Source organism: Aedoeadaptatus urinae (genome assembly GCF_900155585.1).
Classification (GTDB): domain Bacteria; phylum Bacillota; class Clostridia; order Tissierellales; family Peptoniphilaceae; genus Aedoeadaptatus; species Aedoeadaptatus urinae.
On sequence record NZ_LT707418.1, the window covers coordinates 173,014 to 228,050 of the forward strand.

The window sequence follows — 55,037 nt, forward strand, 5'->3', positions numbered from 1 at the left end:
CTCCAATTGTTTTTTCCTCCACAGTTCGTATGGACAGAACGACCCATAGGCAACGGCTCTGTTCCGAAACTGTGTGCGTATTTGTACCGATATATTATAACATGGGCCAAAGGGGCATGCAAGAATCCTTTCTCATTTTTCATGACGAACTTATGATATACTTTTTCTGTAAAAGGAGGAATTATGAATTTTAATCAACGCTTACAGGCTTATGCTGAATTATTAATAAAGACCGGTGTTTCTTTAAAGGACGGACAGGATTTAGTGATCCGCAGTCCTCTGGAAGGAAGGGATCTCGTCGTCGCCTGCGCCCGCGTCGCCTATGAGGTCGGCGCCGCAGACGTTCACGTCATGTGGTCCGACGACGATCTGACTCTCTTAAAATACCAATGTGCGCCTGATGAGGTTTTAAATACGGTTCCCGATTTCGAAAAGGAAAAATTTCGCCACTATTTAGAGCGTGGCGCCGCCTTCTTATCCTTCACCGGATCGGATCCCGACCTTCTCAAGCAAATCGATCCGAAGAAGCTGCAAAAGGCTTCCGGAAGTCGGAGCAAGGCCCTGCGCTTTTACTCCGAAGCCATGATGCGGGACGAAAACCCCTGGACCGTCGCCGGCATCGCCACTCACGCTTGGGCCATGAAGGTCTATCCGGATTTAGAAGCCGATGAATCCGTGAAAAAACTATGGGACGCCATTTTCGACATGTCCCGCGTGTCTGAAAATACCATCGCCGATTGGAAAAAGCACATGGAGACCGTGGACGGACGCGCTAAAAAGCTTACCGAAGCATCCTACGCCTCTCTGCACTACACGAACGGCTTGGGAACGGATTTGACAATCGCCTTGCCCGAAGGCCATATTTGGGCCGGAGGCGGCTCTCATTTGCCGGACGGCCGTTATTTCGTGGCGAACATTCCCACGGAAGAGGTCTTTACCATGCCCCACCGCAAGGGCGTCGACGGCATCGTCTATGCCTCCATGCCTCTCGCCTATAACGGAAACGTCATCGACGGCTTTTGGCTTCGCTTTAAAGAGGGGAAGGTCGTGGACTTCGATGCAAAACAAGGCAAGGACGTTCTCGCCCATTTGTTGGAGACCGACGATGGCGCCAAGCACTTAGGCGAGGTGGCTCTCGTCCCAGACGATTCGCCTATTTCCAATCGTAATCAATTATTTTACAACACCTTGTACGACGAAAACGCCTCTTGCCACTTGGCTTTGGGAAAGGCCTACCCCACCTGTTTAAAAGACAGCGGCGATTTAAGTAAAGAGGAACTGTTGGAACGTGGGGCCAACGACAGCTTGACCCACGTCGATTTCATGGTCGGTACGCCGGATCTTTCCATTACGGCAACGACGATCGACGGAAAAGAGGTTCCCATCTTCGTCGACGGAAATTGGGCAAAATAAAAGGACACCCGAGGGTGTCCGCAAAAAAAGCTTCCGATTTTTCGGAAGCTTTTTTCTTATACTTCTTCAGAAGTTGCGATAACTTCTTTGCCATCGTAGTAGCCGCAGCTCGGGCAAATACGGTGGGGTAACTTCGCTTCGTGGCAATTGGGGCACTCAGCGACAGTCGTTTTATTCAGACGATAAGAAGATGCACGTCTTTTGTTTTTACGTTGTTTCGAAGTTTTACTCTTAGGTACTGCCATGTCTACACCTCCCTATCTTCATGCTTTTTCATCGAATAAATTTTTTAAGGATTCAAAGGGGCTTACGCCTTCCGACTCACAATGATGGTCGGGATGTTCATTTAAATCCTCACCACAGACCGGGCAAAGTCCCCTGCAAGCTTCGTTGCACAAAACCTTGTTCGGTACAGATGTTATCACTTGCGAGAATACCAATTCCGCCAATGGGAATTCATCCAGTGTTTCCACGAGAAGGACGTTTCCGTCGTCATCTTCGCTGTCGTCGGTAGTTACGACGATATGAGATTCGCTTTCTACGGTTTCTTCAACCGGCTTTAAGCAGCGATCACAACAGCTTTCGAACGAATAACCCACGCGAACGTCGACTTCCAAATCGCCGTCGACTTTATAAATATCCATGTCGTAGTCAATGGGATCGATTAAGCCCATGCCGGAAACGTCCAGTGGACTTTCCTCTTTCATTAATTGACCCTCGACGTGCTTGTGGATCTCACTTCCCTGTAAAAAATCAGAAAATTCTCTACGCAAAGGTATCACCTCTAAAACTGCTGCAAGCTATTATATGACAACTATTCAGCTCCTGTCAAGGATTTTAAACGAGTTTAGCCGTTTCCATAGCGATCTTTAATTCTTCGTTGGTAGGAATGACCAAAACGGGAATGGAAGAATCGTCGGTGCTTACTACCGCTTCTTTTCCGCGCATATTGTTTTTGTCGCTGTCGATCTTTACGCCTAAGGAAGTTAAGCCGCCTACGACACGTTCTCGCGTCGTAATGGAGTTTTCACCGACACCGGCGGTAAAGATAATACCGTCGCAGTGATCCATTTCGGTTAAATAAGCGCCGATATATTTACGAACGCGATTTTCGAAAATATCTAAAGCCAATTGAGCGCGACCATTGCCTTTTTCAGCTGCTTCTTCCAAGTCTCTGAAGTCGCTGGAAACGCCGCTGATTCCCAAGACGCCGCTCTTCTTGTTCATGACATTGGACATTTCTTCAGTGCTGAGGTTTTCTTTGTCCATGATAAAGGGAACGATGGCGGGGTCCATGTCGCCGGTACGAGTACCCATGGCCAAGCCTTCGAGCGGCGTAAAGCCCATGGTGGTGTCGTAGCATTTTCCGCCGATGACGGCGCTGATGCTGGAGCCGTTACCTAAGTGGCAGGTAATTAAATTCACTTCGTCAAGCTTCTTGCCCAGCATGTCGGCAGCACGTTCCGTAATATATTGGTGGCTGGTGCCGTGGAAGCCGTAGCGACGAACCTTGTATTTTTCGTAGTATTCATAAGGCAGGGCATAAATGTAGTTCAATGCAGGAATGCTTTGATGGAAAGCCGTGTCGAAGACAGCGACCATGGGGACGTCGCCCATAATTTCTTTGCATGCTTCGATGCCGATAATGTTCGGCGGGTTGTGCAAGGGTGCGATTTCCACATTGTCGTTAATGGCTTTCATGACCTTTTCGTCGATGATGACCGATTGAGCGAAGGCTTCGCCGCCGTGGACGACGCGGTGGCCGACGGCATCGATTTCGTCCAAGCTCTTTACCGCACCGTACTCCGGATGTTGTAAAGAATCCAAGACGATTTTAAGGGCAGCTTTGTGATCGGCGAGTTTTTCTTCGATGACGATTTCATCCTTGCCGGCTGCTTCGTATTTTACGCGACCGCCTTCAATGCCGATACGTTCTGCCAAGCCCTTGGCAAGAACCTTCTTTTCTTCCATATCGATTAACTGGTACTTCAAAGAAGAACTTCCGCAGTTAATGACTAAAATGTTCATGTATTTCCTCCTTGTGCATTTTCATTTTGACCGTAGTTATTATATCATATAACTGTTCCCTATCGAAGAAAAGAGCAGAAAAGGATAAAATCATGCCCTACGCCCTGATTGTGGCCGAGACCAATCCACTCCATTACGGCCATACCTACTTAATTCAATGTGTCAAAGACCGAGGCTATTCGGTGATCGTCTTGATGAGCGGCTCCTTTACTCAAAGGGGCCTCCCCGTCGTCACCGATAAGTTTACCCGTGCGAGGGATTTAATCGCAGAGGGCGTCGATGTGGTCATTACCCACCCGGTGCAGTCGGCCACATCGGCGGGTGAGCTCTTTTCCTACGGCGCCATGAGTGCGGCCACGCGCCTTCCCTCCATCGATGCCGTCTTCTGCGGCACGGAATTCGGAGACGAGGAAGTGTTTCGCGCCATGTTCGATTACGAACGGACGGAGACATTTAAAACTCAATTAAAAGAAGCAATGACATGCGGCGCCTCTTACGCCGCCGCTTATAAAAAAGCTTTTGCGGAAAAAGATCCTCAATGGGAAATGCTCTTTCAGTCCAACGCCCTTTTGGCTTACGGCTATTATAAAAGCTTGAGAAAACTCTCTTCCGCCATTTCTTTGAAGATGGTCCCAAGAAAAAAATCGACATCCGTCCTTTCCGCCTCAGTCCTTCGCGCCATGAACGAGGAAAATGCAGCAGACGTTAAGGGCTATTGCGCCGGAACCGCTCCCGCCTATCGTGAGTCGGAGCTTTGCGCCAAGCTTTTTCAAATCTATCGCAGTGGTCTCTTAACTTCCGAGCTCGACCTCGCGTCATACGACGGCTACGAGATCGGCATCGATCAGCGTATTCGCAAGCTGCTTCGGAGCACCTCGGACCATAAAGCTTTTCTTGAGCAGGCAAGCACGAAGCGCTATTCCCGGTGGCGCATCGCCAGACTCTTGCTTCATCATTTGTTGGCCATGGACCGAGAAAGCGTCCGGGCCTCCATCGAAAGCCAAAAAGCCTATCAGGTGTTGGCATTTTCGGAAAAAGGCACCGACTTCTTGCGCTTGGCAAAATCCTCTTCCGCTTCCCTTCTTACGAATTACAAGCAAATAAATAAAGCTTCAGCGGATCAACAGCGGATTCTTTCTTTCGAGGAGCGGGCCACCGACCTGTGGAGCGTTCTGACGGGAACAGAGATGGGTCGGGATCACATTGGAATTTAAGCAAAGAAAAAACGGCACGAGGCCGTTTTTTTTAAAGCTCTTTTCTGTTTTCATTAATGGTCTTGATCATCTCGGACAAGTGAACTTGGGTGCTTTCAAGCATATTGTCCACGTAGTCGCGAGCCGAGAGGCGAATTTGATCCGATTCAAGCTCGGCGCGGTTCATGATTTCTCTGGCTTGTTCTTGGGCGGCGAGGGTGATTTCGTCTTCGTTGACCAGCTTTTGTGCTTCCACATGAGCCGCTTGAACGATTTGCTTCGCCTGCATATTGGCTTCGTCAAAAATTTCGTCCTTGCGATCGCGAATGCTTTGAGCTTCTGCTAAATCTTGAGGAAATTGCGATTCGATTTGGTTCAAAAGTTCGTTGACCTCGTCCTTATCGACCATCACTTTTCCCGTCAAAGGAATGGTGGAGCTAACTTCCAATAAATCTTTTAAATCTTCGATGTAACGCATAACTTCCATAAGTTACCTTCCTCTCATTTTCTCCTTCATTGCATCCCCGACTACATCGGGTACAAACAGCGACGTATCTCCATTAAACAAAGCGACCTCTCTGGCGAGAGAAGAACTGATAAACAAATGCTCCTGAGTCGTCAATAAAAATACCGTCTCCAAATTGGTTCCGTAATTTTTATTGGCCATGGCCACCGTGTATTCGCTTTCGAAATCGTGATTGGACCGAAGACCGCGAACGACAACGTCGACATTTTTTTCCTTGGCATAATCGACGAGTAAACCTTCAAAGTGATCCGTCTCAATGCCTTGTTCCCCTTTCAGGGTTTCTCTTAACAGGTGGAGCCGTTCCTCTACCGTAAAAAAACCGGGCTTGCTTTTATTGTTCAGCACGGCGACGATGACTTCGCCGAAAATAGCCTTCGCTCGATGAATAATGTCCAAGTGGCCATAGGTTACGGGATCGAAGCTACCGGCATAAATGACTTTCAAATTCTAATCACAACTTTCATAAATCCAAATGATCTTCTTACCATAGAGCTTTTGCCGCACCAATGTCAAGTGCTTGTAGTCGGAAAAATCGTAGTCCCTCGGTGCCTCAAACACCATGCGACCGCCCTGTGCCAATAAGTGATCGGCTTCGACGATGGACGCCGTGCGATCGTAATATTCTCGATTGACGTAAGGCGGATCGACATATATGTAGTCGAACGTCACATTTTCCTTTCGAGCGAGTACCAAGCACTCCTCGAAAGATCCATCCACGACCTTACTCTTCTCATTATACCCTGTTTTGCTGATATTTTCACGAGTAATTCGAAGACTTTCCCTATGATTATCGCAAAACCAGGCGAAGTCGGAACCTCGACTTAAAAACTCGATGCCCATATGGCCGGTGCCGGAGAATAGATCCAATACTTTGGTCCCGCTAAAGGGGCCGTAGAGAAGATTAAAAACATTTTCTTTAATGCGATCCTCCGTCGGACGAATGCGATCGCCTTTCGGCGTTGTGAGTCGCTGCCCCTTCTTCTCTCCCGCTATAACACGCATAGTCACTTCCCTTCAGATATTAGCATATTCCCTTTTCCACGCCAATTAAATCCCCAGCGTCCGCGTCTCATATTCCTCCACGGCACGCAAGAGCTCCGGCTCTTCTCTTTCGTTTAAATGCCCGCCCTGCAAAATAGCATCGGCTTCCACCTTTGCATAGCGCATAATGTCCATGTTTTCAAATAGATCCCCGACTCGGAAGCTGACTGCTCCCGATTGTCGGGTGCCGAAAAAGTCCCCGCCGCCGCGAAGCTTCATGTCTTCTTCCGCGATATAAAAACCGTCGTTTGATTTTTCCATTATGGCCAAACGCTGCCGCGACTTCAGATTTTTGTTGTCGCTGTGCAAAATACAATAGGCCCTTTGATCTCCACGCCCGACGCGTCCGCGGAGCTGATGCAGGGTGGCAAGACCGAATCGATCGGCGTCGTAAACGAAGAGGAGATTGGCATTGACCACATTGACGCCCACTTCGATGACGGTGGTGGAGATTAAAATCTGCACGTCGTTTTTCTGAAAGGCGTCCATGATTTTATTTTTCTCTTCTGCGGAAAGCTGGCCGTGAATCAGGGCCACGGAATAATCTTTAAAGCGATCCTTGGAAAAATAGTCATAAACCGTTTCCGCCGCATGAAGAGGAAAATCCGGATTTTCTTCGATAAGTGGGCAGACGACGTAAATCTGCTGCCCGCTTTTCAAAAATGATTCCATAAAGTCATAGCTGTTCTTTAGGCCCGCTTCGTCGACCACCGTCGTCTCCACGGCCTTACGCCCCTTGGGCATGGTTCGAATCGACGATATTTTTGTATTGCCGTACATAACGATGCCCAGACTTCTTGGAATAGGCGTCGCCGTCATAATCAGCCGATCGCTTTTCGTTTGCTTCTCTTGCAAGGCTTCCCTCTGCATGACGCCGAAGCGATGCTGCTCGTCGGTAATGGTAAGTCCGATGCGGTCGCTTTTTAAGTCTTCGTTAAACAAAGCATGGGTTCCGATTATAATATCGCAAATACCGCTTTCGAAATTGTCGCGTATAGTCTTTTTCTTGCTTTCCTTCGTGCTGCCGGTCAACAGCTCCACACGCACGCCGTGGGGCATAAACAGATCGAAGGCCTCCTCGTAATGTTGCTTGGCGAGAATTTCCGTCGGCGCCATAAAGAGGGCCTGATGCCCCGACGCCACGCAGGTGGCCATGGCGAGAAAGGCGATAACGGTCTTGCCGCTGCCCACATCCCCTTGGACCAGACGCTCCATGCGCACCTCCGATGCCATATCACGCTGAATGTCCTTCCACGCCTGCTCCTGCCCTTCCGTCAATTGAAAGTGCAATTCCGACAAAACTTCTTCCGCCAGATGAATCTTCTTCATGGAAAAGCCGACTTCACTTCTGTTGTGATGGAAGCGACCCAGTGCCAGTTGAAAGCAGAGAAACTCTGAAAATATTAAAGATTGTAGGGCGTTCTTCCCTTCCTCTAAATCCTTCGGCGCGTGGAGCTTGGCCAGGGCCTCCTTCTCGGGTAAAAGACCGTAGCGGGAACGCAAATAGGCCGGCACCACAGAGGGCATGTCCACTTGCAAAAGGGCCTCGCGAATATATTTCGCCATGGCTTTTTGCCCGATGCCGCTGACGAGAGGATAGATCGGCGTAATGGCCAAAGCTTCCTTTCGTTTCGATTCGTCAAAAATTTTCGGCGTGGAAAAATCCAGACGATTTCTGAAAAACTTCGGCTTGCCGAAAATATAGTAATCCTTCCCCACGATCAGACTCTTGTCCAAAAAAGGCATGTTAAAAAAGGTCATGGTTGCCTCGCGCGTCCCGTCTGAAATGCCATAGCTCTGCATGGTCAATCCTTTTTTTAAAAAGCGCCGGGGCTTTTTTTCTACGAGGCGAACGGCATAGGTAGCAGGCTTTTCAAAATCGGGTTGAGAAAAGTCTCTAAGCTCGCTGCCGTCGTCGTAGCGATAAGGCAAGGTGTATAAAAGATCTTCCACCGTTTCGATGGACGCTTTATTTAATTTTTCGGCGACTTTTTTGCCGATTCCCCTGATCTGTAAAATACTGGAATGCCGGTCCATAAAACCTCCAATGAAAAAGCAGGCCTTCGCCTGCTTATCACTCGACTGAAATTAAATAATAATAAATGGGCTGCTCACCGCGCATGATTTCAACATCCATATCGGGGAAAGCCGTTTCCAATTTTTCTTCCAGGTCTTCGGCCTCGTCGACGCTGACATCTTCTCCGGCGTAGAGAGAGATAAAGCTTGAATCCTCGTCCACCATTTTTTTGATCATCTCGATGGTGGTTTCGTTAATGGATTGGCCTTTCGCAAGGATTTTCTTGCCGGAAAGGCCGATGTAGTCGCCTTTTTTGATGGCGATGCCGTTCATTTCCGTATCGCGTACCGCATAGGTTACCTGACCGGTGCTTAGGTCGTTGACGGCTTCCATCATGGACTGCACATTCTCTTCCACACCTTTGTCAGGCATAAAGTGGATGCAGGCGTTAATGCCTTCGGGAATAGAGCGCGTCTTTAAGACGATAACGTCTTTATCGGAAATTTCCGCCGCCGCTTCCGCCGCGAGGAAAATATTGCTGTTGTTGGGAAGAACAAAAACGTGTTCAGCGTGCACCCGATCGATGCCGGCGAGAATGTCTTCCGTGCTGGGATTCATCGTTTGTCCGCCGGTGACAAGATAATCTACGCCGACTTCGGTGAAAATATCTTCGATGCCCTTGCCGGCACAGATGGAGACGAAACCGTAGGTCTTCATTTCCGTAGGCTCTGCCGGTGCCTCCTTCGCCTCTTTGACCTCATAGTCGGTAAACAGGCGCTCAGAGTGCTGCAGGCGCATATTGTCGATCTTAATATCCTTTAAGAAGCCGTATTTCAGCGCGCTCTGAATGGCGAGACCGGGGTCGTTGGTGTGAACGTGGACCTTAATCATGCTGTCGTCGCCGACGGCGATTAAGCTGTCCCCTCGGGGAATCAAGTCTTTCTTTAAATCTTCGACGTGATTGGATTCGGTATTGACGATAAATTCCGTGCAGTAGCCGAATTTAATATCGTCGGTAGAAATTTCGCGGCGCTCGGCTTTTTCTTTTGTATGGCCGCTTTCCGCTTCCACATCGCCTAATACGCCTTCGCCCTTTAAGGCCTTTAATGCCCCTTCCATAATAGTGACGAGGCCTTGGCCGCCGGCATCGACGACGCCCGCTTCTTTTAATACGGGGAGAAGATTCGGCGTGTTGGCCAAGGATTCCTTGGCGCGCTCTAAAACCGCTTCGCCGAATAAAATCAAATCGCTGTATTTCTTCGCATGCTTGACGGCGAAATCGGCACTTTCACGTCCTACGGTAAGAATGGTTCCCTCCGTCGGCTTCATGACGGCGAGGTAAGTCATTTCCGATGCACTCTTCATCGCCGCAGCCAATACGGGCACTGTTAACGCCTCATGCCCTTGCAGGCCTTCGGCAAATCCTCTGAACAGTTGGGAAAGAATAACCCCGCTGTTCCCGCGAGCTCCCATCAGGGCGCCGCGGCTCATTTCCGTCGCAAAAGCTGCGAGGTCCTTGGCGTTTGAAGACGCCACTTGTTTCACCGCGCTTTTAATCGTCTTGGACATATTGGTTCCCGTGTCCCCGTCGGGTACGGGAAAGACGTTTAAGTCATTGACGTGCTCTTTATTTATTTCCAAAAAATTCGAAGCACTGATCAGTGCCTCCTTAAATTCTAAAAGTGTTATCTGATCCATAATCCTACCTCTAGTTCATTCGTATTCCTTCGACCAAAACTTCGATTTGATCAACATCTAAGCCGGTTAAAGATTCTACATTGAATTGAACGGCATCGATAATATTTTGTCCCACGGTAGAAATGCGAATGCCGAACTCGATGATGACATGCAATTGAATGTGTACCCGTTCGTTTTCCGTGTGCACTTCAATGCCTCTCGTTAAGTTTTCAAATTTCAATAATTGAAAAATACCGTCCGCCGCATTTTTAGAAGCCATGCCGACGACGCCATAGCTTTCCATGGCGGATATGCCTGCGATGGTGGCGATCACTTGATTATCTATGGTAATATTGCCCTTTTCATTGGGGATCGTTACTTGCATGATTTATCTCCTTTTTTGCGCTACTGGGATTTACGGATATTATATCACATAAGCCTCGGGGAAAAAACCAAAGGCCGATTGCAATTTGTTTTTCTCTGTGGTAAAATAATTCGAGTTGAAAAAATGTCGGAGGAGGTGTAAGTATGGCAAAAAGATGTGAAATCTGCGGAAAAGAAAAAAAATTCGGTAACTCGGTTTCCTTCTCCCACAAAAGAGGAAACAGGTCTTGGTCCCCGAACCTTCAACGCGTACGCGCCGTCGTTAACGGTTCGAAAAAAAGAATTTACGTATGTACGCGTTGCCTGAGATCCGGCAAGGTTGAACGCGCTCTTTAATCATTAGTCGATTCCCAGCGGAGTCGACTTTTTTTTATTGAAAATATCAGGAGGAAAGCATGAAACTATTTATTTCAAGTCGCGTGCCCGATGAAATCATCGATCGCTTAGACGGCATCGACACCAGCTACAACGACAGCAATGTCCCCATGACGAAAGCTGAAATTATCGCAGGCCTTCAGGGAAAAGACGCCCTGATCTGTCCCCTCTCCGACAAAATCGACAAAGAGATCATGGATGCTGCGAAGGACTTAAAGCTCATTTTAAATTACGGTGCCGGCTTCGATAACATCGACATCGCCTACGCCCGCGAAAAGGGCATCGTCGTCTGCAATGCACCGGCCCCCTCTTCTGCCGTCTCCACAGCGGAGCTAACCTTCGCCTTACTCCTCGCCCAAGCGCGCCGATTAGTTCTCGGCGACAAGGATTTGCGTGCCGGCGGTTTTCACGGATGGCGCCCCACTTATTTCCTCGGCCAACAATTAAAGGGAAAGACCCTGGGTATTTTCGGCATGGGAAACATCGGTCGTAATTTGGCGAAACGCGCCCTGGCCTTTGACATGAAGGTCATTTACAACTCGAGAAATCGCAAGGAAGAAATCGAGAAATGCGGCGCCGTCTACGTCTCCTTCGACGAACTCCTTAAAGAATCGGATTTTCTCAGCATTCACTCCGCTTTCGTTCCCGAGCTGAAGCACAAGTTTAACGCCGACGCCTTCAAGGCCATGAAAAAATCCGCCACATTTATTAACGCCGCCCGCGGTCCTTTAATCGACGAGCAGGCCTTGGCCGATGCGTTAAAAGACGGCACCATCGCCGGCGCTGCCTTGGACGTCTATGAATTTGAGCCGAAGGTCACCGAAGACCTTCTGTCTCTGGACAATGTGACTCTCGCTCCCCACCTGGGCAATGCTACCGTGGAAGCACGCCTGGAAATGGGCAATGCCTGCTTAGACAATTTGGAAGATTTTATCGCAGGCAAGAAACCGAGAAACCAAGTAAATTAAGCGCAATAAACATCCCCCGGCGTAGCCGGGGGTTTTCCTTTTTCGGCCCAAAGGGCCTGCATTACTAGCTGCGCCTGAAGGGCGTCGGTGGTCTGCCCGCGCTAACGTTACTCGGCTACCCCTTAAAGGGGTTCGTCGTGTCAAAGGTTAGTTGCTCACTCATTTGATCCTCTTTCAACTGGTTTTGTATATACTCTTGAATCTTTTTAGCGTTTTTTCCCGCTGTATCGACGTAATAGCCTCGGCACCAAAACTGCCTTCCCCTATATTTAAATTTCATGTCTCCCCATCGTTCATAGATCATGATACTGCTCTTCCCTTTTAGAAAGCCCATGAATGAAGATACAGATATTTTGGGTGGGATCTCTAGTAACATATGAACGTGATCCGGACATACTTCCGCCTCGATTATGTTTACGCCTTTCCAGCTACATAACTCGCGTAAAATCGCGCCTATTTCTAAGCGCTTCGATCCATAAAATACTTTTCGCCTATATTTCGGAGCAAACACTACGTGATACTTACAATTCCATTTTGTGTGTGATAAACTATGGGTGTGATTTAGTGATGTCATTATTTCCTCCTGATTGTGATTGGTTGGCAGACCTCTCTCATCATATCACGCTGGAAATAACGGGTAATTATCGCTAAAGCTAAACGGAACCCCCGGTCTAACCGGGGGTTTTCTAATGCAAACAAAAAAAGCCCTTCGGGGCTTTTTTTAATTGGCGATTCCTATTCATCCTTGGATTGAATCATTAGGGCTGTGCCCTCGTGTAAGGTCACTGTCCCCTCGTCCTTCAGCAATTCATTACTGACGCCGCGGGTCTTTTTTCTGTAGAGAGTTAAATGATCCACTTCGTATTTAAAACCCTTAGTAGAGATGACTATAGCATCGGTGACGGGGATAAAGCTGATGTAGCGAAAGCCGTCTTTCTTTACGTCGTAGGTGCCTGCAGGGATCATGCGAAGGCGATTGTTATCGTCGATTAAGCTGATCTTCGACTTCTCGTTCAGGTAGGCTTCCATGGAAAAAATCGTCGCCACGCTGTGGTCCCAACGACTGCCCGTCGCGCCCAAAATATGAATTTCATCGGGAGAAAACTCCAGCATACGCAAGACCGACATTTCCGTATCCGTTTCGTCTTTCTCAGGCGGCAGGATTTCTATGGGTAGCTTTTTTGCTTTAAGCTCTTCCAAACGGTGAGAACTGTCGAAGTCGCCAATGACGAGCTTTAGCTTTTCCGGCACGTGAGCCAAAGCGTCGTAGCCCCCGTCGGCACAGATAATGCCGTCGGCCCATTGGATTTCTCTCTCCAACAAATCACGAGAGGGGCGTCTGCCCCCCGTTACGATTAAGCCCCGTTTCATAAGCGTCTCAACGCCTCGATGGCGACCATGGGGTCGTCCTGTTTAAAGATATAGGATCCGGCCACCAGACTGTCACAGCCCGCCTTCACCATTTGTGCGCCGGTGGTTTCGTTGATGCCGCCGTCCACCATGATTTCCAAATCCTTGCGATCGGTCATGGTCCTTAATTGCTTCGCTTTTTCAATGGTCGAAGGAATAAAGGATTGGCCGCCGAAGCCGGGATTCACGCTCATCAAAAGCACCAGGTCCACATCGTCCAGCAGATAGCGGATAGATTCGGGGTTTTGCGACGGATTTAAACTGACGCCGGCCTTTACACCAGCTTCTTTTATTTTATGAATGAGGCGGTGAGCGTGAATGGTGGCATCGATGTGAAAGGTGATTCGATCGGCCCCTGCGGCGATGTAGTCATCGACGGAATCCTCCGGCTTATCGATCATTAAATGCACGTCGAAGGGAATGGACGTGAAGGGACGTATGGCTTTAATCACCGGCGGTCCGAAGGTTAAATTCGGCACGTACTTGCCGTCCATAACGTCGATATGAATGAAGTCCACGGCAGCCTTATCCAAAAATGCAATAGCTTCGCCTAATTTAGAAAAATCTGCCGACAAAATCGACGGTGCCACTATCGCCATTTCTCGTTCTCCTTTTCTCTTAATTCCTCGTAAAAGCGCATATAGTTTTCGAAGCGACTCGACGGGATCTCTCCCTTCTCATAGGCGTCCCGCACGGCACATCCCGGCTCTTTCATATGCCGACAGTCCTGAAACTTACAATTTCTCATAAAGGGGATGAATTCCCTGAAGTGTTCATCAAGATTTTCTGAGGAAATCGAATCAATTTCGATACTCGAAAAGCCCGGCGTATCGAAAAGATAGATGCCTTTTTCTCCCGTGAAGATTTCCGTATGCCGCGTCGTATGCTTGCCGCGATTGGTTTTCTCGCTGACCGTTCCCGTTTCCATATCCAAATTTAAGACGTGATTAAGAAAGGTCGTCTTTCCGGATCCCGACACGCCGCTTAAAACCGTCGTCTTGTCGTAAAGCATTTCTTTTAAAGCCTTCACGGAAGCTTGGTCTGCTTCAGACAAGGCCATAACATCGTAGCCGCAGGCTTCGTATAGTTTACGAAGGCGACTCGCCTCTTCCGGATCCAAATCACATTTCGATACGACGGGAACGACGAGGACATTTTTCTGCTCGTAGTAGGCGAGCATTTTATCCACTAAAAACAGATTGTATTTCGGATTTGCCGTGGGAATGAAAACCAAAATTTGATCCACATTTGCCACCGGCGGGCGAAGCAGAGAGTTTTTTCTCGGGAAAATTTCTTCTACCGAATTGAGCCGATCCCCTTCGTCGATTAAAAGCTCCACGTAATCGCCGACGACGGGTTTTCTTTTTTGATGGCGAAAAATTCCCCGCGCCCGCGTTTCGTAGACTTCGCCGTCCTCGGCCATGACATAGTAAAATCCTCCGAGCAATTTGGTGATTCTACCTTTTTTGTTCATTAAAAGTTCACCGATTTCACAGTTTTTCCGTCCACGCGCAAAATGGCTCTGTCGCCGGGGCTTCCTTGAACAGGGTAGGACCCGTTAGAACCGCTGCCTAATTCTTCGTGTACAACCGTACGTTCGCTGCCTCCGGATTGAACGACTACTTCAATTTCATGAGTATTTCCATCGTCCGGAACGCGGTATGAAAGGTTCTTGTGACTGGTAGTTCCGCCGTTTTCATCGCCGCCCTGATCTCCCCTCGAACGCTTACTGATAATAATATCCACAGCCGTGCCTTGTTTGACTTGGTTGCCGCTATTGTATTGTTGCCATACGACTTCTCCGGGACCGACGGAAATATCTTCACGTTCTTCGATATTACCCAGCTTGAGACCTTGTTGGCTTAAAAGCGTTCTGGCTTTTTCCAGTGTGACGCCCTTCAAATTGGGAACGACGGTCGTCTTGTCGTCGGCGCCTTTGCTCATAATGACGTGAACACTGTCGCCTTTTTTGATTTTTTCATCGGCCTTCGGCGATTGACTGATGATGCGATCCGCCGGCACGTCGTCTGAGAATTCCGTCTTATCGACGACGAGATTCAGTCCCGCACTTCTCAGCGTCGCCTGCGCTTCGGAAATGGTCATATTTTCCAAATCGGGGGCCTTCACCTCTTCAGCCTCCTTGGCGATTACAATGGAGAATTGATCGCCGCGACTGATTACCTCGCCGGCATCTACGGATTGTGACAGAACGGTGCCCGGTTTTATGCCTTCATCGGAATCCTTTTCGTCGATTTCCAAGGTCAGGTCGTTGGACGCGGCGAAATCCTTGGCTTCGGATACGTCTTTTCCGATTAAGTCGATCATTTCGACGGCCGCTCCCTTTTCATTGGAAAGCAGCATGTCTTTTATTTTCGAACCGCCGAAGGCCAGCCCGAAGAGCAACAAGAGGGCAAGTAACACCCCACCTATGGTCGCCACGGGATTGGATTTCTTCTTCGGGGCTTTTGTCGGGATGGGCCGCGTATTTCGCCTCAGCTGCGGCGCCGTATCTCTCGATGCCCTACTCGCCTGACTCGGACGATTCACACTTGGCGGAATCACCACCGTGGTTCGCGTCTCCGTTTGTGCATGGTCGCCGTAAACCTTGCCCAGTAAAATCGCCTTCACATCTTCGATAATCATACTGACGTTTTCGTACCGATCCGACGGTTTCTTTTCCGTCATGTGCCTGAAGACTCGATCGACTTCGGGGCTCACTTTCGGATTTCTCTCCGAGGGCATGGGAATTTCGTTTTGCACGTGCATCAATGCCACGGTAATTGGATTTTCAGAATCGAAGGGCACTTCACCGGTAAGCATTTCAAATAAGACGATCCCCATGGAGTAGATATCGCTCCTGGCGTCGACCTTTTGTCCACGGGCCTGCTCCGGCGAAAAGTAATGGACGCTTCCCATGACGGCGTTGGTCACGGTCACCGTAGCATTTCCCGCCATGCGGGCGATGCCGAAGTCCGTCACCTTCACGCGGTTGTCCCGGGTCACCATGATGTTTTGGGATTTAATATCCCGGTGAATTATATTTTTACTGTGGGCAATCTTTAAAGCCTCAGCGATTTGAATCAGGTAATTCAGCGCCTGATTTTGACTTAGCATGCCCTCCTCTTTAATCAATTCCTTTAAGGTCTTGCCGTCGATGTATTCCATAACGATGTAATACACGTTTTCATCCGCCACGGTTTCCATACCGACGTCGTAGATACTGACGATATTGGGATGGGAAATGCTGGCGGCAGCCAAGGATTCGCGACGGAATTTGCGAATGAAATTGTCGTCTTCGTTGTATTCGCTCTTCAGAACTTTAATGGCAACGATTCGGTCAAGCCTGCGGTCGTGCGCCTTGTAGACGTCACCCATGCCGCCGCTGCCGATTCGTTTCAGGCATTCATACCTGTCAGCTAAAATCATTCCTTGCATACCTTCACCTACTCTTATCAAAGACAATGACGGTTATATTGTCTTTTCCATGATTGTCCAAAGCCGTTTGTACCAGCTTTTTCGAAATATCGCCGTTTTCTGTTTCCAATATCCTTTGAATCGTCTCCGGAACGACGACGTCGGAAAGACCGTCGGAGCATAGGATGATAAATCTTAGGTCTTCATCCAAACTTCGTATTTGAAAATCCACGCCCTGTGTCGTGCCCAAGGCTTTCGTCAGGACATTTTTCTTCGGATGGACCCGCGCCTCTTCCTCGGAGATATCGCCGATATCCAAAAGATAGTTGACGAAGCTGTCGTCTTTCGATATTTGAAACAGCTTGCCGTCGTAACCGTAAATTCTGGAATCGCCGATGTTAATGTAATAGAGCTTGTCCTCGAATAAATAGACCAAGCTTAAGGTCGTGCCCATGCCGCGAAATTTTAAATGGGCTGCCGATTGTTTAAAGATTTCCGCATTGACGTCCTGAACGCCTTTGTTCAAGAGGTCCATCAGCTCCTTTTCGTTGTCAACGGGTTGGGAGAGCACTTCCTTTAATCGGTTCACCGCCAAGGCGCTGGCCTTTTCACCCGCTGCGTGACCACCCATGCCGTCGGCCAGGATGGCGAATCGCTTTTTCGGATCCACATAGTAACTGTCTTCGTTATTTTCCCTGCCACCGATGTGGGTGTATGCAGATATTATCATTGTATCACCTTGCCTTTATGGCTTCAGAACCCGCTTTTAATTGTCCACAGCTGGCCTGTATGTCACTGCCTAATTCTCTTCGTATTGTACACGATACGCCGGCCTGAGACAACTCTCGCTGAAATCGAATGATGTGCTCTCTCGACGGCTTGCTCTCGTCGAAATGGTCCGTATCATTAAGAGGAATAAGGTTCACGTGACAGGGAAGCCCCTTGGTCAGTGCCTTCATCTCTTTAATATTTCGCGGCTGATCGTTTTTCCCCTGAATGAGCGTGTACTCCAATGTGATGCGCTGCTTCGTCTCGTCGCAATAGTAGCGAAGAGCACGGAACAATTCGTCCAGGGTATACTTCCGGGCGATGGGCATCAGGGTCGCTCTCGCCCCTTGCTCCGTTTCGTGAAGGCTGATGGCCAAGTTAATCGGCAGGCCCTCGTCGGCCAGGGAGCGTATCCCCTCAACCAAGCCACAGGTGGATATGGTCATGGACCGGTAGCTCATGTTTTTTCCCTTAGGCTCGTGTAAGAGGCGCAAAAACCGCAACACATTGTCGTAATTATCGAAGGGCTCGCCGCTTCCCATAAGAATTATATTTCCGATGGAGACGGATTCACTTTCCTCCACGGCGTATATCTGTTACAGCATCTCAAAGGGCCTCAGATCGCGTATGCGGCCTTTTAAGGTGGACACACAAAAGCTACATCCCATGCGACACCCGACTTGGGTAGAGACGCACAGGCTGTAGCCGTGATGGTATTTCATCAATACCCCTTCAACGATTTCGCCGTCCTCCAATTCATAAAGGTACTTTTTTGTCTCGTCAAGCTTTGACGCCAGACGCTTCACGATTTTAACGCCGCGCAAAGGCTCGGGCAATGCGCTTTTCAAAGAGTCAGGAACGTTAGACAAAGCGTTCAGGGATTTTCTTTGGCCGTGAATGCCTTCAAAAAGCTGTGTCCCCCGAAAGCTTTTTTCGCCTAAGGTCAGAACAAATTCTTTTAATTCTCCAGGCGTCATTTCCATCCAATGCATTAGGAGTCCTTTCTTACGATACAGGCCATGGTAAAGCCGTCGGTGCCGTGGCGGTGAGGCCAGTAGCGAATGCCCTTTTCTTTCAGTCGGCACTCCGGATGGTCGGAAAGAAACGAATGCAAGACGCCTTCGTTTTCTTCCACCGTGACGGAGCAGGTGCTGTAGACCAATTCGCCGCCTGCATTTAGTGCGTCGTAGGCGTTTTCGAGAATGAGTCGTTGGATCCGCGCCAATTGCAGGCAGTCCTTCAGATTCACCCGATATTTGATTTCGGGCTTTCTCCGAATCAAGCCCAGGCCGGAGCAAGGGGCATCCACCAATATGCGGTCGTATTTTTTCTTAGGCAGAGGCGTTTTTGCGTCCCTTACTGCCGTCGTAATATTTTCATAGCCTAATCGCCGAATATTTTCGTCCATCCTATCCAAGCGCGCCTTCGACGAATCGAAGGCATCGACATGGGCAAAGATTTCCGCCATTTGAAAGCTCTTGCCGCCGGGTGCGGCGCAAAGATCCAAGGCCTCGGCCTCTTTATCCGGCGTAAACAGGCCCACCACCGCCTGGGATGCAGCGTCCTGGACATAAAACCGCCCTTCCTTGTAGGCCTTTGTTTCGAATAGCCCCTGAGGATTTTTTACATTCAGTGCCAAAGGGACGGTTTCGATTGCGTCGCAAGTAAAGCCAAGCTCTTCCAGCTCGGACATCAATGTGCTTCTGTCGACGGACACGGCGCGCAGCGTTAAGGGTGCTCTGTCGAAGGTGGATTTTAAAAAAGCTTCCGTTTCGCCTTTTAAAAGCTGCTGCAGATAAGAGACCCATTCTTTGCTAAAGCTATAGGTCACGGCCAGGCGATTCACTTCATCTTCTTCATCGACGACAAAGGCATCGTCGCCTTGTCGAATCACTTGCCTCAATACGCCGTTGACCAAGCCCGCCGCACCTTTGTTGGCAATGATCTTGGCCATCTCTACCGTTTCGTTGACCACGGCGTGATCCGGCACTCGCTCTAAAAACCGCATTTGATAAAGGGCCATGCGGAGCAGAAGCCGAATATTGCGATCCAAATCATAGGGCTTTTTAACGAAACGGTCGATGACGTAGTCGAGGAAAATTTTATGTTGCACCGTGCCGTAAACGATGGTCTCCGCCAAATTTCGATCCACAGCTTTTAAGCCCACAGGATCGAAGACGTCCTGTATAAAGGCGCCTGCCTCCACCTTTTCCAAGGTGCTCAGTGCGAGAAAGCGGGGATTTTTCACTAGTCCCGTCTCCTTCCCAGAGAAAGAAAGCGGAGTAAGGTGCCGATGGCCGTTAAGAGACTGGCCACGTAGGTTAGAGCCGCGGCGGAAAGAATCCGTTCCACGCCCACCATTTCCTCTCCCGACAAAATGCCGTCGGCCAAAATAACCTTGGCTCGATGGCTGGCGTTATATTCCACGGGGAGAGTCAATAGTTGAAACAGGACGGTAATGGCGAAAAGTGCGATGCCCAGCTTCAACAATGGTGCAAAGGCAAACAGACCTGCGAAGATTAGAATAAAAGACAGATTCGATCCTAAATTTGCCGCAGGAACGATGGCATTGCGCATACTCAGCGGTGCGTAGGCTTCGTGATGTTGAATGGCGTGGCCGCACTCGTGAGCGGCGATGCCCAGTGCCGCAATGGATGTGGAGTCGTAAACGGGATCGGAGAGGCGCAACACCTTGTGGGACGGATCGTAGTGATCCGTCAGGCTTCCCCGCACGCGATCGATGGTCACGTCGTAAATGCCGTGGTTTTTCAGAATGGCTTCCGCCACCGAGCGGCCGGTCAAGCCCTCGCGATTGGTGATGCGACTGTATTTATCGAAATTTGCCCTGATTTTCGATTGTGCATAAAGTGCCAAAAGAAAGCCGGGAAGAATATAAATCAGGTAATCCAAATTGTAGTACATGCCGTACATTAAATTTCACCCTCCTCGTCTAAATGGGCGCCTGCCAAATAGGACACGACGTCCATGCGTTTTTTACCGGGTCGTTGAATTTCCTTTAATGAAACGGAGCCCTCTTTCGTGCCGATCAACAAATTCTTTTTCGTCGCCTTAAATCTTCCGGCGGGAACTTTTTCGTCGCTTAGCTCACCGTCGTAAATCTTTAAATGTTCTCCGCGAAAGAGAAAACGGGCGCCGGGCATCGGCGAAAAGGCGCGAATCTTTTGAAGGAACTCGGTTGCCGTCAGCTCTTCGGCGCGAAGCGTCAAAAGCTCCTCGTCGATTTTCGATGCATAGGTGGCTTTGTCGTGATCCTGCTCAGTGAACGTCACGGCTTCATTTTCCATGTCCTGGACAAATTCCCTAATGAGATCCGCTCCGAAGCTTGCCAATTCGTCGTGAATGGCGCCGAAGCTTTTGTCGCCGATCGGCGTTTTTTTCATGGCATAAACGGGACCGCTGTCCAGGCCCGCCTCCACCTGCATCAGGCTGACGCCGGTCTCCTCATCGCCGTTGAGGATGGCCCATTGCATAGGGGCCGCCCCACGATACTTGGGGAGCAAAGAGCTGTGCACATTGACGATGTATTTTTTCGGAATCGCCAGGAGGGCTTCCGATAATATTTGGCCGTAAGCCACGACGACGAACAGATCCGCCTCTTGAGCCTTTAACTTCTCCAGGGCCTCGTCCGTATTGCAGCTATGGGGCTGGAAGACTTCGATGCCCATGGCTTCGGCTTCTTCCTTTACCGGCGTGGGGAGAAGCTTTTTGCCTCGGCCTTTTTTCTTATCCTCACGGGTCACCACCAAGGTGACGTCACAAATTTCATTAAGCACTTTTAGTGTAGGAACGGCGAAGTCCGGTGTGCCGAAAAAAACCGCCTTCATCATTGCTCCTCATCCCCTTCCCGGGATTTGTCTACGTTATACATTTCATCGGCGCGGTCGGTGTAGAGGATCCCTTCCAGGTGATCCATTTCATGTTGAATGATGCGGGCGAGAAAATCCTCGGCTTCCAAGGTCTTCTCTTTCCCCTTTTCGTCCGTATAATTGATCTTTATCTTTTCAAAGCGCTTTACCCTACCCATGCGCTCGGGAACGCTTAAACAGCCTTCCATGGCTTCACAAGACCCTTCTTCGGCCACGCGCTCCGGATTAATAAGCACCAGCTTCGTTTCCTCGTAATCGTCCAAGACGATGAGGCGCTTTAATTTTCCGATCTGTACGGCGGCGAGGCCGACGCCGTCCGCCTCATACATGGTGTCGTACATATCGTCGATGAGTTGCAGCAAATCGTCGTCGAAGGCTTCTACCCTCCGAGATTTCTTACGTAGTATGGGATCGCCGTCGATGCGGATTTGTAATTTCGCCATGTCTCACTTCCTTCTCTATCCATCTATTTCTAAACTGATTTGTATATCCTTTTGTGCCTGCGTTCGGTAGTAATACATCAATACCCGTTTTAAGGCTTTTAACAAAGGTCGGTACTCCTTTGGCCAGACCTTTGCCAAAATCGACATATGTCTTTTATTTTTTATTTTCGGTTGTTCCACGGGATTGGCCACCAGCACGTCGAACTGCTCGTGCTTGTTCATAGCCTCCAGCGTCTTTTTCCAGTTCATGGCCACTTCTTCCACATCTCCCGTGCCGCGAATGTGAATCTTCACCAAATGCACATAGGGCGGATATAAAAAGCGCTTCCGCTCCTCCATTTCCTTGTGGAAAAAGGGCTCGTAGTTGCGGTCCTTTGCAAACTGAATGCTGTAGTTGTCGGGATTATAGGTCTGGATCAGGGCGCGACCCTTGTGCTTGCCCCTGCCGGCTCTTCCCGCCACCTGGGTCAGCAGCTGATAGGTTTTTTCCTGGGCCTTGTAATCGGAGATGAAGAGGGATAAATCCGCAGCCACCACGCCGACAAAGACGACATTTTCAAAGTCGAAGCCCTTGGCGAGCATTTGTGTTCCCACGAGAATGTCCACCTTATTTTCGTTCATGGCCGCGTAGACTTTTTCGTAATTTCCCTTTTGCGCCATGGTGTCCTTGTCCATGCGATAGACTCGGGCCTCGGGGAATTTATTTTTGATCCACGCCTCCACCTGCTCCGTGCCGATGCCGAATTGTTTCAAGTATTCACTGCCGCATTCGGGGCAGGTCTTCGGCATGGGCTTGGTCCTGCCGCAGTAATGGCAGTGAAGCCGGTTGGTTCTTCGGTGGTAGACCATGGAAATATCGCAGGCGTCACATTGGATCACGTGGCCGCAGCTTCTGCAGCTGACGAATTGGCTGTAGCCCCGTCGGTTAATGAACACGATGGCCTGCTTCTTTGCCTTCAGCGCCCCTTCAAGTCCCTCCACCATGGCATCGGAAAGAATCTCCACATTGCCTTTGAAGAGCTCCTCACGCATGTCCACGACTTCCACGGGAGAGGCCTCGGTCTTTTCGGGATCCCCCTCAAGCCTGTGAAGGACCACATCTTCGCCGCAGCGGGCATAGGTAATCACCGACGGCGTCGCCGAGCCGTAAACCACCTTGCCGCCTTCGAAGCGAACGCGCATTTCCGCCACGTCACGCACATTGTAGCGAAGTCCTTCCCGATAGTCGTAGCTTTCCTCCTGCTCCTCGTCGATAAAAATATAACCCAGTGCAGGCACCGACGAAAAAATAGCCGAGCGAGCGCCGACGACGATCCGTCCCGGCTCTTCCTTTAGTCGGATCCACGCCTCGGCCTTCTCCCCTTCCGAGCGTTGGGAGTGAAGGATGTCCACCTTCCCGGGAAAGCGCGCCGACAATCGATGCACCATTTGGGTGGCGAGGCCGATTTCCGGAACGATAATAAGAGAAGACTTCCCTTCCCTCATGGCCATTTCCGCCAGCTGCATATAGACCTCCGTCTTGCCGCTACCCGTCTTGCCGTAGAGAAGGTGAAAGGGCCTGTCTGACTCAGCGATGTCGCCGATGGCCTTTTTTTGGTCTTCACGCAGAACGGGCGGCACCTCCGGTGTGCTGTCTTTTTCGTCGAAGGGCGCGAGGGCTCCTTTTTTTATTAAAGAATCCACCGGACTTTGAGAAAAGCCGGTGCACTTCATAATGTCCGCCTTGCTCATGGGCCCGCTTTTTTTTACGAGCTCATAGACCGCGGCCTGCTTATCCGTCATGGATTCATTAAAAGCTTCTGCGGCACAAAATTTTTCCACCCCGCGTTTTTTTACGGGCTTTGTGCTGCGAAAGTGAATGGCCGCTTTTTTACTTTTTACGGCGGCGTTAAGTCGTTCCCTGTCGAGCTTTTCCGTGGGCAAAGACTCCTGTCCTTGAAACAGGGCCCGCGTCTCTTCGTCCTCTGTTAATTTCACCGCCACCTCTTCCACGCCGCCCAAGACGTATTTGGGAAGGAGCGGTTGAAAGGCCTGAACATAGGAGGTGACGAAGTAGTCCCGCATCTTCATACCGAGAGCGATGGCGGTTGTCGTTAAAATGGGCCGCGTGTCCAAAACCTCTCCGACGGACTTTAATTTCTTTTCGCTTTCAGCGCCCTTTCTTAAAACCACCGCCGTTTCCGTCTTGTTGCCTCGCCCAAAGGGAACGATGACGCGCTTGCCGACGATGTCGTCGTCGCCGTCGTAGGCATAGGAATACAATTGATCGATTTGAGGCAGCGCCTTTTCAAGATAAACATCTACAATCATAGTCCCTCCCTTTAATACAAAAAAAGCTAGAATCTTCTAGCTTTTCAGATCTTTCTCGACTCGGTCTAAGATAACGGCGGCTAAAGTGGATTTTTCCATCATAGGCAGCTCTTCTTCCCTGCCGTCGGCGGAAAAAATTCGCACGTGATTGGTATCGCTGCCGAAGCCCGCCTCGGCTTCGGTAATATTATTTGCCACGATGTAATTAAAATGCTTTTCTTCCAATTTTTTCTTGGCGTAGTCTTCCATGTGGTGGCTTTCCGCCGCGAAGCCGACGATAATCCGGTCTCCTTTAATGGAGCCGAAATGCTTCGCAATGTCCGGATTCGGAGAAAATTCCACGGACATCAGTCCGCCTTCCCGCTTTTTAATCTTTTCCTCGGAATAGCTCTTGGGCTTGTAGTCACTGGGGGCCGCCGCTTTAATCAATACGTCGGCATCGTCGAAGTGCTCTTTTACGGCATTAAACATGTCTTCTGTCGATTCCACGGGAATAAAGTCCACGCCCTTGGGCACCTTTAAGTGACAGGGCCCGCTGATCAAATGCACCTTCGCGCCTCGAGCCGCCGCTTCCGCAGCGAAGGCATAGCCCATTTTTCCGGAGCTGTGATTGCTTAAAAAGCGAACGGGATCCATGCGTTCCTTCGTCGGGCCCGCCGTAATCACCACATCCACTCCCGCCAAGGTCTTTTTCGTCAAAGCCATTTGAATGTAATCGACGATATCCTCGGGCTCAAGCATTTTCCCTTCGCCTACATCTTGGCAAGCCAAGAGCCCTTCCGCCGTGGGAAGAATCTCGTACTGCTCGCGAGATCTCAAAATCTTTAATGCCTCTTGAGTCGATTGAGCACGAAGCATTTGCGTGTTCATGGCAGGCGCCACGAGGATCGGTGCCGTCGTCGCCATAGCGACGGTGGTAAGCATATTGTCGGCGATACCGTAAGCCAGCTTCGCTATGGTATTGGCCGTAGCCGGAGCGATGATCAAGACATCGGCCCATTTGGCCAGAGCGATGTGTTCCACCTCCGTCTGCACTACATGGGCGAACATGTCCACGTGTACCGCCTCTTGACTCATGGTTTGAAAGGTGAGCGGGGTGACGAATTCCGTGGCGTGTTCCGTCATAATCACTTTGACCTGGTGGCCCATCTTTTTTAATTGACTGACGATGGCCGGCGCCTTATAAGCGGCGATGCCGCCGGTGACGCCGAGAAGGATGTTTTTACTCCTCATCGACCGCTTCCTCTTCCTCTGCCATGGCGAGCTCCATGCGCAGGGCTTCTTCCCGACGCGCCTTTTCTTCCATGAGCTCTTCAAAGCGTTCCTTGCTGGTAAATTTCACGGCGCCTTGATGAATTTCTTCCAAAGAGACGGATACGGGGTTTTCAAAATCCGTATCGATTAAACGATCCTCGCCGTCCACTAATTCTCTGGCACGGTTGGAGACCAAGGTCGCCAATGCGTAACGGCTGTCGGTAATTTTTGAAATTTCGCCAAAGGATAAAATGTTCATCGTATTGCCTTTCTGTCAACAATGTCTTTCTTAATATTCTTATATCGTTTCACCCGCAGCTTTTCCGCGGCTATAATATTTTCGATGTCTTTCACTGCCTGCTCGACCTTGTCATTGACGACGAAATAGTCGTACTTGCCGACAAAGTCCAATTCCTTAAAGGCGTTGGCAAAGCGCGTCTCAATGTCTTTTTCGCTTTCGGTGCCGCGACTGACGATGCGGTGCTTCAGCTCTTCCATGGTGGGCGGAAGGAGGAAAATAAAGACGGCTTCCTTGTACTTGTCCTTAATTTGCAGGGCACCTTGTACGTCGATCTCCAAGAGAACGATCTCGCCCTTTTCGATTTCCTGAAAGACAAACTCCTTCGGCGTGCCGTAGTAATTGGTGTGAACGTGAGCGTACTCTAATAGCTCGTCGTTTTTCACCATGTCCTTAAATTCTTCTTCCGTTTTGAAAAAGTAATTTTCGCCGTCCACTTCCATTGATCTGGGTTTTCTCGTAGTGACCGAGGTCGAAAACTTCACTTCGTGGTTTTTCGCCATAAGCGCTTCACTAACGGTACCCTTTCCGCTTCCCGATGGACCGGAAAGCACCAATAAAAATCCTTTAGACACCTGACACCCGCCTTGTCTTTTTACTCTATATTTGCTACTTGTTCACGTAAATGATCGATGAGGGTCTTCACTTCCACGATATCGTGTAAGATCCCCATATGTCTGGATTTGCTCGCGATCGTATTGGCTTCTCTGAACATTTCCTGCAGGAGGAAATCCAAGCGACGACCGACAGAACCTTTATCGTTCATTATAACACGGAATTGGTCTATGTGAGAAATCAAGCGCGCAATTTCTTCTTCGATGGATATTTTTTCATAGAGCAAGGCAAGCTCGGTGGAAAAACGGGGAAGATCCATTTCGTATTCGCCCATAATTTCTTCGACCCGGCGCTTAAAGCTTTCTCTTTCGTCGGCCTTTTCCTCGGCGGCTGATTCTTTTATTTTTTCGACGTAATTTTCCAGTGTGGCGACGTGGTCTTCCAACACCTTCTTTAAATTAGCGCCTTCCTTTTGTCGCATCAGGCTAAGATCGGAAAACGCCCTTTCAAATGCTTCCGTAAGTAATGCTGCATCCACAGCTTGCGCTTCGTCGCCGCTCTGTTTCACCACGCCGGGACGTTCCAAGAGCCACGCCACCTCGGCGGGATGGGATGCGCCCTTTTCCCGCAAAATTTTTTCGTAAAAGGCGTAGGCCTCGGGGACGAAGGTTAAATCCGTCTGCGCCTCCCCTTCCAAAGACACATAGACTTCAAAATGACCACGCTTAGCGCCTTTTGCGATGGCATTCTTTACCATCAGCTCCAGAGCCGCCTCTTCCGAAAGGCCTTTGATGCGAATATCCAAATTTTTATGATTCACTGATTTTACGTCCACGCGAAGCTTCACGCCTTCCCGGACGATTTCACATGAGCCGAAGCCCGTCATACTGTTCATAGACGCCTCCTCTATGATATTATACATGAAACGACCCTGGGACAGAAAGGGAGGTCTTAGATTGAGTTACGACGGAACGATGACAAAGGCGGTAGCCGAGGAGTTAAACAGACGCTTTTCGGGAGGCAAGATCGACAAAATCTATCAACCTCAAGAGGATACGCTGGTTTTGAACCTCAGGAGCAGAACCGACCGGGGCAGCCTCCTGCTCTCCGCCTCGGCAAACAATCCCTGCGCCTATGTCACCGAGAAAAAATTTACAAATCCTCAAACGCCACCGGCCTTTTGCATGCTGTTAAGAAAGCATTTGGAGTCGGCGACGATTACAGGTATCGATCAGGTGGAGATGGACCGCATCATTCGCATTAAGGTGGAAGGCTTTAACGAGCTCTACGATGCCGTAGAAAAGACTTTGGTCATCGAAATGATGGGCCGCTACTCCAATATCATCCTTTTAGACGAAAACAATGTGGTTATGGACGCGCTCAAGCGGATCAACGGCTCCATGAGCCGCGTGCGGGAAGTGCTTCCCGGCACGGACTACACCTTAGAGGGCATTGTAGATCGGGCCAATCCCCTGAAGGAAACGAAGGCGGAGTTTATGAATCGCCTGGAAGAAAACGAAGGCACGTCCGTAAAAAACTTCTTCATTCGGAATTATCTCGGCGTCTCGCCTTTATTGGCACGGGAAATCGCCTACCGCGCCGGCGGCTCCGACAAAGATCCGGTGAAGCTTTTTGATGGAGACGACTTATACGGCGCCTTCGATTCACTTTTTGATGAAATCCGTAAATCGAACTTTAGGCCCCAAAGCGTTTCCGATGGCGGTCACATTATCGCCTTCTCCGCCGTGAATTTGACTCACTATCCCGAAGAGAGCAAGACCTTTTATTCCGGTCCCTCGGAGCTGTTGGATCATACTTTTTCCGCCCGGGTCATGGAAGATCGGGTTCGGCAAAAGAGTCAGAACTTAAATAAGCAGATCAAAACCCATTTGGAACGGGCTCTGAATAAGCAGGAAAAAATGGAGTTTGAATTAAGAGATGCCAAAGATCGGCAAAAGTACAAGGTCTACGGCGACTTAATCTCTTCCAATGCGTGGAAAATCGAAAGAGGCGCAAGGTCAGTGACCGTCGATAATTTTTACGACGAGATGAACCCCCTGACCATCCCCCTGGACGAAACGAAGGACGGCATTCAAAATGCGGCCCGCTACTACAAAAAATTTGCGAAGCTGAAGCACGCGGAAAAACTCCTCACAGAGCGCATCGATAAAAACCGAAACACCATTCGCTACTTGGACGCTATGCTTTATAATCTGGACGATGCGGAATCCATCGACGAGGTGGACGCCATTCAGGAAGAGTTTCGCGAAGATTTCCTGAAGAAAAAATTCAAAGGCCACGGAGAAAACAAAAAGAAGAAGAAAAAGAAAGAGCCGAGCTATTTAACTTTTACCTCTTCCGAAGGATTTCCCATTTTCGTTGGCAGGAACAATCGTCAGAATCAAGAGCTGACGCTGAAATTTGCCAGAAAAGACGATGTGTGGTTCCACGTGAAAAACGGCCCGGGCAGTCACGTCATTATAAAAACCGACGGCGAAGAGCTAAGCGACGAAACGATCCTCGAAGGCGCCGCCCTGGCCGCCTATTACAGTCGCGCCCGCCAGTCCGCTCACGTGGAGGTGGACTATACGAAGCGCCAATTTATTCGTCGCCATCCTTCCAACCAACCGGGCCTGGTTATTTACACCGACTTTTCCACTGTGGCGGTGACGCCGGACAAGGCTTTGGTGGAAAAACTGAAAAACAAATAAGATTTACGCAAAAAATCGGACCCCGCAGGATCCGATTTTTTATTTATCTTTTTTCTTGTCTAAATAGCCTAAGCGTTTGAGCACCAAATGGTACCCGTCGGCACCGTAATTCAGCGCCCGATTGATGCGACTGATCGTCGCCGTAGAAGCGCCGGTCTGCTCTTCAATGGCGTGATAGGTTTGCTCGGCAACTAAAAGCTTCACCACTTCCAGACGTTGAGAAATGGCTTTTAATTCTTTAATCGTGCAAATGTCTTCGAAAAAACGGTAGCATTCCTCTTTGTTTTTCAAGGATAGAATCGCATCGAACAATGCGTCCATGTTTTCGTCTTGAATTTTAGATGAATAACCCATATGTCACCTCATTATGAAAGGCCGGTAATAATGCCGTCAGCGTCGATATCCATGCCGTTGGCGGCGGGAACTTTCGGCAGACCCGGCATGGTCATGACCGCGCCGGTTAAAGCCACGATAAAGCCCGCACCGTTGGACAGGCGAATGTCTCGAATGTGAATAGTGAAATCTTCGGGAGCGCCGAGCTTCTTGGGATCGTCGGTAAAGGACATTTGTGTCTTTGCCATGCAGACAGGCAGCTTGTCCCGACCCAGCTTTTTAATGCGCTCGATCATGGCAAGGGCGTCGTCTGAATAGACCACGTCTTTGGCGCCGTAAATTTCCTTGGAAATAATTTCGATTTTTTCTTCCACCGGAAGATTCCTGTCGTAGAGAGGCGCGTAGCTGTTGGGCTCTTCGCAAAGTGCCACGACTTTTTCCGCCAATTCCATGCCGCCTTCAGATCCCTTGGCGAAGACGTCGGATAATGCCACGTCCACGCCCAGGCCTTCCGCCAGCTCGTCGATGACTTCGAGCTCCCCTTCCGTGTCCGTGGGGAATTTATTAATGGCGATGACTACGGGGACGCCGTAGCCCTTCATGTTTTCCACGTGACGTTTTAAATTCACGAAGCCCGCTCTTAATGCGTCGATGTCTTCGTTCCCCAAGTCCTTTACGGCGACGCCGCCGTTATATTTCAGGGCGCGCACCGTGGCGACGACCACGATGCAATCCGGCTTAAAGCCTGCTTCGGGCGCCGCGATATCCAAAAACTTTTCCGCACCGAGATCGGCACCGAACCCCGCCTCCGTAATGGTGTAGTCGGCCAGGTGGAGGGCGGTTTCCGTTGCGATAATGGAGTTACAGCCGTGAGCGATATTGGCGAAGGGTCCGCCGTGAATGATCGCCGGCGTGTTTTCGATGGTTTGCACCAGATTCGGCAAAATCGCATCTTTCATCAGCATGGTGACGGCACCGGCCACTTCCAAATCCTCGACGTAAATGGGTTTGTCGTCGTAGCTGTAGCCGATAATGATCCGTCCCACGCGAGCTTTAAAGTCTTCCAAGTCGCGGGCCAGACACAAAATGGCCATGATTTCCGAAGCCACCGTAATGTCGAAGCCGTCTTCGCGCATGACGCCGTTTTTCTTCGGGCCCATGGCCACAATGACTTGGCGCAGAGCGCGGTCGTTCATGTCCAAGACCCGCTTAAAGGAAATCTTCTTCGGGTCGATTCCCAATTCGTTTCCTTGATGAATGTGATTGTCGATGGCTGCGGCGATTAAATTATTGGCGCTGGTTATGGCGTGAAAGTCTCCGGTAAAGTGGAGGTTAATATCGTCCATGGGAAGCACTTGGGCGTAGCCGCCGCCTGCCGCACCACCCTTAATGCCGAAGACCGGACCCAGGCTCGGCTCCCGCAAGGTACTGATAGTGGACTTGCCCATTTTTTCCATGGCCATGGCGAGGCCGATGTTCGTGGTGGTCTTGCCTTCTCCCGCAGGTGTCGGGTTGATGGCGGTGACGAGGACCAACTTGCCCCGGGGCTTGTCCTTTTCCTCAAAGGCGCGGCCTTCGATCTTCGCCATAAAGCGTCCGTAGGGTTTTAATTTTTCCTTGGGAATGTTCAGACGGTCGGCGATTAAGTGGATTTCATCCAGATGGGCCTCCCGTGCAATTTCCACATCGCTTTTCATTTTAGCCACGTAGATCCTCCTCCAATTTTTTGTTCATAACCGCCACGTCCTCTTGCAATTGCTTTTTGTAGGCGAGGAGCTTTTCTTTAATGGCCTTGTCGCCGACGGAAAGAATTTGCGCCGCTAAGATGCCCGCATTTTTTCCTCCGTTAATGGCTACCGTCGCCACAGGGACGCCTGAAGGCATTTGCACCGTAGACAAGAGAGAATCCATCCCCCCGCCGACAGACGTCTTTCCCGGCACGCCGATAACGGGGCGCGTGGTGTGTGCGGCAATGACACCGCCTAAGTGGGCGGCCTTCCCGGCGATAGATACGAACACCTCCGTGCCTTCCGCTTCTTGTTTTTTCACGTATTCCACCACTTCGTCGGGCGTTCTGTGTGCGCTGTAAACTACGACGTCGTAGGGAACGTCAAACATCTTTAAGGCGCCGATCACGTCAAAGGCGATCTCCTTGTCGCTGTAGCTACCCATGATTATTGAAACTTTCATTTTCCGTACCTCCTTAAATCCTTTACCATGTTATCAAGAGTCAGTATCTATGTCAATATAGCGCTGTAGTACTTAACAAAAGGACGAGTCATTGTCGGGCAAGTCAAATTCAATACTGAATCCGCCATTTTTATTTTCCGCGACCATTTTTCCGCCGTGTAATTGACAGATCTGTTTTGAAATCATAAGACCCATGCCGTGAACGTAGACGGATGATATATCCGTCTGCGCCAAACGATCCAGCACCTCTTTATCGACGCCGCCTCCTTTGTCCCAAATAGCGATGTGAACTAGATCATCTTCTTCCCGACAGTCGACGTGGATATCCCCCGGCTGATAGCTCAAGCCGTTTTTTATCACGTTATCGATCATGCGACTGAAGAGATGGGCGTCCATATTGATTTTAGTCTCATCATCTAATTCATTGTCGAAAAGAATGCTTCTCCCCGGCTCTTCGTTTAAATGGGCGACGATGATTTTTCGTAAAATTGGCACCGGATTTTGCATAGTAAACCGTTCGTTACCGAGATTTTGAAGCCGCGACGTATCGTTCAAGTCTTGAATGGTTTTACTGATGCGCATGATCTCTTCTTCCATGGTCGCCACCGCATCCTTATTGGACTCGTCCTTTAAATCATTTAATCCCCAACTGAGCTTCGACAGGGGCGTGCGCAGGTCGTGACTAATGCCGCGAATCCACTGGCTTTGGCTTTTGCTCAGCTGCACGTAGCGGGCATTGGCGTCGTTCACCGCGTGAGACACTTCCTTTAATGGCCCCACTTCCTCCAAGGGAGTGTAATCATCGGCATAGATTTTATCCAAGGCCTCTTGAAGAGGACTCAATTTTTTGAAGAGATTATTCCGCTCCCTCCTGTACATAAAATAGAGGAAGAATAGATAACCTAATAAAAAAACAAGTGCCAAATCCACGTTTAAAAGCCATTGCTCTGCGCTGTAATAGTTAAAGGGCAACTTGTCCAATGTTCCCTTAGGATATCCGATAACCAAAAGATCTTCACCGACGATATACGTCATTACGGGATAGTCTTTTAAATAATAGCGGGTAAAGCGAGCCACATCGATCATTTTATAAGCGTCCGGAATTTCAGAAGGCTTTCGAAAGGATTCAATAACCTTGCCGTTTCCTCCAATACGAATGGCCCAGAGATTATTTTCTTTTAGAAAACTTCGGTTTGCCGTGGTAAAAAATTGCTCGTCTTCTTTATTTTCCATGATGTAATCGTGGACAGTATCGGGCCGAACATACTGTTTGCTTACATTGTAATTGATGTAAAGAATAACGAAAATTAGAAAAATAAAGGACAACGAAAAGGCAAGAGTAAAGAAAACAAAGCGCCGTAATTTTTTTAAAATAAACTGAAACATGATGAATCCCTTACTTTTTTCCGATAAGCTTATAGCCCAAGCCCTTTACCGTTACCAAGCGCGTGGGATTGGACGGGTCGTCTTCCAATTTTTCACGAAGGCGATAAATATGGGTGATGAGGGTGTTTTCGTAGCCGAAGGATTCTTCCCACACGGCGTCGATGATTTGATCGATGGACACGATGCGGTTTAAGTGATTGGCGAGTAGAGCCAAGATTTTATACTGTTTCGCCGTTAGTTTCTCCTCTCCGCCTTTTTTGATAATCGTGCCCTTCGCCGGATCGAAGAGTGCACCGTTTAAATCCACCGGGTCTTTTCGCTCTTCGCGAAAGCTTCTGCGCAAAACGGCTTCCACCCGCCACAAGAGGTCTTCTGCGAGAAAGGGCTTCACGATGTAATCGTCCGCCTCCGACTCAAAGCCTTCTCGCCTGTCGTCGATTCCGTCTAAAGCCGATAAAATAATCACCGGCATATGGGATTGCTTACGTAGGCCTTTTAAAAGATCCATGCCGCTTCCGTCGGGCAGCATGATGTCTAAAATCATCAGATCCACGTGGTGATTGGCCATTTGAAAGCGCGCCTGGGCGAGATTCGACGCCGTCTTTACGGAGGTATAGCCCGCGTCGCGCAGGTAGGCTTCCAAATGATCCAGCAGAGATTTTTCATCGTCAACGATTAAAATGACCGGTTCTTTTTTATTCATCTTCTACCGCCCCTTTCGCCATCATTTTACCATAGCTGGTGGCCCCTTCTTCTTTTTTGATCTAAAAGTGATGATGGTTCCATGATCTTGTGATCCTTGGCTTTTATCATAAAGTCAAAAGGAGGCTTCTATGAGTAAACTATTAACCATCGACCATCTTAAGAAAACCTACGACGGAAAAAAGGTGTTGGACATCGATCACTTCGATTTGCCGGCCGGCGCCATTTACGGCTTGATCGGCCCCAACGGCGCCGGAAAGTCCACTTTGATGAAATCTATCCTGGGTCTTATACAAAAGGACGGAGGCGATATGGTCCTCTTCGGAGAAAAGGTAGTGCCGAAAAATCAAAAAACACTCAATCGCAAACTGGGCGCATTGATCGAGCGCCCCGCCTATTACGATCACCTCACGGGCCGGGAGAATCTTTCCATTCTCTGCACTTTAAAGGGCATGGATAAAAAGCATATTCTCCCCGCCTTGGAAGCCGTGGGCCTCGAGGCAAATGCAAATGAAAAGGTGCGGACCTATTCCCTTGGCATGAAGCAGCGGCTGGGAATCGCCATGGCCATCATCGGCGAGCCGAAGCTTTTAATTTTAGACGAGCCTATTAACGGCCTTGATCCCGTAGGCACACTGGACATGCGCCACCTCTTTCAACAATTGGCGGAGGAAAAAAATACGACGATTTTAATTTCATCCCACATTCTCGACGAAGTGGAAAAAATCGCCACCCACATCGCCATGCTTCAAAAGGGCCACTTGATCTACGACGGCACCCTGGAAGATTATCGTCACCTTCACCCGCCGATCCTTTCCATTCGAACATCAAACAACGAAAAGGCGGCGGAGGTACTGTCTTCACAACGATGCAAGATTCGCGGCGACCGGTTGATCTTCAATCACCCTTCCGATAGTGAGGTGGCAAAGACGGTTCGCGTCTTGAGCAATCACGTGGACATTTACCGCATTGAAGAAGAACGGGAAAGTTTGGAAGCCTTATTTATTCAGGATACGCAGAGGGGTGAGAAACAATGATTCATACGGAATCGAGAAAATACAAAGGCCTTGGCCTCTATCCTCTTCTGTTTCTCATGCTATGCGTTCACGTTCCCGTTTTGGGGACCATAGCATTTGAACATTCCTTTAGTAAAGATATTTATCCTCTCTTCTCCCTTTTAGATGGGTACTTTCTATTTCAGCTGATCTTTAACCCGGTGCTGCTTTCCTCTTTAGTTAAAAAGGTGGTAGAGATCGAAGAGAAAAATAATATGTTTCAGCTTCAGGAAATGCTGGGCGTCGAGCCCTCGACCCTTCTCTTCAGAAAATGGTCGTGGCTCAGCCTGCGCCTCTTCCTTCTGCAATTGATTGAGTGGGCATTGATCCTCCATATGGCCGCCCGGTCCGATTATTTTCATTTTTCGCAATTGGCAAGTGCCCGTGTGGCCGTAATATTTTGCAGCCAGTGGCTCATCGCCTCGGCTTTTGTCGCCCTCTTTCTTATTTTGGATACGCGGTCCAAAAGCCCTTACTTTACCCTCTTCTTTTCCATGGGCGGGGCTCTGTCGGGCATTCTCTTCATGTTGACTTCCCGCATCCTCACACTCATCAATCCCTTTGCATGGGACAGCTCCCTTCTGAGCATTTCCTTCGTCAAGGGTAGCGAAGGAATTACCCGCGTGATCAATCCCGTCCCTTGGCTGTCCTTGGCCGTTTCCCTCGCGGGTTTATTGATCTGCCTGTTCATGATAAAAAAACACACGCGCATTCGTAGCGACAAAACCATTTAGGAGGCACTATGTTTTCTGTTTTTTCAATTGAGGTCAAGAAAATAAAATGGCTCCCCCTTCTCTTGGCCATTCTCGTCGTGCCATTGTTGGCGACAAGTTTCGGTACCTTTAATTACATGGGCAATCGCGCCATGCTCACCCATCAATGGGAAAGTCTGTTTACCCAGATCGCTCTCTTCTACTTCTCCTTTTTCTACGTGCCCCTCATCGCCATCATCGTCGCCCTGTTGTGGCAAGTGGAGCATAAAGCGGGATTAAATTTTATCCGTCTCAGCAGTGCAAAACACAGCCAATTTATTTTTGCGAAATGTTTCCTGGCGCTGGTTCTCGTCGCCTTCGCGCAAATTTTCTTTTTTACTTGTTTTTACCTTGCCGGTCGCTTCGTCTGCGGCTTCGGTGGCCTTAATTTTTCTCTTTATTTCTACTACTTCTTCGCGAGCATTTTTCTGGCCATACCCGCCGTTTTTGTTTTTTCCGCTTTAAGCATTCGTATGAAATCCTTGGGCGGCGTTACCCTTCTCTCCGTGGCCTTATCCATGTTCGGATTTTTAGCCTGTGCCCAACAATTCATTCCGATGATCGAAAATGCTTTTGCTTTGAACACCTTGGCCTATGAAATGAATCACTTCGCCCGGTTTACCATACAGGATTCCCTCGTCGTCCTAGGATTTGCCGCCGCCGAGAGTATTTTCGCCTATGTTTTCGCCCGACGATCTTTAAAATATGAATAAATGAAAAAGCCGCCCCTGTGTTCCCACGGGAGCGGCTTTCTTGTTTCTATTTCTTTGTGCCGATATAGTTCGGACTTTCTCTCGTAATGGTAATGTTGTGAGGATGGTTTTCCTGCAAGGTAGCGGGGGTGATCTTCATGTACTCCGTATTGGTCTTGAGTTCGTGAATGTTTTTCGCCCCGACGTAACCCATACCGGATTTTAAACCGCCGATAAGTTGGTAAATGACGTCGCCGACTTTACCCTTAAAGGGCACGCGACCTTCGACACCTTCGGGAACGTATTTTTTCGTTTCCGATTGGAAGTAGCGGTCGCTGGATCCGCTGCTCATGGCGCCTAAGGAGCCCATGCCGCGGTAGGTTTTAAAGCGACGTCCTTCGACGTAAATTTCTTCCCCGGGACTTTCGTCGGTCCCTGCAAACATGGAGCCCATCATGACCACGTCGGCCCCTGCTGCAATGGCCTTGGTGACGTCGCCGGAATATTTGATCCCGCCGTCGCCGATAATGGGGATGCCTTTTTCCTGACCGGCCTTCGCGCAGTTTAATATGGCGGTGACTTGAGGCACGCCGATACCGGTGACCACGCGGGTGGTACAAATGGAACCGGGACCGATACCGACCTTGACGCAGTCGGCGCCGGCTTCGATCAAGTCCATGGTGCCCCGGTAGGTGGCCACGTTCCCTGCTACTAATTGAATGTCCGGGAAGGCTTTTTTGATTTCATGAATGGTCTTTAAGACCCCTTCCGATTGACCGTGGGCGGTGTCGATGACGAACAGGTCCGTACCCGCCGCGCGAAGGGCTTCCACCCGTTCGTACACGTCGTGGGTGACGCCGATGGCGGCTCCGGCGAGGAGGCGGCCGCCTGAATCTCTAGCGGAATTCGGGTATTGGATGGATTTTTCAATGTCCTTAATCGTGATCAAGCCCATTAAGTGATGGTCGTCGTCGATTAATGGTAGCTTTTCGATTTTATATTGCTTCATGACCTTCAAGGCATCGTCCATGGAAATACCTTGTTTGCCCGTGACTAAATTGTCACTGGTCATGACGCTTTCGATTTTTTTACTTAAATCGTCTTCGAAGCGGATGTCGCGATTGGTAATAATCCCTTCCAAAACATTATTTTCATTGACGATAGGCACGCCGCTGATGCGGTAGTGACTCATCAGCTCCAATGCGTCTTTAATGACGTGTTCTTTCGATAAGGAAAAAGGATCGGTAATGACGCCGTGCTCCGAACGCTTGACGCGGTCAACTTCTTTTACCTGTACTTCTAAGGGCATGCTCTTGTGAATGATGCCGATGCCCCCTTCGCGTGCCATGGCAATGGCCATTTGCGATTCCGTGACCGTGTCCATGCCGGCACTCATTAAGGGAATGTTTAATTCGATGGCATCGGTTATTTTCGTCTTTAACTCCACTTCGTTCGGCAATACTTTCGAATACCCGGGCATGAGTAAAATGTCATCGAAAGTTAAACCGTCTCCTAAAAATTTCATCAAAACCTCCTCGCTTTCCTTTTTTATGATAGACATTTATTTTAGCAAAAGACAGGCTGTCAATCAAGAAGAGGATGAAAGACGTTTCGGCGTAATGCGAATAATCTCCAGACCCTTCGGCCCGTCGGCCTTGATCTTCCCTTCTCTGTCGACAACAAGCTTAATGTCCGTTTCTCGAATGGCATCAACTAAGCTCTTATCGCCGTAAACCTCCACGTCGATTTTTTTCGGCACATTAAATTCGCTTAAGCTAACGCCGGGAGCCGAGGACAAATTACTCGTCGACACCTCCAAGGTTCGACGAGACGATTCCTTTTTCATGTAACGCAACAAAATGGATTCGTCGGGATTGACCAAGTGAATGCCCTCGGGTACTTCCAGCTGTATAGGCATGGCGCTTGTCTTCATCAGTTCTCTCGGATCTATCGGACGAGTAAGAATCCGTTCGATACGATCGATGGCCTCGGTGTCTCCTGTAATGGTCACGCTGGGCGGCGTAAGAATGGCTCTGTCTCGATTAAAATCAGTAGCTCCTGTGTTCATATAATTGACTTCGATAGGCACGCTCTTTGCCTTGGATATGACGGCCTGTGCGCCTACCGTGTTCGGCGTAATCTCAAGCCCTGCAATCACATCTTTATTTTGGTCGAGAGCTGAAAGTTCGACGGAAGAAACCACCGATTCCTTGGCGCCTGATACCGGAATGTACCCGCTAACGGAATGCACCTTGTCTACGGATTTTTTCGGTCCCCTCACGGAAACCTCTTCCTGATTGACCGTGATCCGATCGAGAACCATTCCCTCTGCCGGCTGTCCCTTCGCCGTGACGGTGACGGGTTTTTTGACGGTTACGACCTCGTCTACGGAAATGGTGATTGCTGTGGGGTTGGATTTTTTAATTTTTAAATTGTCGTCCGATAGGCGGAAGTGGATAGGCAGCCGCTGCGAACCGGGCTGCACTTCACCCAGATCCACATAGGCGGAAATATCTTCTTCTTTTAAGCCGATAATGGCGCTGCGATTCCCTGAAACCACGATATTAGTGGTGTAGGCGTCGTTTTTCAGCAGCTCCATCCCAGCTTCGCGCATAGCGGCTTGATTTCTCAGCTCCACTTCCACATTGGAAAAATCCTTCGTAATCACAGGATCGATTTCCGTAATAATAAAGAACCACAGCAGAATGGAGAGGATGAGGGAGAAAATTTTCGTAATCGCGTCCCGATTGGAGGCAATGAAGTTCAAATATTTTTCACGCATTACACGACCCCCTCATCATTTTTGGGAAAATAAATGGCCCGCAGCATTTGCTCAAGGGTGGATAAATCCAAATGGCGGTTGATTTGCCCATACTCGGCAACGGAAATGGATCCCGTTTCCTCGCTGACTACAATGGAAAAAGCGTCGCTCTTTTCACTGATGCCAATGGCGGCGCGGTGGCGCGTGCCTAATTCCTTGGACAGGCCTTTCTCTTCCGTTAATGGCAGGAAGCAGGCGGCGGATATAATTTGATCGCCGTTAATGACCACCGCCCCGTCGTGAAGCGGCGTATTGGGAATAAAAATATTGATCAAAAGGCCCGAGGACAGCTCGCCGTAAATGCTCGTCCCCGTTTCGATAATTTCGTTTAGCCCTGTCTTTCTTTCGATGACCATCAGGGCGCCGATTTTTTGACGGGACAAAGAAGCCACGGCGCTGACGATTTCTTTAATGGTGGACTCATCCCGCGACTGGGATAAAATAAATCCCTTCCGAATAGAGCTGTTGCGACCGATAAATTCAAGGCCGCGACGTATTTCCGGCTGAAAGACGATAAACAGACCGAGAAAGCCCCATGTCAGCATACTCTTTAAAAGGTAATTGAGCATATAAATTTGTAAAATTTCACTGAGCTTCGTAAGGATTAAGACCACGACGATCCCCTTGCTTAATTGCTCGGCGCGGGTGCCCTTAATCAGCTTAAAGAGCCAATAAATGATCACCGCGACGATGGCGATGTCGATGACGTCTTGTATGCGAAGCATCGATAAGGTTTCACTTATCCATTTCATGGTGATCCCCCTTCCTGAAAATGTAGGTCGTAGCGGAAGCTACAAAAAGAAACAGACCAAAGGCTAATACGCCGTCACCGAGGCTCAAGACCTTCGCCGAAGAAATAGCCGAGGCGTAACAAAAACGGTCACACAAAAAACGCAATCGCGTCGCCTCATTGGCTAAACCGTGGGTCAAGACCCGGCCCTCTGTGATTAAGGTAAGGGCACGGGTGTCGCCGATCTTTAACAAAGCCTCTGCCTCTACAGGCATATAGCCGTTTAAAGCGACCACGGCACCGTTTAGGGCGAGTCCTAAGCCGGACAGGGTGTAACCTAAATGGCGCCCCAACAAACAGCCCACGGCCATGACAAAAAGTGCGAGGGCGTGTATGGCCGAAAAGTGCACCGCAACAAAAGGCACCGAAGGTGCCGCCTTTAATGCAATGAGAAAGATGGCGGCGCCGGTACCTGCGACGATTAAATTTTTAAAGCGGGGTTCCTGTAAAAAAACCTTGTTTTTCCACGACATGAGAAGACCCAGCCACACGCCCAATATAATCCCTTCAGTTGTCATTCTCCACCTACAAAAAATGCGCTCTCCTCAGAAAGCGCATTTGACTTGATTATTCTTCGTCTTCAGATTCTTCCGCTTCAGCAGGCTCTTCTGCTTCAACCGGTTCTTCCGTTTCTACCGGTTCAGCTGCTTCAGCAGGCTCTTCAGCTTCGGCAGTTTCGAGTTGACCGAAGTTGATCAAATCGCCGATTGCCATGGAGAAGTTTTCTTCTTCGGGCTTAGCTTCTGCTTGCGGTTGTTCTCTGCGACGGGGTTTTTGCTCTTTCTTTCTTTCGCGAGGAGCTTGCTCATCTTCGCCGCCCGGTTGAAGGGCTTTCATGGAAAGAGAAATCTTCTTGTCGTCGAAGTTAATATCCGTGACACGAACATCGATTTCTTGACCGATTTCTAAAACATCGGACGGTTTTTCGACGTGTTGTCTGGAAATTTGAGATACGTGCAACAGACCGTCTACGCCGGATTCCAAGCGAACGAATGCGCCGAAGTCCAGGATGTTGACGACGGTACCTTTTACGTCATCGCCGACTTCTACGGTGTTAACGAAGGTATCCCAGGGTTTTTCAGTGGTTTGTTTTAAACCGAGGGCGATACGGTTCTTTTCTTCGTCGATCTTAAGAACCAATACCTTGACGTGTTCGCCGGGGCTTACGACATCGCTGGGATGTTTGACGCGGTTCCAGGAAAGCTCGGAGATATGAATCAATCCGTCTACACCGCCGACATCGACAAAGGCGCCGAAGTTTGTCAGACGTTGTACCGTACCTTCGACGAATTCGCCTTCATGAAGGGTGCTGTAAACTTCTTTACGCTTTTCTTCGATTTCGTTTGCTTCCAGGTTTTTACGGGAAAGGACGAATTTTCTTCTGCCCTTATCGAAGTCGATGATTTCGCATTCCAAATCTTGGTCGACGTATTTGCTTAAATCTCTTTGGAAACGAACGGAAACGTGAGATGCGGGAATAAATCCGTTTAATCCGTCGACATCACAGGTCAAGCCGCCTTTAACGACATTGGTGACGTGGGCAACAACCGTTTCGCCGTTTTCAAATTTTTCTTCCATTTCATCCCAAACCTTCATGTTTTCCACGCGTTTGTAGGATAAAACGACATTACCGTCTCCATCGTCCATTTTCATTACGTAAACCTGAATTTTGTCTCCTTGATTGAAGACTTCACTCGGTTTTACATTGGGATCGTTGGACAATTCATCTCTGGAGATAATACCGTCTGCACGGTAGCCGATATTGACCATAACCTCATCATCGGTTACGTACAATACTTCGCCATCGACAATTTCACCGCGACGTACGCGAGTAAAAGAGTTTTCAATGGCCTCCATCATTTCATTGTTCATTTCGTCCCTGTTCATATTATCCATTCTACTAACAGCCTCCTTGATTACCGAACTCGGAGTGGATGCCCCGGCGGTAATACCAATTTTATTGAATTTTTTAAATGGACGTAGATCAAGTTGATTTATGGTTTGAATATGATAAACATAATCGCAATGTTCTGACGCAATCTTTACGAGTTTCTTCGTATTTGCACTATTCTTACCACCTATAACGAGCATACAATCCACATGAGTAGCCAACATGCGACAGGCATCCTGACGGTCGTTTGTGGCTTTACATATGGTATTATACCTTAAAATCTCTCCGGATGAAACACTTTTTAGCCTTTCTTCCGCTTTATCTACGATTTTCTTGGGATTTGTCGTCTGAGATACGAGGGCAATTTGTTTTTTATCTAAAATCGGCAGCTCATCGACCTCTTCTTCCGAAGAAATAATATAGACCTCGTCGCCGTATGAGGCGATGCCTTTAACCTCAGGGTGCTCTTTATCGCCGACGACAACGACGGGAATACCCTTGGTGTTATTTTCTTCGACAATGGTATAAATCCGCGACACAAAGGGGCAGGTGGTGTCGACGACGCGGTTACCCTTTTCTTTCAGCGCCGCCTTCACCGCCTTCGTCGTGCCGTGGCTTCTCGTAATCACCGTGGCACCTGTCGGCAGATGATCTTCGTCGATGAGCTCCACGCCTTTAATGCGGAGCTCTTCGTTAACTTGAGCGTTGTGTACCAGCTCGCCTAAAATCTTGACGTCGTCGTAGGTGTCCGCCGCTTCAAAGGCGCTTTCCACGGCCCGCTTCACGCCGCCGCAAAAACCGTAACACTCACTCAAAATGATTTCCAAGGTAGTTTCTCCCTTCGTAAATGGTTTCCATTAATGCGCGCATGCGCTTCTCGTAAGCCTCTTCCGTCAGCTTTTCCTTTTCAAAGGGAATGGGCTCTCTGAAAATGTAGCGCCGCTTGCGAAAGAGCTTGTACTCCCCTTCGATGTATAAAGGCAAAATCTCCGTACCCGTGCGAGTGGCCAAGAGTATGGTGCCGGACTTCGCCTTATCGTAGTCCACGGATTTTACCCGCGTCCCTTCCGGAAAAATGCCGATGACCTCATTGTTTTTCAAGGCGCGCATGGCGGTAATGGTGCTCTTGGCATCGCCGTGATCTCGATCCACGGAGATGGCGTCGACGCCGCGGAGAATGTGTCTCACTACCGGCGTCTCGAAAAGCTCCCGCTTGGCCATCCAACGTATCTGCCGCGGAAATAAAATCGAAACGAACAGGGGATCCCAATTGCTTTTGTGATTGGCCACCAGCAAATAGGCCTTGTCTTCCAGGGACGGCATGTTGATGACCTCGTAGGGGTAGAGGATTTTTAAAAGCCATCCGGTAATAACCTTGATGAAATTATAAAACATGATCGCTCTCCACGTAGCTCGCCATGGTGTCCAGCACTTCTTCTTCGCTCATGGAAGTGGAGTCCACGAGTATGGCGTCCTCCGCCTGTTTTAAAGGCGCCACGGCGCGATTTTTATCCCGCTCGTCCCGGGCGTGTATGTCGGCTTTGATCTTCTCAAAGTCCACGGACTCGCCGAAGGATAAACGTTGTTCGTAACGTCGTCTCGCCCGCTCGTCCTCCGAGGCCGTTAAAAAGAATTTCACATCCGCCGAGGGGAGTACCACCGTGCCGATGTCTCTGCCTTCCATAACGACACCGCCTTTTTCCGCCAAGCGACGCTGCAGAGACAGGAGATAGTCCCGCACCGCCGGGTCTTTGGACAGCTGTGACGTCTTTTGAGAAATGGCTTCCGTGCGAATTTCATCGCCTAAGGCCTTGCCGTTTAAGATGACGGAGCCCTTTTTAAAATCGATGCTCTGCTGATCCGCCAGGCGCAAGAGGGCTTCCACCGATAGCTCTTTTTCTTCCCCTACGGCAACGTATGCCAGGGTACGATAAAGTGCTCCGGTGTCGATGTATTCGTAACCCAAACGATTGGCGAGAGCTTTCGCAATGGCACTTTTACCCGCACCCGAAGGGCCGTCAATGGCTATGGTCTTCATTTGCTTCCTCCTCCCCCGCACACATGCCGGCTAAGTAGCCGGTGGAAAATGCGATCTGTAAATTAAAGCCCCCGGTGGGGCCGTCAACATCCAAAACTTCGCCGCAAAAATAAATGCCTTCGGCCCTCAAACTTTCCATGGTCGACGGATCCACGTCCTTAACGTCTACGCCGCCGGTGGTAATGATCCCCGTATTTTCGTTAAATAGGCCCAGGTAATGCAGGGGAAAGCTTTTTAAGGTGTGAACCAAAGCACGACGCATCTCCGTCGTCAACTGATGGCCCGGCAGATCCTTGGGCACCTGCGCCACCTCCAGCACCGGCTCGATGAGTGATTTCGGCAAAAGCTGCTTCATCATGGTGTGAATGGCGCGATTGGGATTTTCCCCTATCTCCCGCAAAAGCCGTTTGTCCAACACCTCGTCGTCCAGGGCCGGCTTTAAATCCAGAGATAAAGCCACGTCTTTGCAGCGATTGATCTTCAAGGAAAGACTCAAGACGATGGGCCCGCTGATGCCGAAATGGGTAAAGAGCATTTCGCCAAAATCCGTAAAGGTTCCCGCTTCCGTTTTCGCCGTGAGCTTCACATTTTTTAAGGACAAGCCCGACAGGGCCTCTAGGTAATATTCTTTCAGACGCAGCCCAACGAGGCCCGCCACGGGCTTGATCACGCCCATGCCGAAATCTTTCGCCCATTGGTAGCCGTCGCCGGTGGAACCGGTGAGGCGATAGGTCATGCCCCCCGTCGCGACAATGATTTTATCGCCGTGGATCGTGCCCTTATCGGTCACCAAATCGTAGCCATTCTCCGCGGTCCGAATGGCTTTTACCGTTGTGTTCAGACGAATGTCCACCTTGTTTTTTCTCAGCTCTTTTTCCAAGGTCTTGATGATGTCCGAGGACTTGTCGCTCTTTGGAAAGACCCTATCCCCGCGTTCCACCTTCAGTGGCGTGCCTCGGCTTTCGAAAAAATCCTTCAGCATGGCAATGGTGAAGCTGTAATAGGACGAGTACATAAAGCTTGCGTTTCGATTTAAGCACTCAAAGAAAAAGGGATCGTCGCAGTCGTTACAGAGATTGCAACGTCCCTTTCCCGTAATAAACAGCTTTTTGCCCAGCTTTTCATTTTTTTCGATTAAGGTGACCTCCGCCGTCTCCGACGCCTTTGCGGCGGCCATCATGCCGGCGGGTCCGCCTCCTATGACGAGTATCATTTAACACCTCACGATGCCTACCCAATAGGGCGGGCAATGTTTCTGATTGGGAAAGGTGATCTTATTCACCTTGAAATTTTTTTGATCGAGCTTTGCGAGCATCTCTTCGATGCCTTCGCTTTCGAGTTTCCCCGTCTCGTGGCCGGGATAAATCGAAAGGCTGATCAGGGCGCCGGGCTTCATGGCGGAAAGGATGGTTTCCAAGGTCCGCTCCGTGGAGGACCACAGGGTGGTAATGTCCTTGTCGCCGCCGGGCAAATAGCCCAGATTCATGACGAAGGCATCCACGGAAGCGATATCGACGTAATTCGCCAAAGCTTCGTGGCTGTCACAAATCAGGCGAACATTTTTTATGTCCTGCTCCCTTAAAAGGGCCCGGGTCTGTTCGATGGCGGCGGGCTGAATATCCATGGCCACCACTTCCTTTGCACGCTTCGCCGCAAACAAGGTGTCTTTCCCCTTCCCCGCCGTGAGATCCACGACCAGGTGATCTTGTTTTAAAAAGCGGTCAAGCATGACATGGGACCAAGCCACGGCGGATGTCGGCATTACTTCCATGACTTCAGCATCCGAATTTCTTTTTCACGCAAGGGGCGATACTCCCCTTTGCCCAACTGGCCCAGCTTTAAGGGTCCCATTTGAATCCGCTCCAGCTCCACGACCTCTGCGTCCACGGCTTCAAACATGCGACGAATCTGGCGGTTTCGTCCTTCGTGGATGGTACATTCCAAACGGGTCTTTGCGTTTCTGTGCTCGAGAATTTTAAAGGTCGCCGGCGACGTCATGCCGTCTTTTAATTGAACACCTGAGGAAAGCTTCTTCGCCGTCTCCTCGTCGATGACGCCCTTCACCGTGACCCGATAGGTCTTTTCCAGCTCATACTTCGGATGAAGCAAGCGCTGGGTCAGCTCCCCGTCGTCGGTTAAAAGCAAAAGTCCCGAGGAATCCATATCCAATCGCCCCACGGGATAAAGGCGACGGCCCTTCGCCACGGGCACGATGTCCAAGACCGTCTTGCGGCCCTTGTTGTCGTCGGCAGTGGAAACCACGCCCCGCGGCTTATTTAATAAAATGTAATGATTGCTCTTCGGTATGTGTAGAAGCTTGCCGTCGACGGTGACCTTATCATTCTCCTCCACCTGAACGCCCTGCTCGGTGACGGTTTCTCCGTTGACCTTCACGCGGCCGGCTTCGATGATCTCTTCGCATTTTCTGCGACTGGCGACGCCGGCATGGGCCATAAATTTTTGAAGCCTCATGATTCCTCCGTCTCCTCTACCTCTTCCGCTTTCGGCAAATCCTCTAAATGGGACAGGCCGAATTTTCGTAAAAATGTCTCCGTGGTGCCGTAAACCTTCGGTCTGCCGGGAATTTCCATGCGACCGAGGACGGCGATTAAATTAATGCGCTCCAAGCTTTTCAACACCTGATCGCAGCGCACGCCCCTTATATCTTCTATTTCGGACTTTAGTACCGGCTGCTTGTAGGCGACGATGGACAGGGTCTCCAAGGCCGCATTGGACAAGCTTTTCGTCCGAGTCTTTTTCGCAAATTCACTGATGGCATCAAAAAGCTCCGGCTTGGTGGAAAGCTGGTAGCTGTCTTCCACGCGGACCAGGCGCAAGCCTCTGTCCTCGGCGGAAAGATCCTCTTGTAATTCAGTTAAAACCGGGCGCAGCTCCTTCGCCGTCACATTTAAGGCCTCCTGTATTTCTTTTTCGGAAATAGGGTCGCCCCAGGCGAATAGCAGCGCCTCCAATTTAGCTTTCAGATCCATGAACCATTCCTTTTTTTATCAGCACAATATCTTTACCCTCTTGCTTGCAGGTGATTTTTTCCAGCTTCATCAGCTCTAATAAAGTGAGAAAGACCGTAACGATTTCGATTCGGCTTTCGGCATTTTCCATCATGCGAAAAAACCGCGGCCGCTCCCACTTGCGAAAGGCGGCTTCGATTTTTTCCGTCGCCTGTCTGAAACTGAATTCCGCCGCGGGAATTTTTTCCAAGGAGCGTTGGGCCGCTTCGTGAATTTCGAAGCGGAGCATGACTTCTTTAAAGGCCTTCGCCAAGCGGGACGCATCGCCCTCGGCCATGAGTTCTTCCTCTGAAAAATCAGAGAAGTCCTCTTGCTTCTTGTAAATGGCGCCGTCTTCATAGGCGGCCATTTCGTCAAGCAACAGGCTCGCCGCCTTAATACGCTTGTATTCCACAATGCGCTCCACGAGATCCTTCCGCGGGTCCTCTTCCTCATCCTCTTCTTCCATCACCGGCTTCGGCAAAAGCATGCGGCTTTTAATAGCGAGGAGATAGCTGGCCATGGCGAGAAAATCCACCATGGAATCCAAAATCGGTCCCGTCATGCCGTCCATATAGGACAGAAAGTCGTCGACGAGGACGTGGATTTGGATATCGTAAATATCCATCTCCCGCTTTTTTATAAGCTCGAGCAAAACCTCCATGGGCCCGGAGAAGGAGCCGTAAACCAATTCGTAGCTCATGAGAGAAGTACAATCCCTAAATTCACAAAAAGGTCGATAAGCCCTTGTACCGCCGGTCCGATGATACGGGGAATAATTCCGGAAACCACGCCTAAAAATAAAATCCAGTAGAAGTATTTTTCGTAGCGATAGAAATTATATTCCGCCTTGGCAGGCAGGACGGACGCCAACACTTTCGATCCGTCTAAGGGCGGCAGGGGCACGAGATTGAAGACGCCGAGCATGGCATTGTACCAAAGAAAGTTCAAAAAGAAATTGCTGATGACGAAATCATGCTTCGACGTCCACACGAAGAAAAAGGCGCCGATGAGGGCGAAAATAAAATTCACCGTGACCCCTGCAAGGGACACGAGAATGGTCCCCGTTTTTCTATTCTTGTAATAAGAGGGATTGATGGGCACGGCCTTCGCCCAACCGAAGCGAAAGACGATCATAAATAAAAGCCCGATGGGATCGATATGATCCAAGGGATTGATGCTTAAGCGGCCGTCCCTCTTCGCCGTCTCGTCGCCTAAGAGATAGGAGACGTAGCCGTGGCCGATTTCGTGGCCGACGATGGCAATGATCAACGCCGGTATCGACCAGATGTAGTTACTTATGTCCATAATAAACCTCGTCTATTATTAAAGGCTCCACAAAAACAGGCTCGTCGGAAAAACGGGCAATGGATAAAAAGCGTTCCGCCAGCTCTTCGAAGGGGCGGCTCTTTCCGCCGTAAAAGGTGGCCAGCACCTCACCCTTCTCCACCCGGTCCCCGCGCTTCTTGTGCAGGTACACGCCGGCGGCCATGTCCAATTCATCGTCCATGGTCACGCGCCCCGCACCCAAGTCTCTGGATATAATGCCGATTTCGTGAGCAGGCAAATGGCTAAGATAGCCTTCCGTCTCGCTGATCACATCAAAGGATCTTTCCGCCTGCGGGAAAATAGTATGATCGTCGATGACGGCGTCGTCCCCTCCTTGATTTTTAACGAAGGCCCTGAATTTTTCAAGGGCTTTTCCGTTTGCGATTAAGGCCTTCACCTTTTCGCGAATGGCCTCCATATCTCCGCCTTCCGCCAAATGAATCAGCTTCGTAGAGAGGGTGATGCAAAGTTCGGTCAGGTCCTCAGGGCCCTGTCCCTTTAAGGTGGCGATGGCTTCCTCCACTTCCAGGGCATTGCCTACGGCACGGCCCAAGGGCTCTTCCATGGCCGTTAAAATGGCCAGGGTCTTACGTCCGAAGGCCTCGCCGATGGTTACCATGGTTTCCGCCAAGGCTCGGGCCGATTCTATATCTTTCATAAAGGCGCCGTCGCCTACCTTCACATCAAGAAGAAGGCAGTCGCCGTGAATGGCCAGCTTCTTGCTCATAATGCTCGATGCGATTAAGGGAATGGAATCCACCGTCGCCGTCGCATCGCGCAGGGCGTAGAGCTTCTTGTCCGCAGGGGTAATATTCGCCGTCTGTCCGGCGACGGCCATGCCGATGGCATTGGTAGATGAGACGATTTCATCCATGCTTAAATCCACATGCAAGCCGGGAATGGATTCCAGCTTGTCCAAGGTGCCGCCGGTGTGACCCAGGCCGTGGCCGCTCATCTTGCCGAAGGGCAATCCGTAAGCGGATAGAATGGGCCCGATGATCAATGTCGTGGTGTCACCGACGCCGCCGGTGGAATGCTTGTCCACCACGGTGCCTCGAATGGAGGAGAGATCCACGGTGTCGCCGGAGTCGATAATGGTGCGCGTCAATTGAGCGATCTCATCCTTGTCCATGCCGGAAAAGTAAATCGCCATTAAGAGCGCGCTCATTTGGTAATCCTTGACCTCGCCGGAAAGATAACCGGCGATGGTGTTTTCGATCTCTTCTTTCGACAGGCTTTCGCCGTGTTTTTTCTTTTCGATTACTTCTAATACGCTCATATTAAATCGCCTCGATGGTCTTGGTCACCAATGCCTTAAAGTCGTCGGCGACGCGGGCGGAAATCTCGATGACTTCCTCGTGTTCCAAGGGTTGATCTAAAATGCCCGCCGCCATATTGGTGATGCAGGAAATGCCGATGACCTTCACGCCGCGGTGATTGGCGACGATGACCTCCGGTACCGTGCTCATACCTACGGCATCGGCGCCTAAGATGCGGGCCATGCGCACTTCCGCCGGCGTTTCGTAGCTTGGGCCGGTCATGTACATGTAAACGCCGGATTGATGCTTGATCTTTAATTCTGCCGCCACAGATTCCACCAGAGCCGCCAACTTTCCGTCGTAGGCATAGGACATGTCCGGGAAGCGCTCGCCCTTGTCGTCGTTGGGGCCGATTAAGGGATTCTTGCCGTTGAAATTAATGTGATCAGTAATGATCATTAAGTCGCCGGGCTCGAACTCTTCGTTGACGCCGCCGGCGGCATTGGTCACGATCAATGTCTTTACTCCCAGCTCGCAGAGAATCTTCGTAGGAAAGACCACATCTTCCATGGCCACTCCTTCGTAGAAATGGATGCGGCCCTTCATGGCGACGATATTCTTCCCCGCCAGGGTGCCGAAAATCAGCTCGCCGCTGTGGCCTTGCACCGTAGATTGTTTAAACCCGGGAATGTCTTTGTAGGGAATGGCCACGGCGTTTTCGATGGATTCTGCAAAATCGCCTAAGCCGCTTCCTAAAATAATGCCGATTTCCGGACGGATCGTCGTTTGTTTATTTAAGTAATCAATGGTTTGATTCATTTTTCTCTCTCATTTCTTTTACGGCATAAAGCCCGATAATGGTTTTCGCGTCCACTATTTCGCCCAGCTTAACCATGCGCAGTGCCTCGTCCAAGTCCATATAGACGACTTCCAAGTCTTCCGTGTCGTCTAAGTGCATTTCCCCGGGCGTGGGGTTTTCGCAAAAGAAGATATGGATCTTCTCATTGGTAAAGCCCGGCGATGTGTAAGCTTCCAAAAGAAACTCGGCGGATTCCGCCACGAGCCCCGTCTCCTCGGACAGCTCGCGAATGGCGGCCTTCATGGGATTTTCATTGTGCTCGATGAGACCGGCGGGAAGCTCCAGCAAATACTTTTTCGTCGCGATTCGGTACTGTCTCACGAAGGGAATCTTTCCGTCTTCGCAAAGAGCCACCATGGTGCAGCCGCCGACGTGTTCCACCACTTCTCTTTTGCCGTACCGTTGGCCATCCAGCTCCACGGTATGGCAGCGCAAGGTCACCACCTTGCCTTCATAAATTTTTTCGCTGCGTATAATGCGCTCTTCAGAAATCATAAAACCTCCTAAATCCGGTTTTGTAGCATTTCACGTGCCGTGTCTCGGGTCTTTTCCGTGTCTTCGCCGCTGATCATGGTGGCGAGCATGGCGATCCGCTCTTCCTCGTTTAACTTTTGAACGTATGAAACGGTGCGTCCCGCCTCTTCCCGCTTTTGTATGCGGTACTGGCGATCGGCTCGGGCCACCACTTGAGGCAAGTGGCTGACGACGATAAGCTGCCGGTCCTTCGACAGGCGTTTAATCTTCTCCGCCACGACCTTGGCGGTCTTGCCGCTCATGCCCGTGTCCACTTCGTCGAGAATAAGAATTTCCCGCTCGTCCAATTCGGCAAATATACTGATAAAAGCTAAGAAGATGCGGCTGATTTCACCGCCCGATGCGATGTCCGCCATGGGCTGCAAATCTTCGCCCTTGTTGGTGGCGATGAGAAAGCAGACGCCGTCCATGCCGTCGGCGGAAAGAGACTTTTCCGAAAAGTCCACTTTAAATGCCGCACCGTGAATATCCAGCTCTTCCATTTCCCGGGCCATGCGCCCCTCCAGCCGATGTGCCGCGTCCATGCGCCGCTTACGCAAGCTGTGAGACAGTGTCGTCGCCTGTTCCTTCTTCGCTTCCAATTCCTTTTTCATGGCTTCCACGACGTGTTCGTAATCGTCGATGAAGGCGAGGCGCTCCCGACTTTCTTCCAGAAAAGCCTGAATCTTTTCGTAGCTGTCGCCGTATTTTCGCTTCATGCTGTTAATGGCATCCAGCCGCTCCGTGACTTCCTGAAGGCGCTCTGGATCGTCGTCGAAATTTTCGCCCTTGTCCCGCAAGCTCTGGGCCAAATCCTGAAAGCCGTAGCGTATGTCTTCGAAGCTTTCGAATAAATCCTTAAAGCTGTTGTCGTTTTGTGTAACCTTCTCCAAGGCTCCGCCGTAGCGATCTAATAGGGAACGAATGCCGCCTTCTTCAAAGGCCAGTTGATTCATTTCCTGCAAGAGGGCCAAGGTTTCCGTGTGACTGTTTCTCGCGCGAAATTCTTCGGCCAGGGCTTCGTCTTCCCCTTCTTCCAGAGCCAGGGTTTCGATCTCCTCGATCTGATAGCGCAGCAGATCCCCTTCCCGCGCCATGGCCTGTGGATCTTTCACCTCTTTATTCAATCGGTCCTCGATGGCTTTATAATCGGCGAATACATCTTTTAATTCGGCGAGGTCTTTGTTTTGCTCTTCCCCGCAAAAGCGGTCCAAGAGCTCCAGCTGAAAACTGGGCTTCATAAGAAAGCCGTTCTCGCCCTGTACGCCTGAGAGAGCCATGATGCTCCCGAATTCTTTTAACAGGGCATTGGTGACGATCTTGCCGTTAATTTCGGAGAGGGAAGGCCGATCCCGATAGAGGCTTCGCTCTACGATAATGACGTCTTCAAAAGGAATATTATTTTCCGCGAGAAAATCCAGTGCCTTTTTGTTTTTCGTCACAAAAACTCCTTGGATCGACGCCTTCTCCGCGTCTTTGCGAATCATATTCTTTTGCGCCCGCGCGCCGAGAATCAATCCCATGGCGTCCATAATAATGGACTTCCCCGCGCCGGTCTCCCCGGTTAAAACGGAAAAGCCGTCGTGAAACTCCATGGAAGAGTGATCGATAATGGCGAAATGATCGATTTGAAGGCGTAAAAACATTTAGCGGAACTCCTCCCCGGACGCCCGTACCACCGCTTCGATATCCACCTCTGCGGCGGCATCGGCATCCTTCGTCATAAGCATTAAAAACTCCGTATTCCCCGTCGCACCTTGTATAGGCGAGTAGGTCAACACTTCGGGATACATACCCAACCCCGATACCAGCTCATACATTTTATTTAAAACATCCATATGGACCTTAGGATCGAACACGATGCCGCCCTTTCCCACCTTGCCCTTGCCAGCTTCGAATTGGGGCTTGATCAGCGCGGCGATTTTTCCGTCGTCGGACAGATAGCTCACGGCCTTGGGCAGCACGAGCTCCAGAGAAATAAAGGACACGTCGATGGAAATAAAATCCATGGCATCGTCGAGATCCTCCCGGTCGAGATAGCGCACATTGGTGCGTTCCATGACCACCACCCGCGGATCCACCCGCAGGGAATAGGCCAGTTGATTGTAGCCCACGTCCACGGCGTAGACTTTTTTTGCCCCGTGGGACAACATGCAATCGGTAAAGCCGCCGGTGGATGAGCCGATGTCCATACAGACTTTTCCCGTGAGATCGATGCCGCAGTTTTCGATAATTTTTTCCAGCTTAAAGCCTCCGCGAGAGACGTATTTTAAGCTGTGACCTTTAACCGTTATGTCCGCATCCGTATCGATCATCTGCCCGGCCTTGGCGATGCGCTCCGTGCCCATAAAGGCTTCCCCTGCCATGATCATGGTCTTGGCTTTTTCCCGGGAAGGGGCCAGATTCTTTTTTACTAATAGGACATCAGCACGTTCTTTCAAGCAATCACCTGTCCCGTTTCAAAATTTTATCGATCAAGGCTTCCGTCTCCTCGAATCGGCCGAGTGAGGTGAGAAGCTCTAAGCACTCTTCCGTGTATCGGGCGGCTTTCGTCAAGTAATCCTCCGGATTTACCTCGGCGCCGTCTTCTTCCAGATCGAAGTAGTCGTCTTGAAATTGATAGCTCAGGCCCAAGGTCTCCCCAACGCGGTACAGGATGTCGTTGGCTTCTTTCGATTTCCCCGCCAAGGCGCCGGCCATGGCGAAGCAAGCCCCTAAAAGGGCGCCGGTTTTTCTCTTGTAAATGACCTCGTCCCCCGACGATGCGCCGACGCGAATGTCCAGCACCTGTCCGTCCACCATGCCTACGGTGCCCGCCGCCTTAAATAAATATCTCATGGCGTCGATACCGCCGGCGGGATCCAAAGACGCCCCTTCGGCGGCAAGCTCCGCCGCCTGTGAAAGTAAGCCGTCGCCGGCGAGAATAGCCAGGGCTTCGCCGTAGGCCGTGTGGCAGGAGGGCTTGCCCCGTCTGAAATCGTCGTCGTCCATGGCGGGCAAGTCGTCGTGAATCAAGCTATAGGTGTGGATGGATTCCATGGCGGCGGCAAAATAAAAGGCCGCGTCGCCTTCGTAGCCCAAATCCTTAAGGACCGTATAAAACAGCGTGGGGCGAATGCGCTTCCCTCCCGTAAACAGGGAGTAGAGCATGGCTTCTTTTAATTCCTCGGCGGCCGAGGGGATGGCTTCATAATAAGCCTTCAGCCGCTCGTCAAATTTCGTCATCGCCATCCGCTTCCTCGCTTTCCGTCAATACGCGGACCTTTTGCTCCAGCCCCTTTAAATCTTTCTCAAGCTCCCGGTAAAGGGACGTGCCCTCTTCGTAGAGCTTTACCATTTCTTCCAAAGACAAGTCGTCGTTTTCCATTTTCTCGACGATTTTTTCCAGTTGATCCGATTTTTCCTTATAGTTCATGACCGTTCCTTTCTATGGACAGGACGCGGGTTTCGATGAACCCGTCTAAAAGATCGACGGACAACACGTCGTCGACCTTCACCTCTTTCGTCGAGCGTATGTATAAATTTCCCAGGCGAACCCGCGGCTTCGCCCGCTCTTTTCCAAGTGTTTTCATGCGATTGTCCAAGGCTTTTAAATCCCCGGAAGCCGCTTTAAGGGCTAAGGTCGCCGCCCGAGCCATGCGCTTGCTCCGAAGAGCCAAATCCAACCCTTCTCTTTCGGATCGCGCCTGTAAATTAACGGCCTTCATGCGAACGCCATAGCCTTTTAGAGCTTGCAACTTTAAATTAAACGACTGCTTCAAATGAAAATCCATGCGCTCTTTCAGGGCCTTCTGTGCCAAGCGCTTATTCATAATGGCATCCAAAGACACGGTTTGATAAAGCCGATGGGCAAGGCCTTCTGCTCGCCGTCTTCCCTCGTGGAGGGCGAGGGTAAGGACGTGATTCATGGACCGAAGCTGCGCACGCGCCGCGGCCAACAGATCGTCTCTGTGGCAGACGATGAGCTCCGCGCCGTGAGTGGGTGTCGCAGCACGTACATCGGCCACGTAATCGCAAAGGGTGGTGTCCACCTCGTGGCCTACGGCGGAAACCACCGGGTGGCGCCGCCCGGCCAAGGTGCGGATCAATGTCTCGTCGTTAAAGCAAAACAAATCCTCCATGCTGCCGCCACCGCGGGTGATGAGGATGACGTCCACGTCGTCCCGCTCATCCAATCGTTTAAAGGCCCGGGCAATGGATTCGCCCGCCCCTTCCCCCTGGACGAGAGTCGGCGATACGATGACGGAGACGGCGGGATTTCGATTGGCCGCCACCTGCAGGAAGTCGTGTAGTGCCGCCCCCGCCGTACTGGTGACAACGCCCACGGTTTGCGGCTTTTCCGGCAGGGCCATTTTTTTGTCCATATCAAATAGACCTTCTTTGCTCAGAAGGTCTTTTAATTTTAAAAAAAGTTTGTAGAGGGCGCCTTCTCCCGTGAGCTCCATGGTCTTGGCCACAAATTGCAGCCGCCCCGAAGGTGCGTAAATGGCGACGGAGCCCATCATCTCCACTTCCATACCTAATTGAAAGTCGAGTTCCATGGCTTCGGCATCCTCGTGATACATGATGCAGTCCATGCGGGCCTTATCGTCTTTCACGGTAAAGTAGACGTGGCCGCTGGCAGCCTTTTTTATTTCTGCCAGCTCGCCCTTTAAAAGCACGTGATTCAATAAGTAATCCGTCTTTAAAACTTTTTTCGTATATGCAAGAAGCTCGGATACACTAATGGGATTCATGGCCGCCTTCT

61 protein-coding genes (1 of these 61 running past the window's edge) are annotated in these 55,037 nt (G+C 50.1%); 8 read left to right on the top strand and 53 right to left on the bottom strand.

Going from position 1 to position 55,037, the window contains the following annotated elements; translation table 11 throughout:
* Positions 1-183: 183 nt before the first annotated feature.
* Positions 184-1,413: an aminopeptidase gene (locus tag BQ7397_RS05990; protein ID WP_077075206.1), complete on the top strand. Its 1,230-nt coding sequence runs from the start codon at positions 184-186 to the stop codon at positions 1,411-1,413.
* Positions 1,414-1,469: 56 nt separating this feature from the next.
* Here the strand turns inward: BQ7397_RS05990 and rpmF are convergent, their stop codons facing one another.
* The 3 genes from rpmF to BQ7397_RS06005 form a co-directional block, all read right to left on the bottom strand.
* A complete protein-coding gene (gene rpmF / locus BQ7397_RS05995; protein WP_077075207.1) occupies positions 1,470-1,658 on the bottom strand; it encodes a 50S ribosomal protein L32 in 189 nt (62 codons plus the stop codon).
* Positions 1,659-1,676: 18 nt separating this feature from the next.
* Positions 1,677-2,120: a YceD family protein gene (locus tag BQ7397_RS06000; RefSeq protein WP_144019979.1), complete on the bottom strand. Its 444-nt coding sequence runs from the start codon at positions 2,118-2,120 to the stop codon at positions 1,677-1,679.
* Between the two features lie 130 nt (positions 2,121-2,250).
* Positions 2,251-3,441, bottom strand: a complete 1,191-nt coding sequence (locus BQ7397_RS06005) for an acetate kinase (protein WP_077075209.1) — start codon at positions 3,439-3,441, stop codon at positions 2,251-2,253.
* Between the two features lie 92 nt (positions 3,442-3,533).
* Here BQ7397_RS06005 and BQ7397_RS06010 point away from each other — a divergent pair, with 92 nt between their 5' ends.
* Positions 3,534-4,655, top strand: coding sequence for a nucleotidyltransferase family protein (locus BQ7397_RS06010; RefSeq protein WP_077075210.1), 1,122 nt, complete (start codon positions 3,534-3,536; stop codon positions 4,653-4,655).
* A gap of 31 nt (positions 4,656-4,686) precedes the next feature.
* On the opposite strand, the gene BQ7397_RS06015 is transcribed toward BQ7397_RS06010, so the two are convergent.
* The 6 genes from BQ7397_RS06015 to BQ7397_RS06040 are packed head-to-tail and all read right to left on the bottom strand — an operon-like array spanning position 4,687 to position 10,280.
* Positions 4,687-5,121 (bottom strand): ATPase, encoded by a 435-nt coding sequence (locus BQ7397_RS06015; protein WP_077075211.1) that lies wholly within the window; start codon positions 5,119-5,121, stop codon positions 4,687-4,689.
* 3 nt (positions 5,122-5,124) lie between these two features.
* A complete protein-coding gene (coaD, locus tag BQ7397_RS06020; RefSeq protein ID WP_077075212.1) occupies positions 5,125-5,604 on the bottom strand; it encodes a pantetheine-phosphate adenylyltransferase in 480 nt (159 codons plus the stop codon).
* 3 nt (positions 5,605-5,607) lie between these two features.
* Positions 5,608-6,162 carry a 16S rRNA (guanine(966)-N(2))-methyltransferase RsmD gene (rsmD, locus tag BQ7397_RS06025; RefSeq protein WP_077075213.1) on the bottom strand — a complete coding sequence of 185 codons (555 nt, stop codon included), beginning with the start codon at positions 6,160-6,162 and terminating at the stop codon, positions 5,608-5,610.
* Positions 6,163-6,207: 45 nt separating this feature from the next.
* A complete protein-coding gene (gene recG / locus BQ7397_RS06030) occupies positions 6,208-8,238 on the bottom strand; it encodes an ATP-dependent DNA helicase RecG (RefSeq protein ID WP_077075214.1) in 2,031 nt (676 codons plus the stop codon).
* A 37-nt stretch (positions 8,239-8,275) separates the two neighbouring features.
* A complete protein-coding gene (locus BQ7397_RS06035; RefSeq protein WP_077075215.1) occupies positions 8,276-9,916 on the bottom strand; it encodes a DAK2 domain-containing protein in 1,641 nt (546 codons plus the stop codon).
* Between the two features lie 10 nt (positions 9,917-9,926).
* A complete protein-coding gene (locus BQ7397_RS06040; protein WP_077075216.1) occupies positions 9,927-10,280 on the bottom strand; it encodes an Asp23/Gls24 family envelope stress response protein in 354 nt (117 codons plus the stop codon).
* Between the two features lie 143 nt (positions 10,281-10,423).
* Here BQ7397_RS06040 and rpmB point away from each other — a divergent pair, with 143 nt between their 5' ends.
* Together rpmB and BQ7397_RS06050 are read left to right on the top strand one after the other, a co-directional pair.
* On the top strand, positions 10,424-10,615 hold the full coding sequence (gene rpmB, locus BQ7397_RS06045; protein WP_077075217.1) for a 50S ribosomal protein L28: 192 nt from the start codon (positions 10,424-10,426) through the stop codon (positions 10,613-10,615).
* A 59-nt stretch (positions 10,616-10,674) separates the two neighbouring features.
* Positions 10,675-11,622 carry a 2-hydroxyacid dehydrogenase family protein gene (locus BQ7397_RS06050; RefSeq protein WP_077075218.1) on the top strand — a complete coding sequence of 316 codons (948 nt, stop codon included), beginning with the start codon at positions 10,675-10,677 and terminating at the stop codon, positions 11,620-11,622.
* Positions 11,623-11,737: 115 nt separating this feature from the next.
* Here the strand turns inward: BQ7397_RS06050 and tnpA are convergent, their stop codons facing one another.
* The 17 genes from tnpA to BQ7397_RS06130 form a co-directional block, all read right to left on the bottom strand.
* A complete protein-coding gene (gene tnpA / locus BQ7397_RS06055; protein ID WP_077075219.1) occupies positions 11,738-12,196 on the bottom strand; it encodes an IS200/IS605 family transposase in 459 nt (152 codons plus the stop codon).
* A gap of 161 nt (positions 12,197-12,357) precedes the next feature.
* Positions 12,358-12,993 (bottom strand): thiamine diphosphokinase, encoded by a 636-nt coding sequence (locus BQ7397_RS06060; protein WP_077075220.1) that lies wholly within the window; start codon positions 12,991-12,993, stop codon positions 12,358-12,360.
* Entirely contained in the window at positions 12,990-13,631 is a 642-nt protein-coding gene (gene rpe, locus BQ7397_RS06065) for a ribulose-phosphate 3-epimerase (protein WP_077075221.1), read from the bottom strand. The genes BQ7397_RS06060 and rpe overlap by 4 nt, the downstream gene beginning before the upstream one ends.
* A complete protein-coding gene (rsgA, locus tag BQ7397_RS06070) occupies positions 13,622-14,506 on the bottom strand; it encodes a ribosome small subunit-dependent GTPase A (protein WP_077075222.1) in 885 nt (294 codons plus the stop codon). Before rsgA ends, rpe begins: the two co-directional genes overlap by 10 nt.
* Positions 14,506-16,467, bottom strand: a complete 1,962-nt coding sequence (gene pknB, locus BQ7397_RS06075; RefSeq protein ID WP_077075223.1) for a Stk1 family PASTA domain-containing Ser/Thr kinase — start codon at positions 16,465-16,467, stop codon at positions 14,506-14,508. Before pknB ends, rsgA begins: the two co-directional genes overlap by 1 nt.
* Positions 16,468-16,471: 4 nt before the next feature.
* On the bottom strand, positions 16,472-17,176 hold the full coding sequence (locus BQ7397_RS06080; RefSeq protein ID WP_077075224.1) for a PP2C family protein-serine/threonine phosphatase: 705 nt from the start codon (positions 17,174-17,176) through the stop codon (positions 16,472-16,474).
* Between the two features lie 4 nt (positions 17,177-17,180).
* Positions 17,181-17,798: a radical SAM protein gene (locus BQ7397_RS09490; protein ID WP_335340703.1), complete on the bottom strand. Its 618-nt coding sequence runs from the start codon at positions 17,796-17,798 to the stop codon at positions 17,181-17,183.
* 12 nt (positions 17,799-17,810) lie between these two features.
* Positions 17,811-18,206, bottom strand: a complete 396-nt coding sequence (locus BQ7397_RS09495) for a hypothetical protein (protein ID WP_335340704.1) — start codon at positions 18,204-18,206, stop codon at positions 17,811-17,813.
* Positions 18,206-19,462 (bottom strand): 16S rRNA (cytosine(967)-C(5))-methyltransferase RsmB, encoded by a 1,257-nt coding sequence (rsmB, locus tag BQ7397_RS06090; protein ID WP_077075225.1) that lies wholly within the window; start codon positions 19,460-19,462, stop codon positions 18,206-18,208. Before rsmB ends, BQ7397_RS09495 begins: the two co-directional genes overlap by 1 nt.
* Entirely contained in the window at positions 19,462-20,145 is a 684-nt protein-coding gene (locus tag BQ7397_RS06095) for a zinc metallopeptidase (protein WP_077075226.1), read from the bottom strand. The genes rsmB and BQ7397_RS06095 overlap by 1 nt, the downstream gene beginning before the upstream one ends.
* Entirely contained in the window at positions 20,145-21,062 is a 918-nt protein-coding gene (gene fmt, locus BQ7397_RS06100; RefSeq protein ID WP_234970588.1) for a methionyl-tRNA formyltransferase, read from the bottom strand. The genes BQ7397_RS06095 and fmt overlap by 1 nt, the downstream gene beginning before the upstream one ends.
* Positions 21,059-21,544: a peptide deformylase gene (def, locus tag BQ7397_RS06105; RefSeq protein ID WP_077075228.1), complete on the bottom strand. Its 486-nt coding sequence runs from the start codon at positions 21,542-21,544 to the stop codon at positions 21,059-21,061. The genes fmt and def overlap by 4 nt, the downstream gene beginning before the upstream one ends.
* A 15-nt stretch (positions 21,545-21,559) precedes the next feature.
* Positions 21,560-23,854, bottom strand: coding sequence for a replication restart helicase PriA (gene priA, locus BQ7397_RS06110; protein WP_077075229.1), 2,295 nt, complete (start codon positions 23,852-23,854; stop codon positions 21,560-21,562).
* Between the two features lie 36 nt (positions 23,855-23,890).
* Positions 23,891-25,087 (bottom strand): bifunctional phosphopantothenoylcysteine decarboxylase/phosphopantothenate--cysteine ligase CoaBC, encoded by a 1,197-nt coding sequence (gene coaBC, locus BQ7397_RS06115; RefSeq protein WP_077075230.1) that lies wholly within the window; start codon positions 25,085-25,087, stop codon positions 23,891-23,893.
* Positions 25,077-25,367 (bottom strand): DNA-directed RNA polymerase subunit omega, encoded by a 291-nt coding sequence (rpoZ, locus tag BQ7397_RS06120; RefSeq protein ID WP_077075231.1) that lies wholly within the window; start codon positions 25,365-25,367, stop codon positions 25,077-25,079. The genes coaBC and rpoZ overlap by 11 nt, the downstream gene beginning before the upstream one ends.
* Complete coding sequence (gene gmk, locus BQ7397_RS06125) at positions 25,364-25,981, bottom strand: guanylate kinase (protein ID WP_077075232.1); 618 nt, start codon at positions 25,979-25,981, stop codon at positions 25,364-25,366. The genes rpoZ and gmk overlap by 4 nt, the downstream gene beginning before the upstream one ends.
* A 20-nt stretch (positions 25,982-26,001) precedes the next feature.
* A complete protein-coding gene (locus BQ7397_RS06130; protein WP_077075233.1) occupies positions 26,002-26,856 on the bottom strand; it encodes a YicC/YloC family endoribonuclease in 855 nt (284 codons plus the stop codon).
* Between the two features lie 61 nt (positions 26,857-26,917).
* On the opposite strand from BQ7397_RS06130, the gene BQ7397_RS06135 reads away from it, so the two are divergent.
* Positions 26,918-28,672: an Rqc2 family fibronectin-binding protein gene (locus BQ7397_RS06135; protein WP_077075234.1), complete on the top strand. Its 1,755-nt coding sequence runs from the start codon at positions 26,918-26,920 to the stop codon at positions 28,670-28,672.
* A 39-nt stretch (positions 28,673-28,711) separates the two neighbouring features.
* Here the strand turns inward: BQ7397_RS06135 and BQ7397_RS06140 are convergent, their stop codons facing one another.
* The 5 genes from BQ7397_RS06140 to BQ7397_RS06160 all read right to left on the bottom strand — a co-directional run bounded on the left by BQ7397_RS06140 (position 28,712) and on the right by BQ7397_RS06160 (position 33,284).
* Positions 28,712-29,026 carry a YerC/YecD family TrpR-related protein gene (locus BQ7397_RS06140; RefSeq protein ID WP_077075235.1) on the bottom strand — a complete coding sequence of 105 codons (315 nt, stop codon included), beginning with the start codon at positions 29,024-29,026 and terminating at the stop codon, positions 28,712-28,714.
* A gap of 11 nt (positions 29,027-29,037) precedes the next feature.
* On the bottom strand, positions 29,038-30,702 hold the full coding sequence (locus BQ7397_RS06145; RefSeq protein WP_077075236.1) for a formate--tetrahydrofolate ligase: 1,665 nt from the start codon (positions 30,700-30,702) through the stop codon (positions 29,038-29,040).
* Between the two features lies 1 nt (position 30,703).
* Positions 30,704-31,195, bottom strand: a complete 492-nt coding sequence (purE, locus tag BQ7397_RS06150; protein WP_077075237.1) for a 5-(carboxyamino)imidazole ribonucleotide mutase — start codon at positions 31,193-31,195, stop codon at positions 30,704-30,706.
* Between the two features lie 72 nt (positions 31,196-31,267).
* A complete protein-coding gene (locus BQ7397_RS06155) occupies positions 31,268-32,428 on the bottom strand; it encodes a sensor histidine kinase (RefSeq protein WP_159435162.1) in 1,161 nt (386 codons plus the stop codon).
* A gap of 163 nt (positions 32,429-32,591) precedes the next feature.
* Entirely contained in the window at positions 32,592-33,284 is a 693-nt protein-coding gene (locus tag BQ7397_RS06160; protein WP_077075239.1) for a response regulator transcription factor, read from the bottom strand.
* 130 nt (positions 33,285-33,414) lie between these two features.
* On the opposite strand from BQ7397_RS06160, the gene BQ7397_RS06165 reads away from it, so the two are divergent.
* The 3 genes from BQ7397_RS06165 to BQ7397_RS06175 are packed head-to-tail and all read left to right on the top strand — an operon-like array spanning position 33,415 to position 35,803.
* A complete protein-coding gene (locus BQ7397_RS06165; RefSeq protein ID WP_077075240.1) occupies positions 33,415-34,320 on the top strand; it encodes an ABC transporter ATP-binding protein in 906 nt (301 codons plus the stop codon).
* Complete coding sequence (locus BQ7397_RS06170; RefSeq protein ID WP_077075241.1) at positions 34,317-35,072, top strand: hypothetical protein; 756 nt, start codon at positions 34,317-34,319, stop codon at positions 35,070-35,072. The genes BQ7397_RS06165 and BQ7397_RS06170 overlap by 4 nt, the downstream gene beginning before the upstream one ends.
* Positions 35,073-35,080: 8 nt before the next feature.
* Entirely contained in the window at positions 35,081-35,803 is a 723-nt protein-coding gene (locus BQ7397_RS06175; protein WP_077075242.1) for an ABC transporter permease, read from the top strand.
* A 46-nt stretch (positions 35,804-35,849) separates the two neighbouring features.
* On the opposite strand, the gene guaB is transcribed toward BQ7397_RS06175, so the two are convergent.
* From guaB to nusB, 22 genes are all read right to left on the bottom strand, one after another.
* Entirely contained in the window at positions 35,850-37,307 is a 1,458-nt protein-coding gene (gene guaB, locus BQ7397_RS06180; protein WP_077075243.1) for an IMP dehydrogenase, read from the bottom strand.
* Between the two features lie 63 nt (positions 37,308-37,370).
* A complete protein-coding gene (locus BQ7397_RS06185) occupies positions 37,371-38,564 on the bottom strand; it encodes a CdaR family protein (RefSeq protein ID WP_077075244.1) in 1,194 nt (397 codons plus the stop codon).
* The gene (gene cdaA / locus BQ7397_RS06190) at positions 38,564-39,355 is read right to left on the bottom strand and encodes a diadenylate cyclase CdaA (protein ID WP_077075245.1); all 792 of its coding nucleotides are present in this window, start codon (positions 39,353-39,355) and stop codon (positions 38,564-38,566) included. Before cdaA ends, BQ7397_RS06185 begins: the two co-directional genes overlap by 1 nt.
* The gene (locus tag BQ7397_RS06195) at positions 39,339-39,911 is read right to left on the bottom strand and encodes a DUF5317 domain-containing protein (protein WP_144019980.1); all 573 of its coding nucleotides are present in this window, start codon (positions 39,909-39,911) and stop codon (positions 39,339-39,341) included. Before BQ7397_RS06195 ends, cdaA begins: the two co-directional genes overlap by 17 nt.
* Positions 39,912-39,960: 49 nt before the next feature.
* Entirely contained in the window at positions 39,961-42,111 is a 2,151-nt protein-coding gene (locus BQ7397_RS06200; RefSeq protein WP_077075247.1) for a bifunctional 4-hydroxy-3-methylbut-2-enyl diphosphate reductase/30S ribosomal protein S1, read from the bottom strand.
* Positions 42,092-42,679 (bottom strand): lysophospholipid acyltransferase family protein, encoded by a 588-nt coding sequence (locus tag BQ7397_RS06205; RefSeq protein WP_077075248.1) that lies wholly within the window; start codon positions 42,677-42,679, stop codon positions 42,092-42,094. The genes BQ7397_RS06200 and BQ7397_RS06205 overlap by 20 nt, the downstream gene beginning before the upstream one ends.
* Complete coding sequence (gene cmk / locus BQ7397_RS06210; protein WP_077075249.1) at positions 42,669-43,322, bottom strand: (d)CMP kinase; 654 nt, start codon at positions 43,320-43,322, stop codon at positions 42,669-42,671. The genes BQ7397_RS06205 and cmk overlap by 11 nt, the downstream gene beginning before the upstream one ends.
* Positions 43,303-44,535, bottom strand: a complete 1,233-nt coding sequence (locus BQ7397_RS06215) for a BaiN/RdsA family NAD(P)/FAD-dependent oxidoreductase (protein ID WP_077075250.1) — start codon at positions 44,533-44,535, stop codon at positions 43,303-43,305. Before BQ7397_RS06215 ends, cmk begins: the two co-directional genes overlap by 20 nt.
* Entirely contained in the window at positions 44,536-45,093 is a 558-nt protein-coding gene (gene mnmM, locus BQ7397_RS06220; RefSeq protein ID WP_077075251.1) for a tRNA 5-(aminomethyl)-2-thiouridylate-methyltransferase MnmM, read from the bottom strand.
* Complete coding sequence (locus tag BQ7397_RS06225; RefSeq protein ID WP_077075252.1) at positions 45,084-45,794, bottom strand: pseudouridine synthase; 711 nt, start codon at positions 45,792-45,794, stop codon at positions 45,084-45,086. Before BQ7397_RS06225 ends, mnmM begins: the two co-directional genes overlap by 10 nt.
* Positions 45,791-46,312 carry an SMC-Scp complex subunit ScpB gene (gene scpB / locus BQ7397_RS06230; RefSeq protein WP_077075253.1) on the bottom strand — a complete coding sequence of 174 codons (522 nt, stop codon included), beginning with the start codon at positions 46,310-46,312 and terminating at the stop codon, positions 45,791-45,793. The genes BQ7397_RS06225 and scpB overlap by 4 nt, the downstream gene beginning before the upstream one ends.
* Positions 46,296-47,033: a segregation and condensation protein A gene (locus tag BQ7397_RS06235; protein ID WP_077075254.1), complete on the bottom strand. Its 738-nt coding sequence runs from the start codon at positions 47,031-47,033 to the stop codon at positions 46,296-46,298. The genes scpB and BQ7397_RS06235 overlap by 17 nt, the downstream gene beginning before the upstream one ends.
* Positions 47,030-47,638: a site-2 protease family protein gene (locus tag BQ7397_RS06240; RefSeq protein ID WP_077075255.1), complete on the bottom strand. Its 609-nt coding sequence runs from the start codon at positions 47,636-47,638 to the stop codon at positions 47,030-47,032. The genes BQ7397_RS06235 and BQ7397_RS06240 overlap by 4 nt, the downstream gene beginning before the upstream one ends.
* Complete coding sequence (locus BQ7397_RS06245) at positions 47,625-48,938, bottom strand: thymidine phosphorylase (RefSeq protein WP_077075256.1); 1,314 nt, start codon at positions 48,936-48,938, stop codon at positions 47,625-47,627. The genes BQ7397_RS06240 and BQ7397_RS06245 overlap by 14 nt, the downstream gene beginning before the upstream one ends.
* A 1-nt stretch (position 48,939) precedes the next feature.
* Positions 48,940-49,737 carry a purine-nucleoside phosphorylase gene (locus BQ7397_RS06250; protein ID WP_077075257.1) on the bottom strand — a complete coding sequence of 266 codons (798 nt, stop codon included), beginning with the start codon at positions 49,735-49,737 and terminating at the stop codon, positions 48,940-48,942.
* Complete coding sequence (locus tag BQ7397_RS06255; protein WP_077075258.1) at positions 49,721-50,272, bottom strand: NUDIX hydrolase; 552 nt, start codon at positions 50,270-50,272, stop codon at positions 49,721-49,723. Before BQ7397_RS06255 ends, BQ7397_RS06250 begins: the two co-directional genes overlap by 17 nt.
* An 8-nt stretch (positions 50,273-50,280) precedes the next feature.
* Positions 50,281-51,936 carry a DNA repair protein RecN gene (gene recN / locus BQ7397_RS06260; protein ID WP_077075259.1) on the bottom strand — a complete coding sequence of 552 codons (1,656 nt, stop codon included), beginning with the start codon at positions 51,934-51,936 and terminating at the stop codon, positions 50,281-50,283.
* Entirely contained in the window at positions 51,937-52,731 is a 795-nt protein-coding gene (locus BQ7397_RS06265) for a TlyA family RNA methyltransferase (protein ID WP_077075260.1), read from the bottom strand.
* Positions 52,732-52,735: 4 nt separating this feature from the next.
* Positions 52,736-53,521, bottom strand: coding sequence for a polyprenyl synthetase family protein (locus BQ7397_RS06270; RefSeq protein WP_083703443.1), 786 nt, complete (start codon positions 53,519-53,521; stop codon positions 52,736-52,738).
* Complete coding sequence (gene xseB / locus BQ7397_RS06275) at positions 53,502-53,705, bottom strand: exodeoxyribonuclease VII small subunit (RefSeq protein WP_077075262.1); 204 nt, start codon at positions 53,703-53,705, stop codon at positions 53,502-53,504. Before xseB ends, BQ7397_RS06270 begins: the two co-directional genes overlap by 20 nt.
* On the bottom strand, positions 53,695-55,026 hold the full coding sequence (gene xseA, locus BQ7397_RS06280; RefSeq protein WP_077075263.1) for an exodeoxyribonuclease VII large subunit: 1,332 nt from the start codon (positions 55,024-55,026) through the stop codon (positions 53,695-53,697). The genes xseB and xseA overlap by 11 nt, the downstream gene beginning before the upstream one ends.
* Positions 55,013-55,037, bottom strand: partial view of a transcription antitermination factor NusB gene (nusB, locus tag BQ7397_RS06285; protein WP_144019981.1) — the final stretch only. It continues 476 nt past the right edge of the window; only the last 25 of its 501 coding nucleotides appear in the window; the start codon falls outside the window, past its right edge; it ends in the stop codon at positions 55,013-55,015. The genes xseA and nusB overlap by 14 nt, the downstream gene beginning before the upstream one ends.

Excerpts from the sequence above, each read along its gene's own strand:
- BQ7397_RS05990 (WP_077075206.1), top strand. The coding sequence starts at position 184 with ATGAATTTTAATCAACGCTTACAGGCTTATGCTGAATTATTAATAAAG.
- rsmD (WP_077075213.1), bottom strand. The coding sequence starts at position 6,162 with ATGCGTGTTATAGCGGGAGAGAAGAAGGGGCAGCGACTCACAACGCCG.
- BQ7397_RS06160 (WP_077075239.1), bottom strand. The coding sequence starts at position 33,284 with ATGAATAAAAAAGAACCGGTCATTTTAATCGTTGACGATGAAAAATCT.
- BQ7397_RS06015 (WP_077075211.1), bottom strand. The coding sequence starts at position 5,121 with ATGGAAGTTATGCGTTACATCGAAGATTTAAAAGATTTATTGGAAGTT.
- BQ7397_RS06245 (WP_077075256.1), bottom strand. The coding sequence starts at position 48,938 with ATGAGCGTATTAGAAGTAATCGAAAAGAAAAAACACGGCGAAAGCCTG.
- cmk (WP_077075249.1), bottom strand. The coding sequence starts at position 43,322 with ATGAAGACCATAGCCATTGACGGCCCTTCGGGTGCGGGTAAAAGTGCC.
- rpe (WP_077075221.1), bottom strand. The coding sequence starts at position 13,631 with ATGGCGATAGTGGCACCGTCGATTTTGTCGGCAGATTTTTCTAAATTA.
- BQ7397_RS06225 (WP_077075252.1), bottom strand. The coding sequence starts at position 45,794 with ATGAGGCTTCAAAAATTTATGGCCCATGCCGGCGTCGCCAGTCGCAGA.
- coaBC (WP_077075230.1), bottom strand. The coding sequence starts at position 25,087 with ATGAGGAGTAAAAACATCCTTCTCGGCGTCACCGGCGGCATCGCCGCT.
- BQ7397_RS06035 (WP_077075215.1), bottom strand. The coding sequence starts at position 9,916 with ATGGATCAGATAACACTTTTAGAATTTAAGGAGGCACTGATCAGTGCT.
- BQ7397_RS06080 (WP_077075224.1), bottom strand. The coding sequence starts at position 17,176 with ATGATAATATCTGCATACACCCACATCGGTGGCAGGGAAAATAACGAA.
- fmt (WP_234970588.1), bottom strand. The coding sequence starts at position 21,062 with ATGATGAAGGCGGTTTTTTTCGGCACACCGGACTTCGCCGTTCCTACA.
- def (WP_077075228.1), bottom strand. The coding sequence starts at position 21,544 with ATGGCGAAATTACAAATCCGCATCGACGGCGATCCCATACTACGTAAG.
- BQ7397_RS09495 (WP_335340704.1), bottom strand. The coding sequence starts at position 18,206 with ATGCATTGGATGGAAATGACGCCTGGAGAATTAAAAGAATTTGTTCTG.
- BQ7397_RS06255 (WP_077075258.1), bottom strand. The coding sequence starts at position 50,272 with ATGATTTCTGAAGAGCGCATTATACGCAGCGAAAAAATTTATGAAGGC.
- BQ7397_RS06005 (WP_077075209.1), bottom strand. The coding sequence starts at position 3,441 with ATGAACATTTTAGTCATTAACTGCGGAAGTTCTTCTTTGAAGTACCAG.
- xseB (WP_077075262.1), bottom strand. The coding sequence starts at position 53,705 with ATGAACTATAAGGAAAAATCGGATCAACTGGAAAAAATCGTCGAGAAA.
- BQ7397_RS06215 (WP_077075250.1), bottom strand. The coding sequence starts at position 44,535 with ATGATACTCGTCATAGGAGGCGGACCCGCCGGCATGATGGCCGCCGCA.
- rpmB (WP_077075217.1), top strand. The coding sequence starts at position 10,424 with ATGGCAAAAAGATGTGAAATCTGCGGAAAAGAAAAAAAATTCGGTAAC.
- pknB (WP_077075223.1), bottom strand. The coding sequence starts at position 16,467 with ATGCAAGGAATGATTTTAGCTGACAGGTATGAATGCCTGAAACGAATC.
- BQ7397_RS06095 (WP_077075226.1), bottom strand. The coding sequence starts at position 20,145 with ATGTACGGCATGTACTACAATTTGGATTACCTGATTTATATTCTTCCC.
- BQ7397_RS06145 (WP_077075236.1), bottom strand. The coding sequence starts at position 30,702 with ATGAAAAGCGATGTGGAAATTGCACGGGAGGCCCATCTGGATGAAATC.
- guaB (WP_077075243.1), bottom strand. The coding sequence starts at position 37,307 with ATGAAATTTTTAGGAGACGGTTTAACTTTCGATGACATTTTACTCATG.
- BQ7397_RS06270 (WP_083703443.1), bottom strand. The coding sequence starts at position 53,521 with ATGGCGATGACGAAATTTGACGAGCGGCTGAAGGCTTATTATGAAGCC.
- xseA (WP_077075263.1), bottom strand. The coding sequence starts at position 55,026 with ATGAATCCCATTAGTGTATCCGAGCTTCTTGCATATACGAAAAAAGTT.
- tnpA (WP_077075219.1), bottom strand. The coding sequence starts at position 12,196 with ATGACATCACTAAATCACACCCATAGTTTATCACACACAAAATGGAAT.
- BQ7397_RS06175 (WP_077075242.1), top strand. The coding sequence starts at position 35,081 with ATGTTTTCTGTTTTTTCAATTGAGGTCAAGAAAATAAAATGGCTCCCC.
- BQ7397_RS06185 (WP_077075244.1), bottom strand. The coding sequence starts at position 38,564 with ATGCGTGAAAAATATTTGAACTTCATTGCCTCCAATCGGGACGCGATT.
- BQ7397_RS06165 (WP_077075240.1), top strand. The coding sequence starts at position 33,415 with ATGAGTAAACTATTAACCATCGACCATCTTAAGAAAACCTACGACGGA.
- rsgA (WP_077075222.1), bottom strand. The coding sequence starts at position 14,506 with ATGAACAAAAAAGGTAGAATCACCAAATTGCTCGGAGGATTTTACTAT.
- BQ7397_RS06010 (WP_077075210.1), top strand. The coding sequence starts at position 3,534 with ATGCCCTACGCCCTGATTGTGGCCGAGACCAATCCACTCCATTACGGC.
- scpB (WP_077075253.1), bottom strand. The coding sequence starts at position 46,312 with ATGGATCTGAAAGCTAAATTGGAGGCGCTGCTATTCGCCTGGGGCGAC.
- priA (WP_077075229.1), bottom strand. The coding sequence starts at position 23,854 with ATGATTGTAGATGTTTATCTTGAAAAGGCGCTGCCTCAAATCGATCAA.
- recG (WP_077075214.1), bottom strand. The coding sequence starts at position 8,238 with ATGGACCGGCATTCCAGTATTTTACAGATCAGGGGAATCGGCAAAAAA.
- cdaA (WP_077075245.1), bottom strand. The coding sequence starts at position 39,355 with ATGAAATGGATAAGTGAAACCTTATCGATGCTTCGCATACAAGACGTC.
- BQ7397_RS06155 (WP_159435162.1), bottom strand. The coding sequence starts at position 32,428 with ATGGAAAATAAAGAAGACGAGCAATTTTTTACCACGGCAAACCGAAGT.
- BQ7397_RS06240 (WP_077075255.1), bottom strand. The coding sequence starts at position 47,638 with ATGGACATAAGTAACTACATCTGGTCGATACCGGCGTTGATCATTGCC.
- BQ7397_RS06140 (WP_077075235.1), bottom strand. The coding sequence starts at position 29,026 with ATGGGTTATTCATCTAAAATTCAAGACGAAAACATGGACGCATTGTTC.
- mnmM (WP_077075251.1), bottom strand. The coding sequence starts at position 45,093 with ATGGAAGTAATGCCGACATCCGCCGTGGCTTGGTCCCATGTCATGCTT.
- BQ7397_RS06195 (WP_144019980.1), bottom strand. The coding sequence starts at position 39,911 with ATGACAACTGAAGGGATTATATTGGGCGTGTGGCTGGGTCTTCTCATG.
- rpoZ (WP_077075231.1), bottom strand. The coding sequence starts at position 25,367 with ATGAACATTTTATCCTTTGGCGAAATTTCAAAAATTACCGACAGCCGT.
- purE (WP_077075237.1), bottom strand. The coding sequence starts at position 31,195 with ATGAAAGTTTCAATAATCATGGGTAGCTACAGCGACAAGGAGATCGCC.
- BQ7397_RS06235 (WP_077075254.1), bottom strand. The coding sequence starts at position 47,033 with ATGAGCTACGAATTGGTTTACGGCTCCTTCTCCGGGCCCATGGAGGTT.
- BQ7397_RS06205 (WP_077075248.1), bottom strand. The coding sequence starts at position 42,679 with ATGTTTTATAATTTCATCAAGGTTATTACCGGATGGCTTTTAAAAATC.
- BQ7397_RS06250 (WP_077075257.1), bottom strand. The coding sequence starts at position 49,737 with ATGAATCAAACCATTGATTACTTAAATAAACAAACGACGATCCGTCCG.
- BQ7397_RS06050 (WP_077075218.1), top strand. The coding sequence starts at position 10,675 with ATGAAACTATTTATTTCAAGTCGCGTGCCCGATGAAATCATCGATCGC.
- BQ7397_RS06170 (WP_077075241.1), top strand. The coding sequence starts at position 34,317 with ATGATTCATACGGAATCGAGAAAATACAAAGGCCTTGGCCTCTATCCT.
- rpmF (WP_077075207.1), bottom strand. The coding sequence starts at position 1,658 with ATGGCAGTACCTAAGAGTAAAACTTCGAAACAACGTAAAAACAAAAGA.
- BQ7397_RS06060 (WP_077075220.1), bottom strand. The coding sequence starts at position 12,993 with ATGAAACGGGGCTTAATCGTAACGGGGGGCAGACGCCCCTCTCGTGAT.
- BQ7397_RS06040 (WP_077075216.1), bottom strand. The coding sequence starts at position 10,280 with ATGCAAGTAACGATCCCCAATGAAAAGGGCAATATTACCATAGATAAT.
- BQ7397_RS06000 (WP_144019979.1), bottom strand. The coding sequence starts at position 2,120 with ATGAAAGAGGAAAGTCCACTGGACGTTTCCGGCATGGGCTTAATCGAT.
- BQ7397_RS06130 (WP_077075233.1), bottom strand. The coding sequence starts at position 26,856 with ATGAACAGTATGACGGGCTTCGGCTCATGTGAAATCGTCCGGGAAGGC.
- recN (WP_077075259.1), bottom strand. The coding sequence starts at position 51,936 with ATGTTTTTACGCCTTCAAATCGATCATTTCGCCATTATCGATCACTCT.